Below are 57,671 nucleotides of genomic sequence, written 5' to 3'. Positions count from 1 at the left end.
CAGGTAGATTTAAACGGAATAGCACAGGGGTATTCCGTGGATGTTATTTCTCAATTCATGGATAGCAGGGGTATTAGGAGCTATTTGGTTGAGTTAGGTGGAGAAATAAAAGTAAAAGGATATAAGGACGTTAACGTTCCTTTTGAAATTGCCATCGAAAGTCCGCAGAATGGAAAGTATTCGAATGTTATACTGCAATTGACGGATAAGGGGGTCACTACATCTGGGAATTATAGACGAGCATTTGACCTGGAAGGGCGTCGTATCCACCATCATATCAATCCACATGACGGTTATCCCGTACAGAATAATGTCGCCAGTGTAACGGTTATAGCACCCACCGCGATGGATGCTGATGGTTATGACAACGTATTTATGGCGATGACGCCGGAAGAAGGTGTAAATTTAGCAAATAGACTAGACGATATCGAAGTCTATATTATTTATAAGGATAACGACCGGTTTAAAGAAGCTTTTTCAGCGGGTTTTTACCAGTATGTAAAAAATAATTAACCGATTAAATTTAATATAATGAAACGAGCAGATTTTATAAAAAGTGGTGCAGCGTTTATTGGTAGTACAGCTATTTTAGGTAATGAAATTATGGCAGCAACGAAACAGAATAAAGAAGGGGCGACCTTTCAACTAGATTATGCCCCACATCAAGGTATGTTTTCGGCTACAGCGGGTAAAAACTTTGTGGACGAAATCAAGTACATGCACGAATTGGGTTTCCGTAGTATCGAAGACAATGGTTTGCCAACCCGGCCGGTAGAAGAACAGGTTAAGGTGGGAGAGACCTTGGCAAAATTAGGTATGCGCATGGGCGTGTTTGTAGTACCAAAAGGTGGAAACGGAGCCAACACCTTGGCAGCGGGCAAACAGGAACATATTGATATTTTCTTGAACGGATGTAAGCAATCTGTGGAAGTCGCAAAACGTGTCAATGCCAAATGGGTAACAGTTGTTCCGGGAGATTATCAACGTAATTTACCTATAGGTGTGCAAACGGCTAACGTGATCGAGGGTTTAAAACGTGGTGCCGAAATTTTTGAACCACATGGTATTACGATGGTATTGGAACCATTGAGCGATACGCCAGACTTATTTCTTCGTTACACGGATCAAACATACGAGATCTGTAAGGCGGTAGGAAGTCCATCTTGTAAGATCTTATATGATGCATATCACCAACAAAAAAATGAAGGTAATCTCATCAACCTTATGAATATGTGTTGGAGTGAAATTGCTTATATCCAAGTAGGAGATAACCCCGGAAGAAAAGAACCCACGACAGGAGAGATAAATTATAAAAATGTATTTAAGTGGCTGAAAGAAAAGGGGTATACAGGTATTGTAGGGATGGAGCATGGCATGTCAAAATCTGGTGTAGAGGGTGAAAAAGCATTGGTCAACGCTTATCGAGAAGTCGACAATTTTTAAGCGTATTATATAATATAAAGGAGAAGTAATATATTTATACAAAATAAACCTATTATCAGATGTCAACATCCATAAGATTTAAACTATCTTTTATGATGTTCCTCGAATTTTTTATTTGGGGAGCATGGTTCGTAACATTGGGAACGTTCTTGATCCAAAACTTACAAGCCGAACCATTTCAGATTTCCAATGTATTTTCAACGCAGTCCCTGGGTGCCATTATTGCACCTTTCATTATTGGTATGATTGCGGATCGGTATTTTAATGCGGAAAGAATTCTGGCTATATTACATTTAATTGGTGCATTGTTGATGTTCCAAATGTATAAGGCGACCGATATTGCTACGTTTTATCCGTACGTTTTGGCATATATGATCCTTTATATGCCTACTTTGGCATTGGTAAACTCGGTTTCTTTCCGGCAACTAACAAATCCAGAAACTCAATTTTCAAGCATTCGGGTTTGGGGTACAATCGGGTGGATTATAGCTGGTTTGGCTATTAGTTTCCTTTTTCGATGGGATTCACCCGAAGGTGCGCAAGAAGGTGCCTTGCGGAATACGTTTTTAATGGCAGGTATCGCTTCTGCGGTTTTGGGCTTATTCTCGTTCACTTTACCTAAAACACCTCCGATAAAAGTAGATTCGGCAGATAAACCGTCATTCGCCTCTATTATTGGGTTAGATGCTATAAAACTATTGAAAGATAGAAACTTTTTAATTTTCTTTATTTCTTCTATCTTGATATGTATACCCTTAGCTTTTTATTATTCCAACGCCAACCCGTTTTTAGTTGAAATCGGTTTATCAAACGCGACAGGAAAAATGGCTATCGGACAAGTTTCAGAAGCAGTATTCCTATTGTTGCTTCCCGTGTTATTTGTCCGTTTCGGTTTTAAGAAGACGATCCTCATCGGTATGTTGGCTTGGGTCGTACGCTATCTCTTATTTGCATATGGAAATGCCGGTGATTTGTCATTCATGTTAATTATCGGTATAGCTTTACATGGAATATGTTACGATTTCTTCTTTGTTTCAGGACAAATTTATACAGATAGTAAAGCGGGAGTAAAATATAAAAGTGCTGCCCAAGGATTAATTACATTGGCAACTTATGGTGTGGGGCAGCTAATAGGTTTTTGGGTTGCCGGCTTTATCGGAGACAAATACCAGAGCATAAAGGAAACCGATGTAGCGGCCTTCTGGCAACAGACATGGATTGTGCCAGCTGGTATCGCGTTTGTTGTCATGATTTTATTCATGATTTTATTTAAAAATGAAAAGATAGAGAGTAAAACAGTATAAAAACAAACAAATTAAAAAAATAGAAAAGGTATGGCAGATAATGTTTATGATGCAATTGTCATCGGATCAGGCATCAGTGGTGGTTGGGCTGCGAAAGAACTTACGGAGAAAGGGCTGAAAACCATTATGCTGGAACGCGGAAGAAACGTTGAGCATATAAAAGACTACCACGCAAATAAGAATACTTGGGAATATCCGCATAGAGGAGGGCGTACCAAGCAAATGGAAGAAGATTATCCTGTATTGAAACGAGATTACCCATTGAATGAAAGAAATCTTGACTTTTGGGTAAATGAAAAAGAGAGTCCCTATACGGAAGTTAAGCGGTTTGATTGGTATCGCGGCTATCATGTAGGAGGACGTTCCCTTATGTGGGGGCGCCAGAGTTATCGTTTTTCTGATTTAGATTTTGAAGCAAACGTAAAAGATGGGCATGGTACAGATTGGCCCATTCGGTATGCTGATATCGCCCCATGGTATAGCTATGCGGAGAAATGGGCAGGTATTTCCGGTAACCGGGATGGTTTAGATGTATTGCCAGATGGTGATTTCCTGCCTCCCATGGATTTTAATATCGTAGAGAAAGATCTAGCTGCTCGTCTGCAGAAAGAATATGGTGGTAAACGCCATTTTATTATGGGACGTACGGCTAATATAACCCAACCTCATACCGGCCGTGTTAACTGTCAATATCAAAACCAGTGTTGGTTGGGATGTAACTTCGGTGCTTATTTCAGCACGCAGTCTTCGACATTGCCGCCGGCGATGGCAACGGGTAACTTAACACTCCGTCCGTTCTCTATCGTAACACGTATCCTATATGATAAGGATACTCAAAAAGCGACAGGAGTAGAAATTGTTGATGCGGAGACAAACAAAACGTATGAGTTCCATGCAAAAGTTATCTTCGTATGTGCCTCGGCATTTAATTCGACGTGGGTATTGATGAATTCAGCTACCGATGTTTGGGAAGGTGGTCTAGGAAGTAGCTCCGGCGAGCTTGGTCATAATGCAATGGATCACCATTTCCGTTGCGGAGCAAGTGGTACGGTAGAAGGATACGACGACAAATATATTTTTGGACGTCGTCCTACAGGATTGTACGTACCTCGTTTTGTGAACGTACCGGGTGATGATAAGAAACGCGATTACGTTCGCGGATTTGGCTATCAAGGAGCTGCTAGCCGAGGAAGATGGTCCGGTGAGATTGCCGAAATGAGTGTTGGTGGCGATTGGAAAGATGCGATGCTGGAACCAGGTAACTGGAGTATTGGCTTCGGTGCGTTTGGAGAGATATTGCCGTATCACGAGAACAGAATCTTCCTAGATAAGGATAAGAAAGATAAGTGGGGGTTACCGGTATTGGCAATGGATATGGAGATCAAGGACAACGAGTTAAAAATGCGTCCGGATATGATGGAGGAGATGAAAGAAATGTTGGAGAAAGTCGGTGTTAAAAATGTTAGGACTTATGATAACACCTATGGCTTTGGTCAAGGAATTCACGAAATGGGAACGGCCCGTATGGGAACGGATCCTAAAAATTCTGTGTTAAACAAGCACAATCAGGTTTGGGATGCGAAGAACGTCTTCGTAACGGACGGTGCGGCAATGACATCAGGTGCTTGTGTGAACCCATCATTGACCTATATGGCTTTAACGGCGCGTGCTGTGGATTTTGCTGTTAACGAGCTTAAAAAAGGGAATCTATAACAGGCTTAAAGTAATAAATCATGAAAGAAACAAATAGTTCAAGGAGGAATTTCATAAAAAATGCTGCTTTGGCAGCAGCGGGCTTTATGATCGTTCCTCGTCATGTACTTGGCGGAAAAGGATTTGTAGCGCCAAGCGATAAATTATCTATCGCTGGAATAGGTGTCGGAGGCAAAGGTTACGGTGACATTATGTCTTTTCACAAAAGTGGGAAAGCAGAGATCGCTTTTTTATGTGATGTAGACGACCGTCGTGCGGCCGGAGCGGTGAAAAACTTTCCGAAAGCAAAATATTATAGAGATTATCGGGAGATGTTGGACAAGGAGCACAAGCATATAGACGCTGTTTCTATTTCTTCTCCAGACCATAATCATGCTATCCAAACCTTAGCTGCGATGGAATTGGGTAAGCATGTCTACGTACAAAAACCGTTGACACATGATGTTTGGGAAGCGCGCGTGCTAACAGATGCTGCAAAAAAATATAAGGTCGTGACACAAATGGGAAACCAAGGAGCATCTAACGATGGCCCTCGGGAAATCAGGGAATGGTATGAGGCCGGCCTGATAGGCGATGTGCATACCATTTACTGCTGGACTGACAGACCGGTATGGCCTTCAGGGATTCCATGGCCAACCCAAACCGCTCCTGTGCCAAATGAGCTGGATTGGGATCTTTGGTTAGGAACAGCTCCGTATAAAGATTATATCGAAAAACTGGTGCCATTCAACTGGCGTGGCTGGTGGGATTACGGAACGGGAGCATTAGGTGATATGGGATGTCATCTTTTGGAAGTACCTTTTAGTACGTTAAATCTTCAATATGTACAGGACGTACAGGCTACTGTAGGTACAATATATGTTGACGAATTTAAACGGGGTTATTTCCCTGAAAGCTGCCCGCCGTCGAGCCACGTTACAATGACTTTCCCCAAAACCGAAAAAACAAATGGACCAGTTACCTTGCATTGGATGGATGGCGGTATACAACCCGCTCGTCCAGACGAATTGGAACCTAATGAAGTTTTCGGTGATGGCGGTAATGGTATTTTATTTGTCGGAACAAAAGGAAAGTTATTGGCTGATACCTATGGCGATAACGCTCGATTGCTTCCTACTACCCGCAAAGAAAGTGTAGAACAGAAATACGCACGTGTTCCGGGTAAAGCAAGTGGCCACTATGCACAGTGGGTAGAAGCTTGTATCGCTGGATATGGAAATATGGAAGTCAGTGCACCGTTTGAAATTTCAGGTCCGCTTACGGAGGCTATTCTAATGGCGAACTTGGCGATCCGCGGTGCGGATCTCCAGGTAGATAAGAAGTTCCCGGGCAGAAACCTCAAGTTATTATGGGACAAGGACGAAATGAAGGTAACCAACTTTGACATCGTAAATCAGTTTGTGAAACGGGAATATCGTCAAGGATGGGAGATAAATTATAGTATTTAATCTTAAAGAAAATGAATAGAAGAGAAGCAATTCAACGTGTGGCGATGCTTATCGGTGGCTCTGTTATAGGAGCTAACTTATTCTTAGAAGGATGTACAAGACCTGCTTCTAAGGATGTCGCGGTATTGTTCGAAGAAGATAAGATGAATTTTTTAGGTGATCTTGCTGAAGCAATTTTGCCTAAAACGTCAACACCCGGTGCCAAGGAAGCTGGCGTGGGCGAATTTATTCCGGTAATGATCCGTGACTGCTACGATCCGCAAGACCAGAAAGCGTTCCTAGAAGGTTTAGATGGCGTAGACGATAGAGCGAAAAAGGAATTTGGTAAAAAATTCCAAGAACTATCAAAAGAGGAACAATTGCAGTATGTCAATATGTTGGATAAAGAAGCCAAAGAATTTCAAAAAGAAAGAGGCGAGAAGCAAAGGAAATTGAACGAAGACGCTGAGAAAAGTGGAAAGAATGCAAGCGAAGTTGAACAGCTTCCAAACCATTTCTTCCACATGTTAAAACAATTAACATTGACGGGATTCTTTACTTCAGAAGTCGGCATGACGAAGGCATTACGTTATGTTAAGATTCCAGGAAAATACGATGGCAACTATCCTTATAAAAAAGGAGACAGAGCATTTGCATCTTAAAAAAGCGTATTTCTATACAACTGTGAATTTGCAAAAGCATCCAAACAGGATTAACCTTGTTTGGATGCTTTTTTATAAATAGATTTTATAAATAGATAACAGTTGCAAATAAATGTTAAAAACCAAGCAATAATGTAAAGAATTTGTTGTTATGTATAAAACGTCAAAGTCAAATATTTATATTTAATAGTGCGTAAGAGAATTCTTGACTGATTACATAAAAACAAAATAATAGCATATGAGTATACAAATTATAGAAAAGGAACGTATTGGTGAATATAAGATTGTGCCTGCAGAGGTGGACAATACAGCTGCATTGTATGGCAAATTACGCTCCGCACAGCGTTTAGGAAATGAGTTTAAATCTAAAACGACCATTGTGTTCCAAACGGAGGACGGCCCAAAGCGTATCGAAACAACAGTTTGGTCGTTGACCGAACGATATATCCAAATAAAAAATGGGATCCTTATCCCCTTAAAATCAATTATCAAGGTTGACTTTTAGAAAATAAACGGTCGGCAAGAAACCCACAATCTACCGACCGATATTTTTTATTTTTGTTCCGTTTCTCTCTAATACAATCTTTCATCTCCACTTTTGTGCCAAATATTATTTTGTCATACAAATTAATTCATTGAAAATCATTATATTGTATGTTTTATATAAACTTACTGTTTGTAGGATGGCAAGAAATATTTGAAAGGAGGCGCATCTGATGCCAAATTTTATTTTGTTTTAGATTTTTTAAAAACGTATCGTTTTGTTTATCAGTGGTATACATTATTTATTGGAATAAATTATTCATATCTTTCATAGGCATCAAAAAAGGTTTTACGCATGTGTTTAAATTGCATGATTACTTGATTGATAAATTCCTCATCTAAAAGTTCAAATACACCGTTAACACCGCCGATAATATCCGTTTCCGCTAATTTATAAGATTGCTCAAGAACACCCTGTTCGAACTTGATGATGAACTTCTGGTTCATTGAAAAAATCGTTATTTTGCAATCAGGATGGGGGAGTTCTGCAACTGTTCTCATATAATAAAATTAGATAAAAATAAAGCTCCACAATATTATAGATTGTGGAGCTTTCGAATTTACGTGAAATTGAGGATTAAACCAACCCCTGTGCTTTCATGGCAACGCCTACTTTAATAAAGCCACCAATATTTGCACCTTTTAAGTAGTTGATATATCCATCTTCTTCTTTTCCATATTTAAGACAAGTCTTATGGATATTATTCATAATGCCCTTCAATCGGGTATCTACTTTTTCAGCATTCCATTGTTGCCCGATCCAATTTTGCGACATTTCGAGACCAGAAACTGCTACGCCACCTGCATTCGCGGCCTTACCAGGGGCAAAATGGATTTTTGCTTTATGGAATATTTTAATCGCTTCTGCCGTAGAGGGCATGTTAGCGCCCTCCGCGACACATACACAACCCTGTTTAACAAGCATCTTGGCATCTTCATTATCCAGCTCATTTTGCGTGGCGCATGGCAGGGCAATATCGCATTTAAGATGCCAAGGCTTTTTATTTGCATGAAAAGTTGCAGCCTTAAATTTTTGCGGATATTTTGATAATTCACGCCCTAATGTTCCAACATACGATAATTTCTCGAGAGTTAATCCCTCGGGGTCATGTAGTGTTCCAGTACTATTTGACAAAGAAATCACTTTTGCACCTAGATGTATCGCTTTTTCAGCCGCATAATACGCGACATTTCCTGCTCCGGATATGGCGATAGTCTTTCCTGCTATTTCTTCGTCAATATTTTCAAAGATACATTCTACAAAATAAAGCAGGCCGTACCCTGTTGCTTCCGGACGAATATAAGAGCCGCCCCAATGCTTTCCTTTTCCGGTCAATACACCCGTGAAATCGTTCTGGATGCGCTTATATTGACCAAACATGTAACCTACCTCACGTTCTCCTACGCCAATATCTCCTGCAGGAACATCTGTTTCTGCTCCAATATGGCGATATAACTCTGTCATGAAGCTTTGACAAAATCGCATAATCTCCATATTTGACTTGCCTTTTGGATCAAAGTCTGAACCACCTTTTCCACCGCCAAGTGGTATTCCTGTTAAGCTATTTTTGAATACTTGTTCAAAAGCTAAGAATTTAAGAATACTTAAGTTTACAGTGGGAGAGAAGCGAAGCCCTCCTTTATATGGCCCGATAGCACTGTTCATTTGCACGCGGTAACCCCGGTTCACCTGAACTTCATTTTTATCATTTAACCATGTTACACGAAAAGAAACAACGCGCTCTGGTTCGACGATACGCTCTAATATTTTTAAATCAATCCAAGTTGGATGTCGTTCATTGATGTACGGTATTAAATCTTCAGTAACTTCCGCGACAGCTTGTAAAAATTCTGGTTCGTTTGGATTTCTATCCTCAACGTATTTGATAAACTTTTTAAAGTTAAGTGACATTTGTTAGCAATTATGTTTTTTATATTCCCTCAGGTTGCTAATTTATTAAAATAATTGACAAATAGCGAATATTCTTTTAAAAAAGCTACTCATAACTATAAATATATATTACAAAGCTTTGGTTACTACTTAGATATTGATGAACTATATAATCAACAGTCTGTCTTATTGTCAATATTATATAAGAATCATAATTCATATTATGTTAAATAGAAAATTATGAAATCCACTCCCTATCATATACGACAAATAAAAAACGGCTTTTGAGATCATCAAAAGCCGTTTGTTTAAAATAGCGTTTATTTTAGATTATGCCACATTTTCAATCATAACAGCACCTACTGTCAAATTCGTTCTGGGATCAATTAATATGGCTTGCGAATTTTCCGGGAAATCCTGATGCAGATCAAATACAACTTCGTCAGCGGCTTTGATTCCAACTTTACCAATGTCATTTAATCTGATGTCTTCGTCATATTGTTTTGCCTGCGTATTTACATCAAATTTATACAAGATCTCCGTAATCTTAACCTTCGTAAGTGTACTGTGATTTTGTAATAAATAAACCTGATTGGTATCCAACGATTTATTATCAAACCAACAAATATTAGCTTCAAAGTTTCTTTCAGATAAAGCTGGCTGGTTGGCTGATACGAGAATATCTCCTCTTGAAATATCGATATCATCCGTTAAATGAACAATAATAGATTGTCCGTTTGGTGCATGATCTAACTGCTGTTCTGCCAATTCAATACTTTCTATTTTACTTCTCACACCGCTCGGCAACACAACTACTTCTTCTCCGGTCTTTAGACCATCACCTAAAACACGTCCGGCGTACCCTCTATAATCATGTAGATCTTCTGTCTGTGGACGGACTACCCACTGTACCGGAAGACGCCACGGTTGCAGCTTGTTGTTCTCTATGTTGACTGTTTCCAGATAATCTAATAATGAAGATCCGGTATACCAAGGCGTTCTTTCTGAGTGATGTACAATATTATCCCCCTTTAAAGCAGAAACAGGAATGAAATCAATATTTTTAAGTCCCAATCGTTCCGCCAAAGCTAAATAATCAGCTTTTATTTTTTCATAAACAAATGGATCAAATCCAACCATATCCATTTTATTAACACAAACCAGCACTTTTTTTAATGATAATAATTTGGCTAAAAACGAATGACGTTTCGTTTGTTCAATAACCCCTTTGCGTGCATCAATTAAGATAATAATCAGCTCCGAATTTGAAGCACCCGTCACCATATTACGTGTATACTGTATGTGTCCGGGGGCATCGGCGATAATAAATTTCCTCTTTTCTGTTTGAAAGTATTTATATGCGACATCAATGGTGATACCCTGTTCCCGTTCGGCTTTTAGACCATCGGTCAATATAGCTAAGTCAACAGTCCCGTCGTTATTTTTTCGGTTAGCCTTTGTTATTGCTTCTAATTGATCGTCTAAAATTGAATTTGTATCATATAGTAAGCGTCCGATCAAGGTGCTTTTACCGTCATCTACAGAGCCTGCTGTTATAAATTTCAGTATGTTCATTTTAGTATTTCTTTATTCCTTACTTCCTTATCGGTTAAAAATATCCCTGTTTTTTACGCTCTTCCATCGCTGCTTCCGAGACTTTGTCGTCCATCCTCGCTCCTCTTTCGCTGACAGTCGAAGCTTTAATTTCTGCGATGATGTCATCTAGTTCAGTTGCAACAGAATCTACCGCAGCCGTACAGGTCATGTCGCCTACTGTCCTGAAACGCACGGACTTATGTTCTACAATATCTTCTCCATCGATATGTAAAAACGGTGCAGTAGCCATCCACTGCCCATTACGTAGTACGACATCACGTTCGTGGCTGAAGTATATAGAAGGCAGTGCTATATTCTCCCGCTTGATATAGTTCCAGACATCCAGTTCTGTCCAATTTGAAATAGGAAATACCCGTACATTTTCACCCTTGTGAATTTTCCCATTTAAGATGTTCCAAAGCTCCGGACGTTGACGTTTTGGATCCCATTGTCCAAACTCATCACGCACAGAAAAAATACGTTCTTTTGCCCTAGCTTTTTCCTCGTCTCTCCGAGCCCCTCCTATACAAGCATCAAAACCATACTTTTCGATGGTATCCAACAGTGTTACGGTTTGCAATGCATTACGGCTAGCACTCTTACCTTTCTGTTCAACAGCTTTCCCTTGATCGATACTTTCCTGTACTAATCCAACAATGAGCTTCTCTCCTAGCTGTTCGACCAACCAGTCTCTAAACTCAATCGTTTCCGGAAAATTGTGTCCGGTATCTATATGCACTAATGGAAAAGGAAATTTGCCCGGACGAAATGCTTTTTTCGCCAAATGCACCAATGTTATCGAATCTTTGCCTCCGGAAAACAAAAGCGCAGGATTCTCAAATTGGCCCGCTACCTCACGCAGGATATATATCGCCTCCGCTTCTAAATGATCTAAATAATCCATCTTCTGTTTATAATCTATTATCTCTTCTTTATTGTGTAACATGTAGACCACATTCTTTTTTACTTTTATCTTCCCACCACCATCTGCCGGCGCGGAAGTCTTCTCCCTCACGTATTGCCCGCGTACAAGGCTGACAGCCTATACTCGGAAAACCTTTGTCATGTAATGGATTATAAGGTATGCCATTTTTTTTCAAAAAAAGTTCTACTTCTTCTAATGTCCAATGAAACAAAGGGTGTATTTTAATAATATTGTTTACGGCATCCCATTCCACATTTTCCATATCCTCCCGATTAACAGACTGTTCAGCCCGTATACCTGTAATCCATATCTCAAAACCTTGTATAGCACGACCTAAGGGTTCTATTTTACGGATATGGCAACATTCCTTCCTATTTTCCACCGATTCATAGAAGCTTGATGGTCCTTTTTTGGTCACCATTTGTTCTACCGCTTCCGTATTTGGATAGTAAGCTTTGATAGGAAGTTTGTATTTTTCCAATGTCCTGTTCCATACATAGTATGTTTCCGGAAAAAGGCGTCCTGTTTCCAAAGTGAAAAGAGAAATTTCTTTTCCGGATTGCGCAATCAAATGTGTTATAACCTGATCTTCTATACCAAATGAAGTCGAAAAAACAGTTTTAGAACCGTATTTTCGCTGCACATGTTCAATAATTTCCGCAGCATTCAAGCCTTGTATTTCTTGCTTAATTTGTGCTATCATACGATTTTTTAACTAAAACATCTTTTGTATGTGCATTTAGAGCACGTACCTTTTCTTGAAAATCTCCTTTTAAATTATCTCTTAACTGACCCATTAATTCGAGTGTTTCGTCGATTTCCTCAGGAAGCAATTCGTTGAGAAACTCCTTAATCCGTTTTGCTATGGTAGGCGATTTTCCATTCGTTGATATCCCGATTTTAAGGTTGCCTTTACAAACGACCGAACCCAAATAAAAGTCACAAAGCGAAGGTTTGTCTGCTACATTCAATAAAATATGGTGTTTGCTAGCTAACTGACGAATATGGGCATTCAATGCCGTATTGTTTGTTGCAAGGATGATTAAATCCACATTTTCAATGTCGCTTTCGTCAAACGCCCGCTCTGAAATTTCTATATCATCGTTTCCTTGAGCCAATTCGTTAACTTCTGGGCTAACCTCTGCCGCCACAATATGTACTTTCGCTTGTGGCGAGTTTGATAAAATAGCCTGTAACTTTTCCAATCCCACGTTTCCAGCACCTACTAGTAACGTCTGAATTTGTTCAAGTTTCACATATATAGGAAACAGTTCGTTCATTTAAACCGTAAGTGACTGAAGTTCTTTCTTTATATTCTCAAACGCCTGGTGTTTGGCAACAACTTCGCCCAACACGATAATCGCGGGAACGCCCACAAGGTTTCGCTCCGCTTCCTCCAGGATATTATCTATCCGCCCCAACGCAATGCGTTCGTTCGGTAGCGAGCCATTTTGAATAAGGGCTATGGGTAATTGGCCTTTGCCATGCTGTTGGTAAAAATCTACGATTTGCGCCAATTTAGCATATCCCATGAGCACAATAACCGTTGCACTCGTATGCACGGCCGATTTCAGATCGTCTGAAAGACGGCCATCGGATGTAGAACCGGTAATAACCCAAAAACTCTCGCTTATTCCACGGTAAGTTAACGGAATTTGTTGCAATCCTGTCAAACCAACGGAAGAAGATATACCGGGTACAACAGCTGTTGGAATATTGAACTCCCTAGCATAATCTATCTCTTCTCCTCCCCGTCCGAAAACAAACGGATCTCCCCCTTTTAAACGTACGACATGACCATGGGTCAACGCGTAGTCAACAAGAAGTTTATTAATATAATCTTGTGAAGTCGATATACGCTCCGCCCGTTTTCCGACATAAATCATTGTGCAAGACGGCTTGGCATAAGATAATAGTTCTTCATTCACCAAAGCATCATAGAGAATAACATCCGCTTCACGAATAGCTTTTATACCTTTTAATGTAATCAGATCGGGGTCCCCCGGTCCGGCTCCTACTAACGTAATAAATGGTTTAACCTGCATTCCTTATTTTCCCTCCTAATATTAAACTAAACAGTTGTAGTTGCTGCCCGTAACTCCTCTCTCCGAGCTGCAGCGTCAACATAAAATGCCGTAGATTGTGTTAAATAGGCTTCTGCAAATTCTTGAGAAGGCTCGTATTTATTAATTTGTAATACGCGTTCTTTAAACGAAGTTGGAAAAGTAAATATTTCCGTTTGGACGTATTGTGTGTCAAATTCGTCTATAACTGCTATTTGTGTGCTGGCATTAATTCCTTTATCCAGAAGCAACGCTTTTGCTGTCCAAACAAAAGCACTATACGCGTGGTATATGCTATCGGCATATTGCCCTTTTTCTAACATTGATTTTGACAAATCTATTTTTTCCTCTGCTTCAAACAACAATGTAGCAACCAAGTCAATCACGACACCTGCACATTCCCCTACGCCGATGGCTGTGTTGTATACATCATCGCGTCCCCAGTCTACAAATTCGTCATTTGTAAGATTCGTTAAATCCGCAAGAGGTTTCAGCAGGCGATAGAAATAATCTTTTGTCTGTCTGTCATAGTAATCATGGAAACTCTCGTTTTCCAACTTATTTATCTTATAGTCATTTAACACGACGTCTACGACCTGCGTAACCCGTTTCGTTGGCACTTTTGTAATTCTATCGGACACACGGCCAATACCGTCGCCAACAGTTCCGCCACCCATCATGATTTGTGCTGCAGGCAATACTTTGCCGTTAGCTTTGAGCGACGCACCATGAAATCCTATATGTGCTAGACCATGCTGACCGCATGAGTTCATACAACCGGAAATTTTGATTTTCAGATTGGTTTCATAGACGAAGTCTGTATGAAATTCTTCTATATATTGCTCCAGCACGCGTGCCATTTCTGTTGAATTGGAAATCCCTAAATTACAGGTATCTGTTCCAGGACAGGTTGTTACATCCAATGTACTGTTGAATCCGAATCTTGCGTAACCCAATTGGTGCAATACATTATATATATGTGGAAGCGACTCTTTTCGAACATATTTTAACAATAAGTTTTGATCTTGAGTGATCCGCATATCATCAGCAACATGATCGCGGATTCCAGCTATCAGCAATCGAGCATTGGCCGTTGAAATATCTCCGGTAGGTACTTTAACATATACGCCGTAAAAGCCCTTTTGCTTCTGTTCAAAGACGTTCGTTTTCGACCATATTGCATAAGCGTTTGCATCGAGAGGTTCCACCGAGTCCGAAAACACAGCTGGAGGTTCCGGTTGTGTGATTTTATCTTTATCGAAGACAAACCGCTTACTTTTATTCGCTTTGCGCTCAATTTCAACTAGCCTTAATACTTCCTCTAATCCCAACTTTTGTACCACATATTTAAAGCGTGCCTTATTTCTATTGTTCCGCTCACCATGCCGATCAAACACACGTATAGTTGCCTCCATTAAGGGAATAATTTCATCTTCCGGCAAGAAATCATGTATTTTATGTGCTAAAATAGGTTGGGCGCCCAGGCCGCCTCCGAACATCACCGTGAAACCACGGACTTCCTGACCATCTACCGTTTTCACTTTAGGGATAAAGCCAAAATCGTGTATATAGGAAAAAGCTGTATCTTTTATGCTCGATGAAAATGCAATCTTAAACTTTCGTCCCATTTCAGCACAAATGGGGTTCCGAACAAAATATTCGAATGTTGTCTGCGCATAAGGAGAAACGTCAAACGGTTCGTCTGGATCTACTCCGGCTGTTGGTGAAGCGGTCACATTCCGGACTGTATTACCACAGGCCTCTCGAAGGGTCATGTCGTCCTCCGCTAATTTTGCCCATAACTCTGGAGTACGGTCAAGGCTGACAAAATGTATTTGGATATCCTGTCTTGTCGTAAAATGTATATTACTGCTAGCATATTCGTCCGAGATATCCGCAATTTTTAATAACTGTTTGAAGGTTATTTTCCCAAAAGGTAACTTTATACGTATCATCTGGACCCCCGGTTGACGTTGTCCGTAAATACCGCGAGCTAAACGTAAAGATTTAAATCTGTCCTCCACGATATTCCCCTCACGATAAGCTCTTATCTTTTTCTCTAGTTCAATTATCTCCTGCTCGACTATTGGATTCTCTAATTCTGTGCGAAAGCTTTGCATGATCTCTTCTCTCTATTTTTTTAATTTGCTAATTATCTCTGCCATTCAATGGCTTCTTTTCAACAACTTGAGGACAAAGTTATAAATTTTTTATATACTAAACATACAAAATCTACCAATTTAGTATATATTTGTAAACAATTTTTCGAAGCAATTCAAACAACAAAATTAGGTGAGAGAACATAATTATTTAATATACAGCTTTTTACTCTTATTTTTAGTGACTTCCTGCGCCCCGAAAGTTAAAGAAGGGTATGATGAAAAAAATGGTTATACCGGAAATATCTCTATTTCCGGTGCGTTTGCTTTATACCCTATTGTTGTATTATGGAGTGAAGATTTTAAAAAGGAACATCCCCATGTTCGCTTTAACATTTCAGCAGGGGGTGCGGGAAAGGGCATTTCCGATGTCTTGTCTAACATGGTAGATATCGGCTTGGTATCCCGTGACCTCCATAAACAAGAGCTCACCAAAGGTGCTTACCCCATACATGTCGCAAAAGATGCTGTGGTTGGATCTTTTAATAGCAATCACCCCAATTATACACTGATAAAGGAACGCGGTCTTACACAAGAAGAACTTGAAGGTATTTTTGTGCAAAAAAAATATAAACTTTGGAGCGACATCGATAAGCGTTTTGTAAACAAACCTATCGAAGTATATGTACGTTCAGATGCTGCGGGTGCGGCTGAAACATGGGCAAAGTTTTTAGGTGTACACCAAGAAGGATTAAAGGGGGTAGGCATATTCGGAGATCCTGGTTTGGTACAGGCTATTAAAGACAAGCCACTTTCTATTGGTTTCAGTAATATTAATTTTGTCTATGATCTGAAAACGAAACAAACGGTAGAAAATATCGGTATCCTTCCGTTGGATCTTAATGGCAATGGACATATCGAAGAAGAAGAAAATTTCTACGACCATATTGATTCATTAACAAATGCCGTTGCCACCAATCGCTACCCTTCTCCTCCCTCCCGTGACTTGACGTTTGTCATTCACTCCGACAAAAAAACAAAATTACTGACGGCCTTTATACAATTTGTTCTGGAAAAGGAACAGCAAGGTTATCTGCTTGAAAATGGATACGTTCCCTTGAACGATGAGATAAAGAACATTGAACTAAATAAATTAGCATTATAAAGTGAACTGGAGATTAATAAAAGACAAACTTATACAACGTAGTTTTGCCACGATGCTGGCACTATCCCTTGTGGTTATTATCCTTATACTCGCAGGGCTTAGTTTCAAATCTATTCCTTTGCTTCGCGCGGAGAGTTTGGGGGCTATCCTTACGGAAAGTGTATGGTCTCCCCTCAACGGAAGTTTTGGATTCCTTCCTTTCATCATGGGAACTATTTGGGTAACGTTTATATCCCTTATCATTGCCGCTCCACTTTGTATTTTGGCTTCAGCCTATTTAGTAGAATACGCCAGTGAAGCACTGCGTAGAATGGTTTTGCCCCTAGTGAATGTATTAGCCGCAATTCCTCCCGTACTTTACGGTGTTTGGGGAGTATTATTTGTCGTTCCTTTTTTGAGCCAATATGTTGCGCCCATCGTGGGAGCGGAAACCACCGGTTATACGGTATTTGCCGGAGGAATAGTGTTAGCAGTAATGATTTTTCCGATTATGATGAGCATCATGGTAGAAGTACTCCAAACTATCCCTTATGAATTGAAAGCCGCCTCACTTTCATTGGGCGCCACCAAATGGGAAACCATTGTCAAAGTTATATTAGTGAAAGCCAAGCCGGGATTGATAGCAGCTGTGGTTTTAGGTATTTCCCGTGCCTTTGGCGAGACAATAGCAGTACTCATGGTCTGCGGAAATATCCCACAGATTCCGAAGTCGTTTTTTGATGCAGGATACCCTCTACCGGCTTTGATTGCAAATAACTTTGGTGAGATGATGTCGATACCGTTGTATGATTCTGCTTTAATGTTTGCGGCTTTACTGTTATTTGTACTCATTTTTGGATTTAATTTGATATCGCGTTTGATACTCAACAGATTGGAGGGAAAATCATAATGAGTAATGTAAAGAAACGACTACTAAAAGAGAAAATTGCGAAGGTGGCTATGCAGCTTTCGGGAATAACGATCACGGGTTCCCTCTTCTTTATCATCGGCACCATTCTTTATAAGGGACTTCCGTATTTATCTTGGGAAATGATTAGCCAAGCTCCAAAAGGTGGTTTTTATATTGGAAAGGAAGGTGGTATCCTGAATGCTATTTTAGGTTCGCTGTATTTAGCAACTTTCTCTACTATGCTGGCCACGCTTATTGGAATTCCTATTTCCATCTTTCTCAACGTTTACGTAAAGAGCGGATCTTTTTTGGAACGTTCCTGTAAACTGTTGTTTGATGTCCTTTTTGGTATTCCTTCCATTGTATATGGTGCTATTGCATTTAGTATCATGGTTTGGATGGGTATTCGGGCATCATTATTGGGTGGTATCATTACTATTACCTTATTAACGATTCCTATCGTCGTGCGGACTATAGATGAACTATTAAAAACGATTCCTATCGATTTGAAGCATGTTACCTTTTCACTGGGAGCAACAAGATGGGAATTGGCGAAAATTCTATTAAAATATATTAAACCGGGTATTTTTACCGCTATTCTATTGGCATTTGGTCGCGCAATTGGGGACGTAGCTGGCGTTTTGCTAACAACGGGTTTTAGCGATAATCTTCCAAAATATGTAGATGAACCTGCGGCCACATTGCCATTGGCTATTTTCTTTCAGCTGAGTAGCCCGATTCCGGAGGTACAGGGACGTGCCTATGCTTCCGCATTAGTTTTGACATTTATTATTTTAATAATCGTTATATGTACACATCTTCTAGCATCCAAACAGCAGAAACACAAGATTTAGTGAATACTTCTATACCACATATACAAATTAAAGATCTGAACGTTACCATTGAAGGTAAGCGTATTTTAAAGAATATTAATCTGTCAATTCCCAATAATTCCGTTACCTCGATTATCGGCCCATCGGGTTGCGGAAAAACAACATTGCTTAAAACCTTGAATCGCCTCGTGGACGATACAAAAGGTGTAGAGATTACAGGTTCGGTTTTAGTAAATGGAGAAGATCTCTATGCTAAAGATGCAGAGGTTACCCATATCCGTAAAAAGATGGGATTACTTTCGCAAAAACCTTTTCCCTTACCTATGTCTATTTTTGACAACGTAGCGTATGGACCACGTATACATGGCGAGAAAAATAAGAAAGTATTGACACAAATAGTGGAAACTCAGCTGCGGAATGTTGGATTATGGGAAGAGGTAAAAGACCGTTTGGAAGCATCTGCAACTAGACTCTCTATAGGACAACAACAACGTTTATGCTTAGCGCGTGGACTTGCCGTAAAACCAGAAATTATTTTGGGAGACGAATCTACTTCCGCACTAGATCCTGTGTCGACCCAAACAATAGAAAATCTCCTGATAGCGCTCAAACAAGATTACACAATAGTTCTCGTTACCCATATTCTTCGGCAAGCACGTCGTGTATCCGATTATATCATATTTGTATACAACGGGGAAATAATAGAATTTGGTAAGACAGATGATGTACTGTTGAATCCGCAAAACGAGATTACACAACAATACGTTAAAGGTTTTATCAGTTGATATAAAAAAGCTAAACCATCACAAGGATGGTTTAGCCAGAATTAGTATATAACAAACCTCGATTTATTTCTCGAAATATCGGCGTTCGATTAGCGTAAGATTTCGTTCCTCTTCTTCTGCATCCCCAATTGCTCCCACGATGGGGCATTTACCGGTTACACCTCTAGCAACCAATGCACCTCCCAACGTCAGGCCGGAAATAGCAGCAAGTGGTTTTTTCAATAATTTTTTGACGCTATGCCCCAAGATAAAGCCGCCCGCTATGACAGACAGCATACGTTCTGAACTTCCTATTGTGCCATGTTCGCAGGCATCGTCCAGTTTAGTTTTCATTTTGTCTACTGCTTGATCTATAATTCCCATAACCAATTTTTTAAATAGAACAATCTATTTATTCAAAATGTTTTGCTGTTTATATAAAAAAATGTACTTTTTAACACCCAAACAGATTAAGATGAAAATCCATGTAAAGAAACATTCCGGGGAGCTGGTTCCTTTCGAACCTAATAAATTAAAACACTCCCTGACTAAATCGGAAGCTTCGGAAGACGAAGTTGATACGGTTTTCCAACGCATACAACCCCGTCTCTACGATGGTATAACGACGCGCGAACTGTATGAACTTGCTTTCGATTTGCTAAAAAATCATCGCGATTCCTATGCAGCTAGGTATTCGTTGAAGAAGGCTCTTCGGGATCTAGGGCCAGAGGGCTTCTACTTTGAGAAATGGATAGGTAAATTATTTGCTAATGCCGGTTATAAAACTGTTACCGGAAAAACAGTACAAGGCCATGCGGTTACACATGAAATTGACGTCATAGCAACAAAAGGCGATTCTATGTTGGCTATAGAATGTAAATTCCGAAATGATGTGGATGCGAAAATTTCTGTAACTACCCCTATGTATTTTCTGTCAAGGGTAAAAGATATCAAAGGTATTTCCTTTTCCTTTTTTGAAACGCCCCGACAATTTACAGATGGTTGGTTGGTGACGAATGCCTACCTCACTTCTGACTCCATCAGTTTTGGAGAATATTATAAATTAAATATGTTAGCTTGGGACTATCCTGCTCACAACAATATTAAAAATCAAGTAGACAATCTAGATTTGTATCCAGTGACCTGTTTAACCAATTTAAATGGTATGGAGAAATCGTTGTTACTCAAAAATGGCTGTATACTCGTCCGTGATTTGGTGGAAAAACCAAATTATCTTGAATATCTACAAACTGCTAAACATCAAAAAAAACGTATCTTGATCGAAGCGCAAGAATTGATCCATAGTCCGGTTCCAGAAGAAATGTAGATTTTCTTTCTTGTTTATATACAAGAGATCAACTACCATTTGTAAGAAAAAAAATTAAAAGGACTTTAACACTTGTTTAACATATTTTAACAAAAAACACTGCATCTTTGTATTAAAAATGTTTGTTATTTAAAAGAGAAAACATTATATTATGTCAATTATGGTTTTTTAAATATTTAAGTTATGAGAAAGGTGGGGTTTATGATTTTATTTAGCTATTTCACGTTACTTGCAAGAGCAAGCCAACATATAAATACGGAGGGGGAAGAGACATCGCCTACAGCGGCGATTATTGTGGGAGCAATTATACTCTTACTTATTATTGTTGTGCTTTACAGAAGGCAAAAACGAAAATTCAATGAATAGCAAAAAGCGGTGGAAAATTTTCCACCGCTTTTTTGTTGTATACTATTCCGTACGTTTCAATCCAAATTTTTCGATCTTATGATATAAGTGACTGCGTTGTATTCCGATATCATCGGCGGTTTTTGAAACGTTCCAACCATTCTTATCCAATTTAAAATTGATAAATTCTTTTTCAGCGTAATCCTTATAGTCCTGAAAAGATTCAAATTTATCGAAATCGAGAGATTGTCCTCTTTTTGAAGTTTCGTTGTTTTCTGCAATTATATGATTATTCGACGGATTGGCATATAACGCTACTTCTTTTTCTGTGATTCTCTTATCACTAAGGATAATCAATCGTTCTATCATGTTCCGCAATTCACGAATATTTCCTGTCCAAGGTAACGCTTGTAACGCTTGCATAGCCCCTTCAGTAATCTCTTTCGTAGGTGTGTTGTACCCACCACATATTTCTTCACAGAAACTAGATGCAATAATGGGAATATCGGTAGCCCGTTCCTTAAGAGATGGTACGTGAATTAAGATAACGCTTAGACGGTGGTAAAGGTCCATACGGAAATTGCCATCCTCTATCTCTTTTAACAAGTCTTTATTTGTCGCGGCAATTACACGGACATTCACGTCTATTTCCTTTTCCCCACCTACCCGTGTTATTTTATTTTCTTGAAGTGCACGCAATACTTTGGCTTGCGCAGAAAGGCTCATATCACCAATCTCATCCAAAAATAATGTTCCACCGTTGGCTTGCTCAAACTTTCCGATACGCTGTTTTACAGCAGATGTAAAAGAACCTTTTTCATGTCCAAACAATTCTGATTCTATCAACTCTGACGGAATTGCGGCACAGTTGACCTCTACTAAAGGTGAACCCGCACGAGCAGATTTCTCATGAAGCCAATGCGCTACCAACTCTTTTCCTGAGCCGTTTTCTCCCGTTATCAAAACACGGGCTTCTGTAGGTGCCACACGATCTATCGTTTCTTTTATCAGGCTAATTGTTGGAGATTCGCCTAGTATTTCCTTAGTTTTAGAAACTTTTTTCTTTAGAACTTTAGTTTCCTTGACCAAAACCCCTTTTTCAAGGGCATTTCGCACGGTAATCAACAATCTATTGAGGTCGAGTGGCTTTTCCAAAAAGTCGAAAGCGCCTTTTCGAGCTGCTTCCACGGCTGTCTCGATAGTACCGTGACCGGAAATCATGATAAAAGGCGTATCGCAAATACTCTGTGCCTCCGTCAGGACTTCCATACCGTCCATTTTGTTCATTTTGATATCACATAGAACAAGGTCTATTTTTTCCTTTTTTAAGATATCCAAGCCATCAAATCCATTATCGACGTCCAGAACTTTGTAATCTTCATATTCCAAAATATCGCGGAGCGAGCTCCTTATGGGCCGTTCGTCGTCGATGATTAAGATTGTTGTCATATATATTTACCTTTGTTTGTTTGAAAAGTTAATAAAGTTACGAATATCAACTCTATTAACTTCTTAACCTTATTAACTTATTAACCCTTAAAAAGAAGCAAACTTTGTAAGCCGGGTTCTGTATCCTCAACGCCTAAACGAGTGGATTTCTATCATTTATCTAGGCTTGCATTCACACACAAGCTCGATCAACCTACCCATTACGAATCCCCACAAGTGGGGAGAAGACGAGCAGCCTCCGAATTTCGTAACCTATTTGGTCTTTCAACACACGAGGTTTACCGTAATACATGTCACCATGCAAGACTGTGAGCTCTTACCTCACATTTTCACCCTTGCTCCGACGAGTCGGAGCGGTATATTTTCTGTGGCACTTTCTGTCTCTTATTTCCATAAGAGCCTTCCCGTTAGGAAGCGTGTTACTCTATGTTGCCCGGACTTTCCTCTCTCCCATCCGAAGATGTGACAGCGATAGAACCAGTTTGCTTCGGTGCAAAGTTAAGAAAATACCAATAGCCCTACAAATCTTGCGCAATCAAATAGCCGGAGGCCCAAGCCCATTGAAAGTTATATCCTCCGAGCCAGCCTGTAATATCTACAGCTTCGCCACCAAAATAAAGTCCTGGCTGTTTCTTGGCTTCCAGCGTGCGAGGATTAAGCTCGTCGGTCGAGACACCGCCCCGCATCACCTCCGCTTTATCATAACCTTTGTCACCCGCAGGTTTCACTATAAACTTATGTATCGTATCGCACACACATTTGGCGTCGGTTTTACTGAGTGAAGCAATCTTAAGCTCGATCGGAAGATATTTCCCCAAAGCTTCCACCATTTTCTTTGTAAAATAATCATTCAGCATTTGTCCTACGGTACGCTTCCCACCTGCTGCTCGTTCACTCTTGATTAGTTCATCCAAACGGAATTTAGGCAGCAGATCTATCGTAAACGTCTCACCTGCACGCCAATAAGAAGAGATTTGTAAAATAGCCGGCCCACTCAATCCCCAATGAGTAAATAGAATATTTTCCTCGAAACTGATTCTGTCGTTGAAAACACGGGCAAAAACACTGTTTCCAGCTAACGAAGCATACCACGTTGCATCCTTTCCTGTAATAGTCAATGGAACGAGTGCCGGGGCAGTGTCTACTATAGACAGGCCAAATTGGCGAGCAGACCTTACTGTAAAATCCGAAGCACCCAGTTTAGCGACAGATAGACCTCCAGAAGCAAAAACTACTTTCTTACAAAAAAGCTGTTGCTCGTTTCCCTCTCGTACAAAGGACACTACATACCCTTCTTCTTGTTTCTTGACAGATTTCACTTCGGTTTGCAACCAAATATCCTGTCCGGTATCATACATCAGTTTCGTAAATACAGCGACGACATCTTTTGCTTTATTCGATTTTGGAAAAAGTTGACCGAGTGTTTTTTCCTGTCCTTGAATTTCACCGAAATTCTCAAAAAAAGAAATCGTATCTTCTACCGTCCATTGCGAAAAAGCCGTATGGAGAAAGTGTGGGTTTTTTGTTATAAAATTTTCAGGAGTAGTATATAAATTGGTGAAATTACAGCGTCCGCCACCTGAGATCAATATTTTAGCGCCAGGCTTATCGTTTCTTTCTAAAACTAGTGTGCGTTTACCTAACAATCCTGCTTGCACAGCACACATCAGTCCACATGCTCCCCCGCCGATTATAATTGCGTCATAATCCATTAATACGCTATCAATTGATCTTTGAGGGAGATAACACGTTGTTCCTTCCAGGATTGTTCTGCTGCTTCCAGGATACGGATAACATCGCGTGCTTGCTCCGGTGTCACAATTAACTCACTTTTATCATGCAATACGTTTACCAAATTTTGATAAAAATCCTGGCCTGTTCCTATTTCGCTGGGAACTGTTTCCCGGATATCCTGTCTGTTTTCTAGTATGTTCAATATACCATAGGTATACTCCGATTCTTTCCCCCAGTTCGGGTCTTCGTGCGGCAATGCACCGTTGCGTAATAACGTTTCCTGCGGATCTACGCCGGGTTTTACGAAAGAACCTTTCAGGCCATATATTGCAAATCGATGGGTTGGCTCTTTTGCTAGCATTTGCCCGAATAGGGAAACTTTACGTGTTGGGTAACTTAATATAAACTCAAAATCATCTACTGCTTTGGCGTGTTCCCGCTGTTTTCGCAAATCTGCAAACACGGCATCCGGTTTTCCGAAAAGTTGCAATGCCTGATCTATTAAATGCGCACCCAAATCATAATGGATACCAGAACCCGGCAAATCCTGTTCCCGCCAAGCTCCTTCTCGCAGAAAGTTTCTAAAACGGTCAAAACGTGCTTGATAATTGACAACCGACCCTAATCTTTTGCCCTCTATAATCTTTTTAACTGTCTTGAAATCAGAATGAAACCTAGCATTATGATGAACAGTTAATATCCGTCCTTTCTGTTTTGCTAATGCAATCAATTCGTCCGCTTCCGCGGTCGTATTGGTAAATGGCTTTTCTACCACAACATGCTTTCCGGCTTCCAATGCTCTTTTTGTCAATGCGTAATGTACATCGTTAGAGGTTGCTACCACAACAATATCTACTAGTGGATCATCGATGATTTCATCTATAGTCTGTACCGCGATCGCCAACGGGTATTTGTTCGCTAAAACCTGCTGCTGTTCGGGTTTTCTCGCCGTTACTTTATACAATTCCAACGAGGAATTTCCTACGATAAAAGGTGCGTGGAATACCTGCCCGCCTATTGAAAAGCCTATTAAACCTATTTTGTATTTTTTGCTCATGTTCACTTGTATTACCTCTTCTTCACATTACACAACAATTGTTTTATTTCATTGTTGTACTATACCCTAATTAACACTCAATGCCGCCTCGGAAACTTTGCATTTGTACAAACTTGCCTTTGCACCTCACCTTTATGCAAAGATTCCCAGCGGCGAGGTTTTTGCTTCTTTTTTACGGAAAAAAAGAAGAGGACACCCTACATTCTTTCTGGCACATGAATGCCCAAGAGACGCATACTTTCCGAAATAATCCGCGCCGCTATCGCCGATAAGTGCAGACGGAAATTCTTGACCGTTTCATCCTCGGCTTTTAGAATACTTTCTTCGTGATAAAACTTGTTATAGAGTTTCGCAAGTTCATAGGCATAGTTAGCCAACTGCGCGGGTGAAAACTCCTTCGCTGAAGCTTCTAACACTTCAGGATACCTGCTTAAAGCTTGTAATAAGTCTTGCTCATATACAGAGAGGTTTTCAGGATTCCCCAATGCAAGTGGTTTATCATAAGATGCTTTTCGCAAGACCGATTTGATACGCGCATGCGTATATTGGATAAACGGCCCGGTATGTCCTTGAAAATCGACAGACTCATTGGGGTCAAATAGCAAACGTTTCTTAGGGTCAACCTTCAATAAGAAGTATTTTAATGCTCCCATCCCTATGGTATTATATAACGATGCTTTTTCCTCTTCTTCCAATCCCTCTGTTTTACCCAGTTCCTCGGTACGTGTTTTAGCGGTTTCCAGCATTTCCTCCATTAAATCGTCAGCATCGACGACTGTTCCTTCTCTAGATTTCATTTTGCCCGATGGCAAATCGACCATTCCATACGATAAATGATATAATCCCTCCGCCCAAGGTTTTCCTAGTTTCTTTAAGATCAAGAATAATACCTTAAAGTGGTAATCCTGTTCGTTTCCGACGACGTAGATAGATTCATCCATCTTAAACTCATCGTATTTGAGCTGTGCTGTGCCCAAATCCTGCGTAATATACACCGATGTACCATCACCACGTAAGACCAGTTTCTGATCTAATCCTTCATCCGTTAAATCAATCCACACCGAGTTGTCCTCTTTCCTAAAGAAAACCCCCTTATCCAATCCTTCTTGGATAATATCTTTACCTAATAAATAGGTGTTCGATTCGTAGTAAAACTTATCAAAATCCACCCCGAGTTGTTTATACGTTTGCTCGAATCCGTCATATACCCAACCGTTCATAGTTTTCCACAAATCGATGACGTCTTTGTCGTTTGCCTCCCATCTTTGCAACATCGCCTGCGCCTCTTTGATTAACGGAGCGTTCCTTTTGGCTTCCTCTTCCGTTTGGCCTTGCTCTTTCAAGGCATCGATTTCCCTTTTGTATTCTTTATCGAAGATGACATAGTATTTCCCTACAAGGTGGTCACCTTTCAGTTCCGACGCCTCCGGCGTTTCACCATTTCCATATTTCTGCCAAGCGAGCATTGACTTACAAATATGGATACCGCGGTCATTGACGAGATTAGCTTTTATTACATCATAGCCGTAAGCTTTTAAGATTTCCGCAACTGAGTAACCTAATAAATTATTACGGATATGACCTAGGTGAAGAGGCTTGTTGGTATTGGGTGAACTGTATTCCACCATTAATTTCTTTCCATTAGCGGGGAATGTACCAAACGATGCGTCTATCAGCTCTGTATTCACCAATTCTATCCAGTATTGATCAGCAAGACTGATATTTAAGAAGCCTTTGATTACATTAAAAGCAGATATCATCGATACATTGCGCTGCAGAAACTCCCCTATTTCGTTTCCTGTTTGCTCCGGTGATTTTTTGGAGAAACGCGTTATAGGGAAAACCACGAGTGTGATATGCCCTTCAAATTCTTTCCTGGTTTCCTGTAAAGTTACTTGCGATTCGGGAATATCCGCGCTATAAAGTTCTCGCACTGCCTGAATTGTCTGCGCAATTAAAGTCTGTTGAATAGAATTAGCCATGTAATTATTTCGTAATTTTTATAACTTTCTGATAATGAACTGGAAAAATATAAACCTATATAGTAAGGTATTCATCATGAAAGTATATCTTTGCCAAAAATAATAAAAAATGCAAAGCTATCAGGAATTTCTTGACTTAAGTGTTGGTTTTCCACAAGACGGATTCGAAGTAATCGACGACGAATTGTATTTCCACGATCTGAATTTGATGGAGATGATAGAGACGTATGGCACGCCACTGCGTTTTACCTATTTACCTATCGTCAGCAAAAAAATTCAACAAGCAAAAATTTTGTTCCAAACGGCCATTTTAAAAAATGATTACAGAGGAACATATAAATACTGTTATTGTACAAAATCTTCACATTTCAAACATATCGTTGAAGAAGCTCTTAAAAATGACATCCATTTGGAGACGTCATCCGCTTTTGATATGCCTATGATTGATGCGTTAGAGCGGGCAGGGACGGTAACAAAGGATATTACAGTAATTTGTAATGGCTTCAAAACCTATCAATATAAGCAGTACATCATTGATATGATCCACGACGGGTTTAAAAATATTATTCCCGTACTGGATAATAAAGAAGAGTTTAATCTGTATGACGACGAGATCGAGCTGGACGAACCGTGTGCTTTAGGTATCCGTGTCGCTTCGGAGGAGCAACCGGATTCACAGTTCTATACGTCACGTTTAGGCATCCGCTCGGAAGACGTGATTGACTTTTACAATAATAAAATTGTAAACAATCCGAATTTCAAGGTCAAACTGTTACATTTCTTTATCAATTCAGGTATTTCCGATACACCGTACTATTGGAACGAACTGGAAAAATATGTTACCCTATATTGCAAATTCAAAAAAGTAAATCCAGCTCTTGATACATTAGATATCGGTGGCGGCATGCCGTTTAAAGATTCTCTTGTACACGATTTTGATTACGAATATATGGTAAACGAAATCATCAATCGTATCAAACAGATATGTGCACATCATGAGGTGATGGAACCGGATATTATTACTGAGTTTGGTAAATATACAGTAGCGGAAGCTTCCGGTATCCTATATAAGGTGCTAGGTCGTAAGCAGCAAAACGATCGGGAAAAATGGTTTATGATCGATGGTTCTTTTATCACGAATCTTCCCGATGTTTGGGCGTTGAACCAAAAATATATCCTCCTACCGATAAACAACTGGGATTCAGAATATGAACGTGTTACCTTAGGCGGCATTACCTGTGACGGACAGGATTATTACAATCAAGAAGCACACATGGACTCTATTTTTATGCCGAAAACCCGTAAGGTACAATATGTTGGATTCTTCCATACAGGCGCTTATCAAGATGTATTAAGTGGGTATGGTGGTATTCATCATTGTCTACTCCCGTCACCGAAGCATGTGTTGATTCGTAGAAATCGCGATGAGACTTTCAACTTTGAAGTATTTGGAGAAGAACAGAATTCCAAGCAAGTGATGAAATTGCTGGGGTATCAGTGATAATTCATGGAGAGTGATTCCATTCTATAAAAAAGCATCGGGACAACCGATGCTTTTCTTTTTTACTACTTTTTTATCGGACGATATGTTTAATTGGTGCGACTTATAAGCTATTTCGTCTGAGCAAATTGCGGCAAGGCGTTTGTTTATCATGATAAAACAGTATTGTCCAATGCTCGCTTTCTGCGTCTTGTTTCCATATCTGGCGTTTTTCCATTGCCTTCTTTCCTTTGTAATCACTTTTAAATGCTATGGGCAATTCCAGATAGGATTGTTGCGGGTAAGTTACCAATCAGCTAGGCAAGGAATTAATTGAGTTTTAATGCTACTGTAGTTTTCAACTTTTTAATACAGCAAGATGTTGTGTAATTGTAAAGTTTTTTATATATTAAGTGAATATATTTTATTAACATGAATAAAACAAACATATCCCTTGCCGCATATATTTCTTCAGATAAGCAAACAGCTTAAACATTATATACTGTCTTTACTACAGCCTTTGTGGTTATAGTGAGTGGAGAGCTTGCTCGATTATGAGATTGGCAAAAACGCCGCCGACCATTGTAACCGCATTGAAATTATTGAATAAATATTACAACTTCGTATGTTAAAAAAGTAATGATAAACCAAGACGTATTAAAAGATTACAGTAAAGAAGCACGCCTAATAAATCTATACAAAGCTAATGCTTTCTCTCTCCTTTTTTTTATTCCTGTTATTCTACTATATGGAGTTCCTTTTTACCTTATATGGGGAAAGCAAGACTATATTGAAATTATGAGAAGCTACGTTGACGGAAACTCTGTACATCTTGCTATTATGATCTTGCTCACTACCATTATAGGTATCATTCTACACGAACTCATCCATGGTATTACGTGGGCAATTTTTGCAAAAAGAGGCTTTAAATCTATTAAATTTGGGGTTATTCTGAAAATGTTAACCCCCTATTGCCACTGTAAAGAACTATTGACAACAAAACAATATATCATAGGCGCACTGGCACCATCTATTATCCTCGGTTTTCTTCCAGCTCTAATTTCCTTGGCAATAGGTAATTTTCCTTTACTGATATTTTCCATATTTTTCACAGTTGCCGCAGCTGGTGATTTTATGATTGTTAAGTTGATGTTGAGAGAAGATAAAGACAGCTTCGTCTTAGACCATCCCTCAGAAGCTGGGTATTATATCTTTGTTAAAACAATATGAAAATCAAAACTATCTTAATATCAATCTGTTTGCTGACATCCATATTGAGCAAAGCCCAGATACGCTTTGTCGATAGTCTAAGCCAGTTACCTGTTCCCGCATTAAACATTTATCATGAAACAGGTGCGTTGATCGGATTTACAGACAAAAACGGTAATCTGCAATTCCTTGAAGGAGTCGATAAAAATAGCATATCGTTTGTGAAAATTACTGCGCAGCATATCTCCTATAGAACAAGAGATATCACCTTGTCAACGTTGGATAAACAGCAGGTGTACAAAATGACACCGAGAACGAATCTCATCGAAGACGTCGTTGTAAGTGTCAAATCTAAAGAAGTTATCGTTTTAAAAGGATATTACCGATCATTGGAGACATTCAACCTTCAACATAAATACTTCTCCGACGGCATTGTAGAATTCTATATTCCATTGATCAAGAGCAAACCTAAATATGATCTCATTGATTATCGTATTTTTATTGATTCAGCTGTCGCAGCAGATTATCATACTAAAATGGGACCCTTCTTTCAGATAGCTAGGGTTACGAAAATAAACAAGGAAAAACTTGCAAATAGGCTGGCTGAACTAGAACAGAAAAAGGTCGATACAAATCGTACCCATTTAATAAAAAAAGGAGAAGATGTAGGCTATCTTACAATATCTGCCGATGGAGATAACCTACAATTCTATATAGACAAAGTGCTGCCCGATAGTGTTGTGAAAGAGAAGTTCTTCAGAATAGAAGCACGTATACGGCAGGGCGTACATATAGAAAATTATGCATCGACAGCATTGGATCATATAACACCATTTGATTTAACATCCCTTTATCAAAACGTAGTCGGAAGCATTAAGCGAAAGAGTGAATATGGTCATATACCTTACGAAGGTCTTAATGAATTTTATGTATTAGAACGTCGATATATAAGTTCGAAAGAGTACAAATCCATTGAAAAGAAACTGACAAAAAGTATTTATGAAACGCCGGACAAAAGTAATTACTCAACACGATTTTGGGAAGAATTGGATGTACATAAGATACCGCCTATCCCATCGGGTTTAAAGATTAGGCTAGGCAGTTCCTTAAGGTTGGTAGAGTGATGGTTTAATTTAAATTTACTGAAAACTATAAGATAGCGTTACACCTAAAGACTTATTCCGCACAGTGCTTTCTGGCTGATAATCTCCCCATCTTGGCTGCAGATCCGCTATTCCTCGCTGAACATTAAAAGAAAGCGAATACTGACCGAAAAGTGCATAACCTATTCTGAAATGCACTCCGTAATCCCAGGGTCTGGCATAAGTGTAACTATTCATCCCTTTCCCGCTGATCAGCGCATCATTTTGGAATGCAATATCCCCTTTGCCGTCAATCATAATATCGCCAATTAATACCGTGCCATTAGTTGTCCATTTACCTCCCGTTCCATATCCAATATATGTGCCAGCAGCTATCAAAAGATTACCTGGACCAATTTTAGGCTTATATAGGAAATCAACCGGTAATTCTATATAGGAAGTTTGAGCTTCAAAGTCTCTCCCCCAGCCGACATGAGACTCCCCTGTCTGTTGAAATCCTCTTTTTACATACACAAGAGTTGGCTGAACAGAGACCAATTGCGAAAGAGGGATTCCCACACCAAGGCCGAGATATATCCCTGGTACTGAAGACGTATTTGACTTGTTCCCATCTTGATCTTTAGCAATAATATTGGAATAATTTAATCCAGTATTTATATCCCATTTCACTTGGGAGGAGCCACTACTTAATATTGTTAGAAAAGCACAAAGAGATAATAATTTTTTAAAATTCATATCGATGATTATTAAAGGTCTATTTATAATACGAGTTGAATTAAATAAATGCGACAAGCCGATTTTTCATACATTTGAGAGTTGATCTTTTTAAAAAATCTATTCAACTCACACAACGGCGAAAGAAGTGACGACACATTAGAAATTTAAGATTTATATAACCAATGTTAAATGAAATCATTATTATTGAAATATAGGCAGAATTGTATGAACACAACAATAAATAACAAGACGAACCTACAACGATGAAAGTTTTCAAACACAGATTACGATTGAAATAAGAACAATGAAATACTACTTTCAATTACAATATCGAATTTTCCGACGCCAAATGGAAGATATTGGGCTTCCTTTCCTAGCTGGTTTATTGCTGATAGCATCATTATATATTGCGTTTTGTGCTATTACCATAAAGTACCCAACTTATGCTCCCTGGACACTTGGATACATATCAGTCTCCCTAATGTACAAATTCGCCAATCCGGACAGGATAGATTTTCTCAAAAATATATTGACGAGGAAACGATTCTCAGCAATAAGGTTAGCCGAAAATATAGGCTGTATCCTACCCTTTATTCCCATCGCTATTTATGAAAGAGCGTGGTTGCTAGTGGCACTCTTGGTTGTTTTAAGTATAGTAGCGACTGTTATTTCTGTCAGAAGAGTAGAAATTCGGAATATACCAACTCCTTTTCGTAATTCAGCATTTGAATTTATTATTTTCTTTCGTCGCCTTTGGTGGTTATTGATTATTTGCTATACCATTGCTTGTATAAGCATATATTATGATAATATTAATCTTCCAATCGTGTTATTGGGGATTGTTATTTTAATGGGATTGGGCGCTTATGATATTATCGAAGATGAATATATTGTCTGGAATAACGCACGGTCAGCATCTGGCTTCATAAAAAATAAAATCTGCATGGGAAGCGTTCAATTAAGTCTCTTAATAGCACCGTTCTTATTACTTTTGCTGCTATTTGGTACATCTATGTTCTTATGGGCAATTCTCTGTTGGATCAGCGGGGTATTACTACTCATATTGGTTATCTTGATGAAATATGCTGCATATCCGCGTGGTGTTGGAATAACAGAAACTATTGGGTGTATGGTAATCGTCATGATGCCCTTACTTTTAGTAGCCGCCTATCCTTATTATTATAAAAAAGCCGTTCAAAATCTAGAAAAATATTTATGATTACTATTCGTAGCCTACATAAATCTTATGGCAAACATCAGATTTTAAAAGATCTGCACATCGATTTTCTATCTGGCAAAGTTTACGGAATTGTAGGTGCAAACGGTGCAGGTAAAACTACTTTTTTTCGCTGTCTGGCAGGCCTCGAGAAATATGAAGGGCATATCTCAGCGGATCTGTATCCGCTCAAAGAACATATTGGCTATCTTCCTTCCGAAATCTATTTTCTTCCTAAAATTACGGGAAAGGAATATCTCACATTGCTAATAGAGGCCCGCCATAAAAAAGTGCAGAACCTCAAAGAGCAGAATATTTTTGATCTTCCGTTAGATCAATATGTGAGCAGTTATTCTACCGGTATGAAAAAGAAGCTGGGTATTTTGGGCGTACTGTTGCAAAATAACAGCATATACATTCTCGACGAACCATATAATGGTCTGGATTTCCAGAGCAGCCTAGTTCTTACGGATATTATTCAAAGATTACGATCCAAAGGTAAGACGATAATCTTATCTTCCCATATTTTCGGTTCGTTAGAAGAAACTTGTGATTCGATTACATTATTACAAAATGGTCAATTTAATGTTTCCGCCACCAGGGAGAACTTCTCCGAATTGAAGCGCCAAATTACCGAAGAGTTATTGTATAAAAACTTAGATGATATATTTCCTCTATAAATACTAAAAAAACACCCGATTCATTCAGAACCGGGCGGTATAAAATTCACGTTTCGTATTAATGCAATGCATTGATCAAATTCACTAAATTGTTTTTAGTAGTGGTATTCAGTTCGCTTTCGCTAATGGCAACAGTTAAACCGTTCACAACGGTCACTTGCTTGATAGCGTAAACAATCTCTCCGTTGCTTTCTGAGGTAAAGATTAATTTAACCGTCTGGCGATAAAAACCTTTCAGGCATAAATATTGTTCAAATATCAAAAAACAAAGCTATGAACGTAAAACGGATATTTGGAACGATATTAACTATTTTAGGTATTATTGGTTTAATCTACACAGGTTATGAACTAATTAATAAAAATACCGATTATATATCACTGATCGTTATCGGTGTTATAGCATTGATCTTTTTCTTCGCGGGAATCGGTCTTGTGAAAAATACGAAGGACGCGGCGTAAAATCGGCTTTGAAATATAATAGGGTTAAGAGATTAAAAAAGTGCGCTTGAAGGGAGTCGAACCCCTAACCTCCTGATCCGTAGTCAGGTGCTCTATCCAGTTAAGCTACAAGCGCAAACTTTTTATGTCGATAACAACATTTGATTGTTGCTTTTGGTGATGCAAATATCGCCACTTTTTCCTGTTTTCCAAATTATTTTCAAAAAAAAGACCGTTAAAATACCGATATGGTATATATATTGCTGATTAAAAAATAATTACATTGCATAAAAATTCAACAACATGACCGAACGCTTAGTAAAAAGCAACAAAATACGAATTGGCGACATCAGTATCTCCTATTACATTAAAAAATCAAGAACAACCACATCTAAAACCATTATTTTCTTACATGGCTTTCCTTTTAACAAAAACATGTGGCGTGATCAACTGGAGGCGTTACCAGAAGATGTCACCGCAATTGCATTAGACATTCGGGGGCATGGTTTGACTACTAGTGGACATGGTTTTTTTTCCATCGATGTTTTTGCGAAAGATATCGGCGTCTTTATGGAAAAGTTGGATATCGAGCAGGCAGTGCTCTGCGGGATCTCTATGGGAGGATATATAGTCCTTCGCGCCTATCAGTTATTTCCAGAGAAAATTTCCGGTCTTATTTTGGTAGATACACATAGTAAGGCTGATACTAATGTCGGAAAACAAAAGCGATTTGCCAGTATACAGACCATTCTGAATCATGGACGCAGACCATTCTCTATCGGTTTTGTAGAAAACGTGTTTTCGTCTTATAGTATACAAGAGAAACCAGAAGCGGTCGAGTATATCAAAAGCGCCATTCGCAGAAATAGTGTACGAAGCATCTGCTCGACATTATTGGCACTAGCAGCTAGAACAGATACGAGTGACACACTAAAAGATATCAGCGTTCCTACACTCTTGATTCGCGGTAGCGATGACCGGATTACTTCCTTACAAGACATGAAGGATTTAGAAGAGGCTATTCCAAATGCACGGTTTATAGAAATAACGGGGTGCGGACATTTACCAAATCTAGAAGCACCTGAAGAATTTAATCATGCGATAAAGGAATTTATGAGTGGGATTTAATTACCGTACGTGCCAATTCGTAACCTACGTCGATCAATTCTGCTGAACGGTGAAATTCCCATATCTCAGCAGCATTGTGCGGCACGCATATCGTATAATCAGGTTCATGGAGCTCCAACATCAATGCGCTTAATCTACGCCGCATCGCATAATATGATTCCATCAACAATGTCCTTGCCGTAAAATGTGGTGGTGTCGTTGACTTATCTTTAATCGGCATGCCATCCAAATTAACAGCGACGACCAAGTTTCTTTTTCTCGATACATGATTAAGAGGCAATGGATTTAAAACCCCACCGTCCACTAGAAAACGATTTTCTACAGATACGCCTGTAAAAACACCCGGAATAGCGATAGAAGCACGAATAGCTGCGTAAATACTCCCTTCTCGGAACACGACCTCCTGTTCATTTTCCAAATCGGTGGCAACGGCGGTATAGGTAAGCGCCAAATCCTCAATGTTCACGTCATCGAATACTTCATGCAACGTGTTCAAAACACGTTCGCCTTTCAATAAACCATAGCGTGGGTTGGAGAAATCCATTAATTTAAAGACCTGTGCACGGGTTAGGGTTTTCATCCAATCCGCTAACTCCTGTAAACGGTTGGTAGCATAAGCACCACCTACAAGCGCTCCTATGGAGCATCCGACAATTTCGTCAATTTCGTAGCCTTGCTCCTCCAACCATTGGATAACGCCAATATGCGTAATTCCCCTAGCGCCACCACCACCAAGTACCAGTGATACTTTTTTTCGTCTTTTTAAAATCATTTTACCGGAATCTGTTTCAAGATTTCTAATAAGAATATCCAGAATTTCTGTACGGATGATATCGAAACACGTTCCTGTGGAGAATGCGCACCTAAAATAGTTGGGCCAAACGAGATCATATCCATTTCGGGGTAGTGGCTGCCCAATATACCACATTCTAGTCCTGCATGGCACGCTACAACATGGGGTTCTTCCTCAAACAAGTCGGTATAGGTTGATTTGAGCACGTCAAGAATTTCAGAATTTGGATTAGGCGTCCAACCTGGGTAATCCCCCGAAAAGCTAACTTCTGCATCCATCAACTCAAAGCAGCACTTTAGTGCATTTGCCAAATCAACTTTGGATGATTCTACCGATGAACGCGTCAAACATTTAACCGTTATCTTCCCTCCTCCTACTTTCACACGTGCAATATTGTTCGATGTTTCAACCAAATTATCGAAAGCTGCACTCATGCGATAAACACCATTTGGTGCGGCATAAAGCGTTTGAATCAACTTGGTCTGTACGACTATCGGTAACACACCCGCAGATGGTTTTTCACGTCGCTCTAATATGATTTCAAGCGCTTCATCAACCGTTGCAAACTCCTGCTTTATAGCTGCGCTCTCTTGTTCCACTACAGATAATAGCAACTCCTCGGTGGTTGCATCAGCTGCAAAAACAGCAACACTTTCTCTCGGAATCGCATTCCGTAATCCGCCTCCGTCAATATTAGCCAACCGAATATCCAATGGCAATAAGGTATACAATAAACGATTGAGTATTTTGTTGGCGTTGCCTAAGCCTCTATGGATCTCCATCCCCGAATGCCCGCCGTGCAACCCTTTCACCGTTAATGTATAGTAGGTAGCGTCATTCGAAACGGATTCCGGTATATAAGTACGACGAGCCGTAACATCTACCCCACCGGCACAGCCGATGTCAATTTCCGTATCTTCTTCGGTATCGAGATTCAACAGAATCTCACCTTTCAGCAGATCGCTCTGTAAACCTTTTGCACCTGTCATCCCCGTTTCTTCGTCTATTGTAAATAGGGCTTCGATAGCAGGATGAGCAATGTCGTCCGATGCTAAAACTGCCATGATTGCCGCTACACCTATTCCATTATCTGCCCCGAGTGTGGTATCATGTGCCTTTACCCATCCATCCTCTATAAACATGGAGATTCCCTGCGTGTCAAAATCAAAATCCGTATTGTTGTTCTTCTGGTGAACCATGTCCAAATGGGATTGTAAAACAACTGTCTTGCGGTTTTCCATTCCCGCAGTAGCCGCTTTGCGGATGATAATATTACCCACTTTATCCTGTATCGTTTCCAATCCTAGGCGATCACCAAAATCCAACATAAACTGAATAACCTGCTCTTCGTTTTTTGATGCACGAGGAACTGCATTTAACGCCTCAAAATATTGCCATACCGATTTCGGTTCTATTTGCCCTAATACCATGTCTGTCGTTTTCTTGTTTCTTTCAAACCTAAATAAATTCATTTTTATATGCAATTTAATGGCGCATAATATAAAATGAATTTAATTTAGCTCTCCTCTACCATCTAGGACTATTTTATAGAGGAAAATTAACGATTTTTATGGAATCCCTCTCTTTCAAGCATCAATTCTTAAAAAGCAGAAAAAAATATGTAGATTTAGCACATAACTTACAATCATGAATAAATATATCTGGCTGCTAATCGGTCTATTCCCCCTATTAACTAAAGCTCAAGAACTTAAAAAAGATACTTCTAGCACAGATACTTGGAGAGAAGTACATCGACTGATGGAGATAAAAAATTATGCACAAACCCTTCCATTGTTGAATAAAATCAAAGCTTCCGCCCAAGCTAATAATAACAGTGGAGAATGGATTCGTGCGGTATTGGCTGAAAACTTGTCCTTGCGGATCAATAACACAGATGATAATACCTTCATATTGGTTAAAAATCACTTAGAAAAGCATATCAAACAAGCAAATAAAGTAGAACAAGCTATTTTACAAAATTTTTACGCCCAATACCTGCATAATAACAGGCATCGATATCTTTCCGATAGCAACGACCCATTTATCGCACAAAATACTACAGGTAAGAATAAAATAATCGACTCTCTTTTTAACTTATCGTTGTCCCAAAAAGAACTGCTCGTGCAGGAAAGTATCGAAGACTGGAAGGCAATGTTCGCCGAGCAAAAGAATTTAACGCTAACACCCACCCTATTTCATTTTCTTGCGCATTACTACCTCAATTTCCTGCACAATGTAAAAAATGACCAAGAGGGAAAAGCGGCATCGCTGACACGCGAGCTGGAACGATTGAACAAAGCGGGAAAATACAATGATGCTACGGCCTACCTCATGAGCTACAGGCTCTCCATCCAGCAATGGAATGTCAAGACAGAACTGCCGAAGTTTCTGGATATTATTGACAAGCAGGAAAGTAATTATAATGCCTATTTGCTGTATCAAATTGCTGCGGCTCAACAATCCCAAAATCCAAAAGAAGCCCTGAAATATATCAACCAAGCATTAGAAAACTATCCTCAATCGCCTTGGATCAACGAAGTTAAAAACTTATCGAATACAATAAAGAAAGCTGATATCACGCTGAACCACGACAAGTTTGCGCCAGCACAATTATACATACCGGTAAAGATAAGCACCCGCAACGCCGATACGCTTTATATTCGTGTATACAACACGACCAATCGACCCGAGAACTACAAAAACTATGAGGTAAAATACGATTCGCTAACGTTTGACGTAAACCTCGATGCCACATTGGTTTATGAGGATAGCGTTACTCTCAAAACTTTTGACGATTATAAAGAACACAAAACAATCTATAAGCTCAACCCGCTACCTTATGGAAATTACACCATTTTATTAGCCAACAACCCGGCATTTCAAGATGACGGTCTCAATCTCGATGTCGTAGAAAGCACGATTGGCATTACCGACCTGTTTGTGTCAACAACGATAGATGAAGAAGATGACAAACAGGAACTATACAATACATTATTAATTAACAGAAAAACGGGTGCTCCTTATCGCCGGAAAAAGGTACAGCTGTATGAAACGAACAACCATACGGATCCAAAATTAATTCAAACGTTCACAACAAACGATAGAGGAGAATTTTCCTATAAAACCAACTACGCGGAAGACCGTATTGGCTTAGAAGATTATGTATTGTTCGTACCTGATGAAAAACAATTTATAGATCTGGGCGAACTAAATAACATCCAGTCACACGTATATCGGGAGAATCGTTATGCCCGGAAAGACAATATTCTTATCCAGACGATGACGGATCGTGCCATCTATCGTCCGGGGCAGACGGTTTATTTTAAAAGTATACTCTACAATAGCCACAGCTTATTGGGAAGCACGATAGAAAAGCAACAAGTTCAACTATTCCTGCACGATGCTAATAACCAAAAGATTGATTCGCTTACACTAGTCACCAATGGTTTCGGCTCTGTCAACGGCTTATTCCAATTGCCCAATAAAACATTACCAGGTTCTTTTCGAATCGTCGCTTTCCACGACAACCAACAAGTAAATACGCAACGTATACGTGTAGAAGAATATAAAAGACCAACGTTCAAAACCAGTTTTGAGACCAACAAAGAAACGTATACCCTACGGGATACCGCTGTCTTTACCGGCCTTGCTGAAACATTATCCGGTGTACCTCTGGTAGATGCCACCGTACATTATAAAGTCAATTTCTATCATACGAAACAACAAAAAACTGTCACCTTCGCCGACACCACGACAACCTTGGACGACAAAGGAAAGTTTCGCATCGCTGTTCCGCTGATGGATACTATTTTTACAGGGTTAACCGATTTTACCTTGCAATATTCGGCAGAGGTAGTTAACCAAACCGGGGAAATGCAAGCCGCCTCAGATCGTTACCGTTTCTCTACCAAGCCTTGGAATATCAGTATTCAAACAGAAAATAAGATTGAAGAAAAAAAGTGGAAGGAGATACATATTCATACGATTAATCAAAACGGACAACCGTTGAAATTCAGTGGCAAGGTCGATATCTATAAATACGACAAGGAACCCCAAATTGCTCTGACAGATGAAAATGTCATATTTTTCAATGACACAGAATATCACATCCTCTCGCAAGCAGAATACCAAAGATATTTTCCGAATTATTTCGATCCCATTCTACTAGCTAAGGATGCCCCCAAAACATTAGTCGCCAGTTACGATTTCGACACGAGGGATACGAGTCTGGTCAAGCTCGACTCGAATCTTTTTGCAAGCGGACGTTACTTCATAGAAGCCTATACCGTTCAGGAAGGTAACAACATTCGCTCTTCAACCGATGTGAGCTTATACAAAACGAATACAACAAAAGTTACCCCAACCGAGTTCTTGGTGTACAAGCTGGACAAAGCGCAATACAATATAGGCGATAAAGTAACCCTGACTTTTGAAACCGATGTGCCGCAGGCCGAAAAACTATTTTTATTCGAAGCCCACGGTGCTAAAAAGGCAGAAACAAGGCTATTGGATTGGAAGAAAGGAAAAGCACAGCACAGCTTTATATTGCAAAAGGAACATGTTTCGCCCAACTTGTTTTTCAATGCTTTACTTGTCGTCGACAACAAAGCGGCAATCGCTTCGGTATCCATCCCTATTCAACGTGGTGACAAGGCGTTAACGATCAAAACTTCGACATTTCGGGATAAAATTACACCGGGGCAATCAGAAAAATGGCGTTTTACGGTCACACAAAATGACGAAGCTGCCCAAGCGGAGGTACTCGCTACGATGTATGATGCTGCATTGGACATGTTTGCAAGCAATATGTTCCCTGGTTCGTTACAGCTGAATTATCCTTATTACGGTCAGCCGAACTTCTATTATCTGTTACGGGAATTCCAACGTAAAGAGGAGTCTGTTGATATGTTCCACAAACAGCAATGGTACAAAACACAGGGAAACGACATCTCTGTCGTGTATTCTTACGGAGTGTTGCCTGGAGGTTCTTATTTTTTGAGTACAGAAAGTGTTTTGGAAGAGGTTGTTGTAGCCGGCTATGGACAGCCGGAAAGGGTAGTTTTAAATGGAGCCGTCGCCGGATTACAGTCAGAAAGTCTTGTCGCAAAATCGAGCAGTGTCATGATTCGTGGTACGGCTATGGATAATTGGCAGGGATCTCCGCTCTATGTGGTTGATGGCGAAATTATGGAAGGGTTTGATCCAAACACGCTCGATCAAAACCAGATTGCCAGTTTCGAAGTGCTAAAAGATGCTTCTGCAACAGCTGTATACGGTTCCCGGGGAGCTAATGGCGTGATTCTCATTACCACGAAGGAAGGACAACAAAAACAAACCCAGCTGGATGCAGTACAAGCCCGCTCCAATCTGGACGAAACTGCCTTTTTCTATCCGGAACTATATACAGATGCAGAAGGTAATATTTCGTTCGAGTTTACCAGTCCCGAAGCGTTGAGCCGATGGAAACTGTTACTCTTCGCTCACGGAAAGAATTTAGAAGCAGGATCGGCTGCTTTCTTCACCCAAACCCAAAAACAGCTGATGGTGCGCCCGAACCTTCCCCGTTATTTCCGGGAAGGCGACCAGATTACGCTAAAAGCACAAATCCAAAACATCAGCAAAGGCAAACTTTCCGGAAATGCGCGAATAGAGATTATCAACCCCGGAAATAACCAGAATATAACAAGTACCTTTCTCCAGGAGAACGGTACGAAAGCTTTCGCTGTAGAAGCCGAAAACAACAGTATTGTGGAGTGGCAATTACAAGTGCCGGCGGGTTATCCCACAGTACAGATTAAGATCATAGCAGCTACAGATGAGTTTTCGGATGGCGAACAACATGAACTGCCTATCCTGCCAAACAGGATACTAATTTCGGATACCGAAAAAATCATCTTGAAGCCGGAAGAGCAACGAGAATATCAAATTCACGGTGCCGGAAAGGAAAATCTGCACGCGCGGGTACAGGTACAGACCAATCCGATTTTAGAAATATTATCCGCTTTGGATTATTTAAAAAATTACCCTTACGAATGCACAGAGCAAACAACCAGTAAATGGTTCGCTCTTCAGATGGTGCGTTATATCCAAAAACATTACCCCGCCCTATCGGATTATTTCGCTAAACTGAACCAAGAAAACGTAAAAGGGAGGTTGGAAGAAAATAGTACTTTAAATGAATTGACCATAGAAGAAATGCCTTGGCTTCGGGATATCCAAGGGGAAGAAACTAAGCGAAAAGCTATTGCGCAACTTTTTGGTAGTAATCTCCAGGCAGATATCAATGACTTGGAGAAGAAAATCAGTAAAAGCCAGCTCAATGGCGGTGCGTTTCCTTGGTTTGAAGGAGGTAAATCCAATACCGCTATCTCTATCCGTATCCTCGAAATAACGGGTAAAGTACTCCAGCTCGATCATACGCTTGTGAGCAATACCGTGCGTCAAAGTATGCAAAAATTGATCACATCGTTGGATAAGGACAGCACGTTGTTCGACAGCAAGCGTCATACCTTGCAGGTGCTGGATTATCTATACGCAAGACATTATTGGAACGGTCTATATAAATTGGATGAGTCTACCTTGAAAAAACTGAGCAACGAATTATTAAAATCACCGGAAGTAACTGCTCAAAACGCTGCCGGAATAGCGGCAAAAGCATGGGTGGTCAATCAGCTATCGGGCGACGCAAAGCAGTCAAACGAAATCAAAAACCGCATTACACAGGAAGTAATCCACGACCAAGAGAAAGGTATGTATTGGGAAAGCAATCAAAAACGCTTTAATACTATCAGCCTACACAGTTATATGGTCGAAGCGTACAAACTACATGATCCAAGCAAACTTTACGAAATTACCCAGTGGATTTATTATAACAAACAAGCCCACCACTGGCGTAGCACATGGGCAACTGTGGACGCTATATACGCCTTGCTACTGGCTAATGATCCTGGGGATTTCAGTTTAGACAACAGCATCGAGATCTGGGTAGACCAAGATGAGATACAGACACAAAATGTAGTTTTAGGACAATCTACCAAAGATTTTAACGTAGACGAATTGCAAGGCAATCGAGCAATTTCTATCCAGAACAATAACAACAGACGTGTATATGGATCCATTATACATCAATATTTTGTTCCAGCGGAAGAAGTCAGCAGTTCGACAAATACCATTTCCGTACAGAAGCAATACTATGTTGAACGTCAAGGCAAATGGATTGAAGCAAATACATTTAAACTGGGAGAGAAAATCAAGGTCAAAATCACGGTTATCAACGACAGTCCTTTGGAATATGTCCATCTTAAGGATGCCCGTCCATCCGCTGTAGAACCAGTCTACCGACCATCGGGATACCAATGGTGGCAGGGCTACTACTTTAGCCTAAGGGATGCTTCCACAAACTACTTTTTTGATTACTTGCCAAAGGGAAAAAGGGAATTCGAATATGAAATCAAAGCCAACAATGCCGGAATTTTCCAATCGGGGATTACAACAGTAGAATGTATGTATGATCCTGCTGTGAACGCGCGATCAAGTAGTATCGTCGTAACTGTATCGGAATAATGCGTGTTCCTTTTTTGGAAATAAAAAGGAAGATAAGTGCAATGAAAAACTTTCTATAGAAACAATAACAATATGGAAAAAACAGAAAAAGAAAAAATGATTGCGGGTGAGTTATACCAAGCAATGGGAAAAGAGCTGATGAGTGAGCGCCAACATGCAAAAGAACAACTCTTTCAATATAATAATCTAGAACCATCCAAGATAAAAGCACGCAATCAGATTCTAAAAAAACTGTTTGGCAAAAGTACCAGTCGTTTTTTTATCGAGCCTCCGTTCCGTTGCGATTATGGCTACAATATTTTTCTAGGCGACAATTTCTATGCGAATTACAATTTAATCATTTTAGATTGCGCCCCGGTTACAATAGGCGACAACGTCATGATAGGACCCAATGTGTCGCTTTTCACTGCCGCACATCCGGTACATCCCGAGCCTCGTGTAGCGGGTTGGGAATTTGCAAAACCTATCACCATCGGTGATAATGCTTGGATCGGTGGCCATACGGTGATAAACCCCGGTGTAACGATCGGGAAAAATACCGTGATTGGTTCAGGGTCGGTTGTTACCAAAGATATTCCCGAAAATGTTGTTGCCGCTGGCAATCCGTGTCGGGTACTTCGTGAAATTACGAATGAAGATAAAAAGTAGGGCGTATCATACGCCCTCTATTCCTTTTCTTTTACCAGACGGTTGATTTCTTTCACCAAAATCGGTAATCCGGGATATACCATGCCGTGATCATAGCCTTGAAATTCTACAAGTTTATGTTTTTCATGTCCGACGATGGATAGCATACGTTTAAGATAGGCATTCTCTTCATAACGTCCCAGCAGCTCCAATTCACGATCACCTGTGAACAATATTATTGGCGGGGCGTCTTTTCTTACCCAAAATAACGGAGCTAATTCGTCGATTGTCGGTTGTTTTTCATCAATTCCCTGTTCCTTACGCGCTGTAAAGTGTGTGATAGTCTGCGCACTGAAAGGAATGATGCCGGCTAATTCATCTGCATCCAATCCCTCTGCTTCTAAATAAGTTTTATTTAAAGTGATCATCAGTGCCAAATACCCCCCTGCCGAATGTCCGGAAATGAAAATATTGTCTACGTCACCCCTATATTTACGTGCGTTTTTCATCACAAAAGATGTTGCTTTTGCCGCATCATGTATAATATCTTCTACTTTCACGTTTGGGGAAAACCGGTACCCAACACCGACGACCACGAGTCCCTTTTCTTTTAAAAAATCGGGGATTTCTTTTTTTCCTCCCGTTAAACCTCCACCATGAAACCAGATGACAACGGGGTTATTTTCGCCCGAAGTGGGATAATGTATATCGAGTTTGCATTGCTCCTTCGCATAAGCTGACGCCGTTTCATCAACGTAGCTAATATTTTCAACCGTTTCATAACGAACCTCCTGCGCATAACTAATTTGGCCGATCCCTAACCATATAAAAAATAAAATGATATGTCTCATAGTATATGTATTAAATGATGAAGTTAAGAAAACTTGGGTAAATGAACCAAAAAATAAGGCTATTTACTCCGTAATAGGTACATGATTAATATCGTAGATAATACAAAGCTGACGATGAAACCAAGCCATGAAAGAATAGGCATTCCCCATAGTAGATACCCTACTCGACCATGCGCTAATATACTAGCTCCTATGCCGAATGTCATAGCTAATATGGAAAGCAAGAACTTATTTCCGATGCGATGGAGGATCAATTGCATGCGGTCAAAATCTTGAACCTTATGGTTTAATGTTAGCTTATCCGACTTGGTTTTCTCTAATAAGGTAATCAAGTCTTGTGGTACCTCGGTTAAGACCTCCTTCACAAATTTGCTTTTTTCCAAAAGCTGTTTCTTCAAATAATCGGCCGAGGTCTTCTCTTTTGCTATTTTCGTTGCAAAAGGTTTGATACTTTCGGGAATATTCAATTGCGCATCAAGTTCCCTTCCGGTGCCTTCCAGTAAGGAAACACCACGCAATAATATATAAACAAAATCCGGAAGTAAAATGCTGTTATATTGGAGTATCTTATTTAACTTTCTAAACATAACAGAGATATCAATATCGTCCAATGCATTTTCTTCGATCATCTGAAAGATTTCGTAGGCATCCCGTTCGAGCTGTCTTTCATCTTCTATATGGTGTACCACCGCCAACTTTTTAACATTGCGAATAAGATCCTTCGCATCGTTCATTAAAAAGTTAATAACCATCGCCTCGATTATATCCCGATCACGTGGTATCATGAATCCCATCGATCCAAAATCTATAAATACCACCTGTCCTCGTTTATTGACAAATACATTGCCGGGGTGCGGATCAGCGTGAAAAAAACCATGCTGAAGGACTTGTTCTAAATATAGATCCAGACAGTTCTGGACAATCGTCCTTGTCGGAATGCCGAAAGAATGAAGCCCATTTATATCATTTATTTTAATTCCTTCTACGTATTCCATACATAATATTTGATCGTTTGAATACGCTCGGTATGTTTTCGGGACGTAGATATTGCCATTTCTTTTAAAATTACGGCGAAAGCGCTCGATATTATTCAGTTCATTTGTAAAGGACAATTCGTTGAGCAGGGAGTTGGCAAATGATTGGACGACGTCATAAAGATTGATTCTCTGGATAACTTCGTATTTGTCGCGTAGAAGCTTTACCAAGTCCCGAATGAAATCTAGATCAGCATGAACGATGTCGCTTATTCCTTCCCTTCTTACTTTTAAAACGACTATCGTTCCATCTTTTAACACCGCACGATACACTTGTGCAATAGACGCAGCAGCTATGGGCGTTTCATCGATACGGTCAAAATGTTCGTCAATCCTTATATCAAAGGCCTCTTGAAGTTTTGATTTTATATCAATCGCATCTGTAGGTACTTCATCCTGTAACTTTATCAGCTCCTGTCTTAAATCGCGGGGGACGATATCTGCCCTATTGCTGAGAAGTTGTCCTAGTTTGATAAATGTAGGACCTAGTTCTTCCATCGCAGCGCGCACACGGACATTAAAATCATCTTCAAAAATCCGGCGGGTATGTGTATTCCATAGCAAGAAGCTGTCCGGGATAATCCGGTCGATGTTAGAACGTGATACCACCTCTTCCAAACCGTGTTTAGACAGCACCCGAAGAATATGCCCTAACCGCTTAAACTTATAAATGCCATACATATCGCTAATCTTTATACGTTTCTATACCAATTACGCTCGTCACCTTTTCACTTAAACTCGTGATATCAGATTTTAATCCGACCATAACCGTTACGAACTGCATAGAAATTCCTTCTATTTTTTTAACATGGCGCATATAACCTATTTCGGCTCCAATAAAAAAGCCAGGAAATTTATAATCTGCCCCCATCCCTACCTTTCCGGCAGCTGTCAACGACACCTTATTAGACATTTTGATTAGATTGTTTTCTAAATTTCCTCTTGGCTCAAACGTGAGCCCCAGCACGGGACCGATGTAAGCAAAGGTATTTAAGCGTTTAAATTGCCGTCTCTTTCCGCCTGTTAAGCTCAACATATAGAAGCTAGCTCTGCCATTTTCAACCATGTAATTGTATTTGGGGTCATCAATCTGCTGATCGTATTTGAAGGTTAGCATATAAAGGGTGGGACTCAGAAAATATTGACGGTCTTTGAGCGCGATATCTAAACCAGCGCTACCGGAAAAAAATTTCGTCCCCAGTACCTCTTTTGCTTTGCCTACGGGAAAAGATAAACCTGTCCCTCCCATATAATATATTTTACGATAGTGAAGACTATCTACCTGTGTTTGCGCAGCCACCATCAAACTGCTTACACATAGCAAAAGAAAAACAAAAAAAAATCTCATGAACCGGATATATTTGACTTTAAAACAATCAACGACTCCGAAATGTTTTTGCAACGAGGTTATAAGTAGCTTTTACTTTGGGGTCCTTGATTAAACAAAAGATCTACTACGCTGAGATCGGGCAAAAAACCGTGCTTCTCTTCAAACACTTGATAATAAGGTTTTGGGTGTTCCAAGAGACTGGGTTTCTTAGGATGGATAACCTCTCGATAATCCAACGGTTCTACCGGGGAAATATAAGTTTCTGTGAAAGCAACAGATCGGTTTATTTTCATGCACTTCAATAGCAATTGTAACTGTTCGATATTGAAATCAAAGAGAAAATCATGCCGTTGCTCATAAAACCGAGCAAAATCATCTTCATAATACTCAAAATAGGGCGAACTCCGATATGCTGTCTGTATGCTAAGCCAATGCAAACGCTGCCAGTTAAAATCGTAATTAATGCGAATATCTTTCATCGGAATGTGCTCCTTTACTCCATGTAAAATAGGAACAATCAAGTCTAAAATGCCATTTGCCGTAGCTATTTTTGTCCGCGTCCTATATGTCTGTTTTACATAGTGTTCAAATCGTTCAACTAATAGTGGTTGCTCACTTTGCTGAATGATATGAAAATAGCTGATAGGTGGTAAATAAAAAGCAGGTAAAAGTAACGATGATTCCATGTATTTTAACTAATTTAGACAAATTTAAACTTATTTAAGGATATATTTGCACCTTATCCTGGAGAATTGACCGTATTCATGAGAAAGAAAAGTATAGATGTACTCCTATATATGCTCTCGTTATTGCCCTTTTGGGTATTGTATGGCATATCCAATGTTTTGTACTATCTTCTTTTCTATATTATTCAATATCGCAAACGCGTCGTATTTGATAATCTGCAAAACTCATTTCCCGAAAAATCGGACCAAGAGCGATATCAATTAGCGAAGAAATTCTATCGTTTTTTTCCAGATTTAGTTGTCGAAGCGATTAAGATGCGAACCATGTCGGCGGAACAGGTGCTAGAACGTATAGAGCTCCTCAACCCGGAAGAAGTATATCGACATTTTGAGCAAAATAAGGGTGTAATCGGCGTAACGGCACATTACGGGAACTGGGAGTTGGGTATTTATAGCCTTTCTCTTATGACTGATAACCCACGGCTTGTGATTTATAAACCTCTTAATGATAAAGCTTTCAATGAGGTTTACAATGGGCTGCGTCGTCGCTTTGGTGCTACAATGGTTCCAATGAAACAAATCTTACGTCATGTCGTGCGGTTAAAAGATATGCCTTATATCAGTATGTTCGTGGCGGATCAGACCCCAACTTATCAAGATTCCGATTATTTTATGGAGTTCTTGAATCAAGAAACATTGGTTTACACAGGTACCGAACGTATTGCTCGATTAACTAAGAACCCGGTTGTTTATTGCCATATCGGGCGAAAGAAAACACGAGGGCATTACTTTTGTAAATTTACAACCTTGGTTGAAAATCCTGGCGATTATCAAGAACATGAAATTACGCAGATCCATAATCGTTTTACGGAACAAATGATTAGAGAACAGCCGGAATATTGGCTATGGACACATAGACGTTGGAAACGAAAACGCAGAATATGACACATTATCCCAAAGTCGCCGTTGTTATCTTAAACTGGAACGGGAAGTTTTTCCTAGAGAAATTTCTTCCTTATATATATAATAGTACTTATCCCAATATAGAATTTGTCGTTGGCGACAACGGCTCTACAGATGATTCTGTGTCTTTTGTACAGGATACTTATCCCTCTATCAAAATTATCAAAAACGATAGAAATTACGGTTTCGCAGGTGGATATAATGAGATATTAAAGCATGTAGAAGCCGATTATTATGTGCTTTTAAATTCCGATGTAGAGGTCACTCCTAATTGGATAGAACCTGTTATTCAGTATTTGGAAACAGAACCCAATATGGTAGCTGCGCAACCCAAGATTCTGGCTTATCATGATAAGGGAATATTTGAGCATGCCGGAGGAGCAGGCGGACTTATCGATAGGTTGGGGTATCCGTTCTGCCGAGGTAGGATATTCCATCAGGTAGAGCCGGATCAACACCAATACAATGATAATCGGGAAATCTTTTGGGCAACAGGTGCGGCGTTATTCATCCGCGCTGACGTATGGAAGGAATCCGGTGGGTTTGACGACGATTTCTTTGCACACATGGAAGAGATCGACTTGTGCTGGCGACTTAAGCGGATGGGCTACCGTATCGGTTATGTTGCCAATTCCACGGTATATCACGTAGGGGGTGGAACGTTGAACACCAGCAATCCTAAAAAGACCTATCTCAACTTTCGCAATAATCTGTTGATGATACAGAAAAATGCCGGTTTTTTTGCTTGTTGGTGGATCATATTTGTACGTCTGTGGCTGGACTTGTTAGCATTGATCAAGTTTCTGGTCGACGGCAAACCACGTGACGCCTGGGCTATTAGTAGAGCGCATCAGTACGTTTTTCTTAATATCTTCAAGAATGCAAAAAAAAGGAAACGTTACCCTGTAAAAGAAAACCGAACGGGGTTATATAAAAAGTCCATTATTTGGGATTTTTATGTAAACAAACTGCGGAAGTTTTCCCAATTGAAAAGCAGGAATTTTTATTAGTGTTTAATTTTGCGCATACACCTAAATTTATCTAGTTTTGTCCACTATGCTTGCAGACATTCAGGAAAAAATAGCGCGGCTGACACAAGAGCTGAAGGAATATAATTATCAATATTACGTGCTTGCCAATTCCGTTATATCAGATTATGAATTTGATATAAAATTAAAGGAGTTGGAAGCGCTGGAAGAACAATATCCCCAATTTAAAGATCCTCATTCTCCTACACAAAAAGTGGGTGGAGATATTACACATAAATTCAACACTATAAAACACCGTTGGCCGATGTTATCGTTAGGCAATACCTATAATGAGCAGGAGCTGCGTGATTTTGATGAACGTGTGCGCAAAGCTGTCGGCGATAATGTGCAATATGTTTGTGAATTAAAATTTGACGGACTTTCTATTTCCATTACTTATGAGCAAGGCAAGCTTGTGCGTGCTGTAACCCGTGGCGATGGTACGCAAGGAGATGAGGTTACCAATAACGTCAAAACAATTCGGAGTATACCTCATTCGTTGAAAAAGAGTGACTACCCTGATTTGTTTGAAATACGTGGTGAAATATTTATGCACCATGCTGCTTTTGAAAGGCTAAACAGGAAACGGGAAGAAAACGGTGAACAACCCTACGCCAATCCGCGCAATTTTGCTTCGGGCACCATCAAATTACAAGATCCCAAAGAGGTAGCTAAACGACCTCTGGACTGCTTTCTTTATTTTCTATATGCCGACAATCGAAACAGAATTTTCGATAGCCATTGGGATAGTATACAGGCGGTTAAAAGCTGGGGATTTCCAATATGCGAGCATACGAAATTGTGCAACAATATAGATGAAATATTGGCTTTCATTGACTTTTGGGATGAGATGCGTCACCAGCTGACCTATGATATTGACGGTATTGTCATCAAAGTGAATGATTATGCGCAACAGGAAGAGCTGGGTTTTACTGCGAAATCGCCTCGTTGGGCTATTTCCTATAAGTACAAGGCGGAACGTGTGGAAACCTTGTTAAGGAATATTACCTATCAAGTTGGCCGTACCGGTGCTGTTACGCCTGTAGCCAATCTTGAACCTGTACTACTAGCCGGAACGACAGTGAAGCGGGCATCTTTACATAATGCTAACGAAATAGCACGATTAGATTTGCATGAAGGTGATACGGTATATGTAGAAAAAGGGGGAGAAATTATTCCTAAAGTTATTGCCGTAAATAATGAAAAGCGCGCTGTGGGCACTTCTCCTATTGTTTATCCTACCGTGTGCCCCGAATGTGGGACACAGCTCGTTAGACAAGAAGGGGAAGCTGTGCATTATTGCCCTAATGAAATAGGATGTAGACCACAAATCGTTGGTAAGTTGCAACATTTTATCGGTCGTAAAATGATGGACATACAGGGTATGGGCAATGAAACAATAGAAACGTTTTATTCCCTCGGGCTTTTACACAATATTAGTGATATTTATTCGCTGAAAGAGCATCGGGAAGAATTGAAAACCCTCGAACGGTTTGGAGAAAAGTCTATCGAAAACATGTTGACGGGTATCGAAAATTCGAAAGACAAGCCTTTTGAAAAAGTTCTCTTTGCTTTAGGCATCCGCCACGTTGGTGAAACTATTGCAAAAAAGTTAGCTTTGCATTTCAAAAGTTTAGATAACTTAGCGCAAGCAAGTGTGGAGGAGATTGCTAACGTCCAAGACATCGGGATACGTATTGCGGAGAGTGTTTATCATTATCTGCACGATGCTAAGCACATTTTGGAAATTAACAAGTTAAAAGCGGCGGGACTACAATTTGAAATAGAAGAACATGAGGTGGTATTGGCTGGTAATAGTTTAGAAGGAAAGACATTTCTTATTTCTGGCGTTTTTGCTGATTTTTCGCGAGAAGAATTGGCACAGCTCATTGAGTCGCATGGTGGAAAAATGCTATCTTCTATCTCTGCTAAATTAAATTACTTAGTAGCAGGTGATAAAATGGGGCCATCAAAATTAGCGAAGGCAGAAAAATTGAAAATACCTATTATTTCCGATAAGGAAATATTGGGAATGATTGATCAGAACAAGTAAAAATATATCATAATATAATGAATGAGCTTCAGGGAGCGGGTGTCGCATTGGTGACACCTTTTAACACGGATGGAACAGTTGATTATGAATCGTTAGGCAACCTAATCGATTTTCAGATCAAGGAGGGTATGGATTATTTGGTCGTTTTAGGTACAACAGGAGAAACGGCCACATTAGATGCCGAGGAGCGAAAACAGGTGTGGGAGTTTGCTTCTACACACGTAGCAGGGCGATTGCCCCTTGTGGCAGGTATTGGTGGCAATAACACACAAGAAATTGTAAGACAAGTCGATCAGTTTTCTATAAGCGGTTATTGTGCTATTCTTTCTGTTTCGCCTTATTATAACAAGCCTACACAAGAAGGTATATATCAACATTATAAAGCTATTTCGGAAGTATCCAAACTTCCGATAATCTTATACAATGTACCGGGAAGAACGGGTAGCAATATCTTACCTGCCACAGCTATCCGTCTGGCGAAAGCATGTAGTAATATTGTCGCTATTAAAGAGGCCTCGGCTAGTTTTGCACAATTTGGTGAAATTATGCGAGACAAATCAGACAATTTTTTATTGATTTCCGGAGATGATCCTGCCACCTTACCCATGATGGCATTAGGAGCTGTAGGTGTTATTTCTGTTGTCGGAAATGCCTATCCTAAAAAAGTCGCTACATTGGTAAAAGAATGCGCGAACGGTAATTATGCCGAAGCGCGCAAATTGCATAGTGATTTATTGAAGATTACCGATTTATGCTTTATCGAAGGTAATCCCTGTGGCGTGAAGTATATTCTTAAAAAACAAGGAATTATTGCTACGGATGGGGTTCGCTTACCACTGGTTCCGGTTAGTACACAGACACAGGAAGCGATTGAAAAGGAAATGGAAAAAATATAGAGACGCGGGATGCGTCTCTATATTACGTAGCTTTATTTTATTGCTTCTTCTATCTCATCCAGCATCAATTTGATGGATTTCAATCCACCACCGGATAAATACCAGATTTCAGGATTTAAGAAAATAATTTTATCATTTTTATAAGCATTCGTTTGTTGTATCAATGGGTTAGCAAATTGTTCCAAACCAGCTGTCTCTCTTTTAATTGCCGCTCCCCTATCAATAACGAACAAAATATCGGGGTTCACCTCTTTTATAAATTCATTGGAAACGGATTGTCCATGAGTAGAAGCTTCGATATTACTGTCTGCAGGCTGTATGCCAAATACGTCATGTATAATGCCGAAACGAGACCCCTTACCATAAGCACTCATACGTCCTTCATTTGTGAGTACAATCAATGCTTTCTTATTTGAAGCATCCGCTTTCTCTTTTATTGCAGCGATACGCTTTTCAATATCTTCCAATTCCTTTTCTACTTGTTCCTCTTTATTATAAAGTTTGCCAATTATCTGTTGGTTACTTTTAAAGGATGTCCAGTAGTTACTCATATCAATATCCAAGTTAATAGTTGGAGCAACCTTGCTGAGCTCATCATAATTGGCGGCCATACGGCCACCGATAATAATCAAATCCGGTTCTACGGCATTCACCTTTTCAATATTGGCTTCTTTGATTGTACCAACGTCTACCAATCCATCTCCGCTTGCAAAAGAAGAAAGATATTTTGGGGTGTTGGAGAGTGCAATACCTTTTACGTAAGGCTGTAAATCTAATTCATCATAGGTATCTAATGCTCCAAAATGTAGAACAACAACATTCTCGGGGTTCATCTTGACCGGCGTTGAACCTGAAAGGTGTTCTACAGTTACGGTGTTCTCTTCGGATTGCTGATTTTTCTCTTGTGACCCGCTATTGCAGGACGCACATACTACAAGGGCTGCTACGGCACAATTTAAAAATAGTTTATTCATATCATCTATTATTTAAAGTATATACAATATTTACAATTATCATGGGAAATGATCCGCATTTCCAAGTCAAAAATCTCTTTCAGTCTATCCTCCTGAATAATTTCTGCTGTTGGTCCGTAATAGAGGATCTTCTGGTTCTTCAATGCCACGATATAGTCGGCATACGAAACAGCGAAATTAATATCATGTACCACCACGATAATGGTCTTTCCGAAATCATCGGCTAAGGCTCGGAGAGTTTTCATAATATCTACAGAATGACGTAAATCTAAGTTGTTCAACGGTTCATCCAGCAAAATATAGTCCGTATCCTGCACCAGAAGCATCGCCAAAAAAGCACGTTGACGCTGACCTCCGCTCAACTCGTCCAGATAGTTATGTTGTATATCAGTTAATCTCATGAAAGATATACCTTCATCAACCTTTTGCTCATCTGTTGCTGTGAGTCTTCCCTGCGAATGTGGAAAGCGCCCGAAAGCAACCAATTCACGAATTGTGAGGCGCACATTTGGATGGTTCGCCTGTTTAAGAATGGAGAGTTTCTTTGCAAATTCCCGGTGAGTCATCTCGAAGACATCTTGGTTAAGCAAATTAATCTCCCCTTCATCCTTCTTGACCAAGCGGCTGATAATAGAGAGAAGTGTACTTTTTCCGGTTCCATTACCTCCTATCAATGCTACAATTTTTCCCTCTGGAAAACTGACCGAAATATCATTTAATATGACTCTTTCACCATATGATTTGGACACATTTTTTACTTCTATCATGACTTTCTATTCGTTTTTAATAGTATATAAATAAAATATATCCCCCCAATAAAATTGATAATAATACTGATAGTTGTTGACATATTGAAAACATGTTCCACCAGATATTGCCCTCCAATTACGACTACGCAGGTAAGTAAACAACAGCCAAATATCATTTCGCGGTGTCTATTACTTTTAAAAAGCTCATAACTTAAATTCGCGACGAGTAGTCCTAAAAAGGTGATAGGCCCGACCAACGCCGTAGAGACGGCTACCATCACGGAGATAATCATCAAGTTATTGCGAACCAGTTTGTTATAATCTACTCCTAGGCTAATGGCATTTTCGCGTCCTAGGCTACTAACATCAAGTTGGCGAAAATAGCGTGTCCCCCAGCCCATAGCACCAACGAGAACAAGCGTAGAGATACCAAGTAGGTTAATCTGTATGTTTTCAAAACTGGCAAACATCGATGATTGGACATATAAAAACTCATTAGGATCTAATAGCATGGCAATAAAAGAAGAAATACTGCGGAAAAGTGTCCCGAGTAACAAACCAACCAATAACAAAATATAGATGCTCTTACTTTCTTTTTTGAAAACAAAGACATACATCAAGACGGCAAACAATAACATTAACGTAACCGAAAGCATAAAGTTGCTACTATTGGAAAGTGCCTGAAAGGTTTTATCACCATAAATAAACACCAATGTAGATTGTAGAAGTAGATAGAAACTATCAAATCCCATAATGGAAGGGGTTAATATTCTATTGGAAGAAATCGTTTGGAAAACAATAGACGAATAAGCAATTGCACAGGAAATTAAAACCATTGCCCATATTTTATATGCTCTTCGAGGCAATACGAAGTCCAGGTTTTTGCCGGTAAAAGTGAACATGTACACACCTATACTCAATACGAGTAAACCTATCATGATGAGGAACGTTTTATTCTTAAACATATCTTACTTTTTTAAGAACCAACCCCAAAAACACAACGCCACCTATAATACTGACAGTAAGCCCTATCGGAACTTCATAAGGAAAAGCGATTGTCCGGCTTATCATATCACAAACTAATAAGAAAATAGCCCCTATCAACCCCGTATAAGGCAACGTTTTCTTCAAGTTATCCCCAAAAAGAATGCTGACAATATTAGGTACGATAAGTCCTAGAAATGGAATAACACCTGCGGTTAATACGACCACGGTGGCCGTAATAGAAATAAGAAACAAACCCAAATAGACAATCTGTTTATGATTTAAGCCTAAGCTTTTTGCGGCATCTTCACCCAATCCCACAATGGTGAATTTATGTGCATACAGATAGCTGATAATGACAACGGGAATCGCGAGATATAGTATCTCGTAATTACCTTTTATGATATAAGAGAAATCACCGACCAGCCATCCTTCCATATTCTGCACGACATTGTATTTATAAGCGAAGAAGGTGGCAATAGCAGCGATAATATTACCAAAAACAATACCGACAAGTGGAACGAAAATGAGGCTTCGATATTTTATTTGGGCAGCTATTTTCAAAAAGATAATACTGGCGAGCAACGCGATGAAGAATGAGAACGTCATCTTTGTAAGCATGCCGCCTGCTGGAAACAAAATCATGCTAAGCAAAATACCCATTTTGGTAGCATCCAACGTACCCATCGTCGTGGGTGACACAAATTTATTCAGTGCAATCTGTTGGACAATAAGGCCGGAAACGCTCATACCTACGCCGGCGATCAAAATAGAAATTAAACGCGGGATACGACTTACTACAATAACCAACGTATCATCATCATCTAAATGATTTATATCACTAAATGATATATCGCGTACGCCAATAAAAATTGAAATAAACGCTAAAATGAATAAAGCAAGAATTAGAAAAATCCTTATGAGCAAGGAATTTTGGGGCATGTAAATCTCCTTATCTTGATGTAACCTTCTTTGAATTCAAGCAAACATACAAAATCCGTGCTGCTATTTAAAATTGTTCCAAATAAAAGAACTGTTACATTTATTGTCGATACCAATAGCCAAGAGGATTAACAATATAGAAGTTAAAATTTGTTAATTTCCAATTATAGTGTAATATACACACACTGTCTGCGTTATAATAGTACTTCATAATTTTAGGTTTATAATTGGTTAGTTAGTTAAAAATCCTGGAGTTCCCCGCTCCAGGATTTTTTTGTATCCTTGTACCGAAGTCCACTATAGTCTTCTAAACGAAGCGTATTCTTTTTTATCGAGAGTTCTGCTTTTCAAGAAAATAGAATAATGACTATTTATAGCAAACAATTTTATCAAATAATTATTAAACATATTATATAATAACAATATGCTTAAAAAAAATAAAACGACATTCCTTCCAGGGATCGTCATACCCAGTCTTATTTTTATTTTTGGTGTAACCATTTTATCGGTTTTTTTTCCAAACCGTACAGAATACTATTTATCTGTTGTTAAGAATATTTTGTTCGAGAATCTCAACTGGCTCTATGTGATGGTTGTGACCATATTTGTTTTTTTCCTACTTTTTTTGTTCGTCAGCAAATACGGAAATATTAAATTGGGCGCGAACGATTCCAAGCCGGAATTTTCTTTTTTTTCTTGGGTTTCGATGTTGTTTGCTGCAGGAATGGGGATCGGTTTGATGTATTTCGGTGTAGCCGAACCGCTATCACATTATGCAGATCCAGCATTTGGAGACAATTTCCCTATACAAAAGGCGAAAGATGCGCAGCTGTATACCTTTTTCCATTGGGGAATACATGCGTGGTCGATATATGGAATCGTCGGTTTGAGTTTAGCTTATTTTACGTATCGCTACCGTCTGCCCTTATCCCTTCGAAGCTGCTTCTATCCTATTTTAAAAGATAGAGTGAATGGTCGTGCTGGCGACTTGGTGGATATGTTTGCACTGTGCAGTA

The 57,671-nt window shown here is 39.6% G+C and carries 52 protein-coding genes, 1 tRNA gene and 1 other RNA gene (2 of these 54 cut by a window edge); 27 read left to right on the top strand and 27 right to left on the bottom strand.

Going from position 1 to position 57,671, the window contains the following annotated elements; all coding sequences use genetic code 11:
• The 7 genes from H8B21_RS07115 to H8B21_RS07085 all read left to right on the top strand — a co-directional run.
• Window positions 1-513, top strand: the 3' portion of a protein-coding gene (locus H8B21_RS07115) for an FAD:protein FMN transferase (RefSeq protein WP_190313117.1). 444 nt of this gene lie to the left of the window's left edge; only the last 513 of its 957 coding nucleotides appear in the window; the start codon falls outside the window, past its left edge; its stop codon occupies window positions 511-513.
• A gap of 18 nt (window positions 514-531) precedes the next feature.
• Entirely contained in the window at window positions 532-1,443 is a 912-nt protein-coding gene (locus H8B21_RS07110) for a hydroxypyruvate isomerase family protein (protein ID WP_190313116.1), read from the top strand.
• Between the two features lie 59 nt (window positions 1,444-1,502).
• Complete coding sequence (locus H8B21_RS07105; protein ID WP_190313115.1) at window positions 1,503-2,747, top strand: MFS transporter; 1,245 nt, start codon at window positions 1,503-1,505, stop codon at window positions 2,745-2,747.
• Window positions 2,748-2,777: 30 nt separating this feature from the next.
• Window positions 2,778-4,460: a GMC oxidoreductase gene (locus H8B21_RS07100; RefSeq protein WP_190313114.1), complete on the top strand. Its 1,683-nt coding sequence runs from the start codon at window positions 2,778-2,780 to the stop codon at window positions 4,458-4,460.
• Between the two features lie 20 nt (window positions 4,461-4,480).
• A complete protein-coding gene (locus H8B21_RS07095; protein ID WP_190313113.1) occupies window positions 4,481-5,908 on the top strand; it encodes a Gfo/Idh/MocA family protein in 1,428 nt (475 codons plus the stop codon).
• A gap of 11 nt (window positions 5,909-5,919) precedes the next feature.
• On the top strand, window positions 5,920-6,549 hold the full coding sequence (locus H8B21_RS07090) for a gluconate 2-dehydrogenase subunit 3 family protein (RefSeq protein ID WP_190313112.1): 630 nt from the start codon (window positions 5,920-5,922) through the stop codon (window positions 6,547-6,549).
• A 238-nt stretch (window positions 6,550-6,787) separates the two neighbouring features.
• On the top strand, window positions 6,788-7,054 hold the full coding sequence (locus H8B21_RS07085) for a hypothetical protein (protein ID WP_190313111.1): 267 nt from the start codon (window positions 6,788-6,790) through the stop codon (window positions 7,052-7,054).
• Window positions 7,055-7,347: 293 nt separating this feature from the next.
• On the opposite strand, the gene H8B21_RS07080 is transcribed toward H8B21_RS07085, so the two are convergent.
• The 8 genes from H8B21_RS07080 to H8B21_RS07045 all read right to left on the bottom strand — a co-directional run bounded on the left by H8B21_RS07080 (window position 7,348) and on the right by H8B21_RS07045 (window position 15,687).
• Window positions 7,348-7,539, bottom strand: a complete 192-nt coding sequence (locus H8B21_RS07080; RefSeq protein ID WP_380907006.1) for a hypothetical protein — start codon at window positions 7,537-7,539, stop codon at window positions 7,348-7,350.
• Between the two features lie 130 nt (window positions 7,540-7,669).
• Window positions 7,670-9,004 (bottom strand): NADP-specific glutamate dehydrogenase, encoded by a 1,335-nt coding sequence (gdhA, locus tag H8B21_RS07075; protein WP_190313109.1) that lies wholly within the window; start codon window positions 9,002-9,004, stop codon window positions 7,670-7,672.
• Between the two features lie 309 nt (window positions 9,005-9,313).
• Complete coding sequence (locus H8B21_RS07070; RefSeq protein WP_190313108.1) at window positions 9,314-10,558, bottom strand: sulfate adenylyltransferase subunit 1; 1,245 nt, start codon at window positions 10,556-10,558, stop codon at window positions 9,314-9,316.
• Between the two features lie 34 nt (window positions 10,559-10,592).
• Window positions 10,593-11,483, bottom strand: coding sequence for a sulfate adenylyltransferase subunit CysD (gene cysD / locus H8B21_RS07065; protein ID WP_262891555.1), 891 nt, complete (start codon window positions 11,481-11,483; stop codon window positions 10,593-10,595).
• Between the two features lie 28 nt (window positions 11,484-11,511).
• Window positions 11,512-12,207 (bottom strand): phosphoadenylyl-sulfate reductase, encoded by a 696-nt coding sequence (locus tag H8B21_RS07060; protein ID WP_190313106.1) that lies wholly within the window; start codon window positions 12,205-12,207, stop codon window positions 11,512-11,514.
• Window positions 12,191-12,784 (bottom strand): precorrin-2 dehydrogenase/sirohydrochlorin ferrochelatase family protein, encoded by a 594-nt coding sequence (locus H8B21_RS07055; protein WP_190313105.1) that lies wholly within the window; start codon window positions 12,782-12,784, stop codon window positions 12,191-12,193. Before H8B21_RS07055 ends, H8B21_RS07060 begins: the two co-directional genes overlap by 17 nt.
• Window positions 12,785-13,549 carry a uroporphyrinogen-III C-methyltransferase gene (cobA, locus tag H8B21_RS07050; RefSeq protein WP_190313104.1) on the bottom strand — a complete coding sequence of 255 codons (765 nt, stop codon included), beginning with the start codon at window positions 13,547-13,549 and terminating at the stop codon, window positions 12,785-12,787. It lies immediately after the preceding gene.
• Between the two features lie 26 nt (window positions 13,550-13,575).
• Window positions 13,576-15,687: a HEPN domain-containing protein gene (locus H8B21_RS07045; RefSeq protein WP_190313103.1), complete on the bottom strand. Its 2,112-nt coding sequence runs from the start codon at window positions 15,685-15,687 to the stop codon at window positions 13,576-13,578.
• Window positions 15,688-15,859: 172 nt separating this feature from the next.
• On the opposite strand from H8B21_RS07045, the gene H8B21_RS07040 reads away from it, so the two are divergent.
• From H8B21_RS07040 to H8B21_RS07025, 4 genes are read left to right on the top strand one after another with little or no spacing between them, the layout of a single operon-like run.
• Window positions 15,860-16,831, top strand: a complete 972-nt coding sequence (locus H8B21_RS07040) for a PstS family phosphate ABC transporter substrate-binding protein (protein WP_190313102.1) — start codon at window positions 15,860-15,862, stop codon at window positions 16,829-16,831.
• A gap of 1 nt (window position 16,832) precedes the next feature.
• Window positions 16,833-17,720 (top strand): phosphate ABC transporter permease subunit PstC, encoded by an 888-nt coding sequence (pstC, locus tag H8B21_RS07035; protein WP_317170377.1) that lies wholly within the window; start codon window positions 16,833-16,835, stop codon window positions 17,718-17,720.
• Complete coding sequence (locus tag H8B21_RS07030; protein WP_190313101.1) at window positions 17,720-18,574, top strand: PstA family ABC transporter permease; 855 nt, start codon at window positions 17,720-17,722, stop codon at window positions 18,572-18,574. Before pstC ends, H8B21_RS07030 begins: the two co-directional genes overlap by 1 nt.
• Window positions 18,529-19,338 carry a phosphate ABC transporter ATP-binding protein gene (locus H8B21_RS07025; protein ID WP_190313100.1) on the top strand — a complete coding sequence of 270 codons (810 nt, stop codon included), beginning with the start codon at window positions 18,529-18,531 and terminating at the stop codon, window positions 19,336-19,338. Before H8B21_RS07030 ends, H8B21_RS07025 begins: the two co-directional genes overlap by 46 nt.
• 63 nt (window positions 19,339-19,401) lie before the next feature.
• Here the strand turns inward: H8B21_RS07025 and H8B21_RS07020 are convergent, their stop codons facing one another.
• Entirely contained in the window at window positions 19,402-19,701 is a 300-nt protein-coding gene (locus tag H8B21_RS07020) for a YgaP family membrane protein (protein WP_190313099.1), read from the bottom strand.
• 61 nt (window positions 19,702-19,762) lie between these two features.
• Between H8B21_RS07020 and H8B21_RS07015 the strand changes: the two genes are divergently transcribed.
• Window positions 19,763-20,644, top strand: coding sequence for an ATP cone domain-containing protein (locus H8B21_RS07015; protein ID WP_223814900.1), 882 nt, complete (start codon window positions 19,763-19,765; stop codon window positions 20,642-20,644).
• A gap of 183 nt (window positions 20,645-20,827) precedes the next feature.
• Window positions 20,828-21,010 carry an LPXTG cell wall anchor domain-containing protein gene (locus H8B21_RS20880; protein WP_380907016.1) on the top strand — a complete coding sequence of 61 codons (183 nt, stop codon included), beginning with the start codon at window positions 20,828-20,830 and terminating at the stop codon, window positions 21,008-21,010.
• A 42-nt stretch (window positions 21,011-21,052) separates the two neighbouring features.
• On the opposite strand, the gene H8B21_RS07005 is transcribed toward H8B21_RS20880, so the two are convergent.
• The 5 genes from H8B21_RS07005 to argS form a co-directional block, all read right to left on the bottom strand.
• Complete coding sequence (locus tag H8B21_RS07005) at window positions 21,053-22,438, bottom strand: sigma-54-dependent transcriptional regulator (protein ID WP_190313097.1); 1,386 nt, start codon at window positions 22,436-22,438, stop codon at window positions 21,053-21,055.
• Between the two features lie 91 nt (window positions 22,439-22,529).
• Window positions 22,530-22,926, bottom strand: an RNA gene (rnpB, locus tag H8B21_RS07000) — RNase P RNA component class A.
• A gap of 30 nt (window positions 22,927-22,956) precedes the next feature.
• Window positions 22,957-24,150, bottom strand: a complete 1,194-nt coding sequence (locus H8B21_RS06995) for a BaiN/RdsA family NAD(P)/FAD-dependent oxidoreductase (RefSeq protein ID WP_190313096.1) — start codon at window positions 24,148-24,150, stop codon at window positions 22,957-22,959.
• Window positions 24,150-25,229, bottom strand: a complete 1,080-nt coding sequence (locus H8B21_RS06990; protein ID WP_190313095.1) for a Gfo/Idh/MocA family oxidoreductase — start codon at window positions 25,227-25,229, stop codon at window positions 24,150-24,152. Before H8B21_RS06990 ends, H8B21_RS06995 begins: the two co-directional genes overlap by 1 nt.
• A 197-nt stretch (window positions 25,230-25,426) precedes the next feature.
• A complete protein-coding gene (gene argS / locus H8B21_RS06985; protein WP_190313094.1) occupies window positions 25,427-27,211 on the bottom strand; it encodes an arginine--tRNA ligase in 1,785 nt (594 codons plus the stop codon).
• A gap of 109 nt (window positions 27,212-27,320) precedes the next feature.
• On the opposite strand from argS, the gene H8B21_RS06980 reads away from it, so the two are divergent.
• From H8B21_RS06980 to H8B21_RS06970, 3 genes are all read left to right on the top strand, one after another.
• A complete protein-coding gene (locus tag H8B21_RS06980) occupies window positions 27,321-28,712 on the top strand; it encodes an arginine decarboxylase (RefSeq protein WP_190313093.1) in 1,392 nt (463 codons plus the stop codon).
• A gap of 618 nt (window positions 28,713-29,330) precedes the next feature.
• Entirely contained in the window at window positions 29,331-29,921 is a 591-nt protein-coding gene (locus H8B21_RS06975; RefSeq protein WP_190313092.1) for a DUF3267 domain-containing protein, read from the top strand.
• Window positions 29,918-31,024: a hypothetical protein gene (locus H8B21_RS06970; protein ID WP_190313091.1), complete on the top strand. Its 1,107-nt coding sequence runs from the start codon at window positions 29,918-29,920 to the stop codon at window positions 31,022-31,024. Before H8B21_RS06975 ends, H8B21_RS06970 begins: the two co-directional genes overlap by 4 nt.
• 15 nt (window positions 31,025-31,039) lie before the next feature.
• On the opposite strand, the gene H8B21_RS06965 is transcribed toward H8B21_RS06970, so the two are convergent.
• The gene (locus H8B21_RS06965) at window positions 31,040-31,738 is read right to left on the bottom strand and encodes an outer membrane beta-barrel protein (protein ID WP_190313090.1); all 699 of its coding nucleotides are present in this window, start codon (window positions 31,736-31,738) and stop codon (window positions 31,040-31,042) included.
• A gap of 286 nt (window positions 31,739-32,024) precedes the next feature.
• Here H8B21_RS06965 and H8B21_RS06960 point away from each other — a divergent pair, with 286 nt between their 5' ends.
• Window positions 32,025-32,939, top strand: a complete 915-nt coding sequence (locus tag H8B21_RS06960; protein WP_190313089.1) for a hypothetical protein — start codon at window positions 32,025-32,027, stop codon at window positions 32,937-32,939.
• Window positions 32,936-33,616 carry an ABC transporter ATP-binding protein gene (locus tag H8B21_RS06955; RefSeq protein WP_190313088.1) on the top strand — a complete coding sequence of 227 codons (681 nt, stop codon included), beginning with the start codon at window positions 32,936-32,938 and terminating at the stop codon, window positions 33,614-33,616. Before H8B21_RS06960 ends, H8B21_RS06955 begins: the two co-directional genes overlap by 4 nt.
• A gap of 58 nt (window positions 33,617-33,674) precedes the next feature.
• Here the strand turns inward: H8B21_RS06955 and H8B21_RS06950 are convergent, their stop codons facing one another.
• Complete coding sequence (locus H8B21_RS06950; RefSeq protein WP_190313087.1) at window positions 33,675-33,878, bottom strand: hypothetical protein; 204 nt, start codon at window positions 33,876-33,878, stop codon at window positions 33,675-33,677.
• An 11-nt stretch (window positions 33,879-33,889) separates the two neighbouring features.
• On the opposite strand from H8B21_RS06950, the gene H8B21_RS06945 reads away from it, so the two are divergent.
• Window positions 33,890-34,075, top strand: coding sequence for a hypothetical protein (locus H8B21_RS06945; protein WP_190313086.1), 186 nt, complete (start codon window positions 33,890-33,892; stop codon window positions 34,073-34,075).
• A gap of 41 nt (window positions 34,076-34,116) precedes the next feature.
• Here H8B21_RS06945 and H8B21_RS06940 read toward each other — a convergent pair.
• Window positions 34,117-34,190, bottom strand: a tRNA-Arg gene (locus H8B21_RS06940).
• 167 nt (window positions 34,191-34,357) lie between these two features.
• On the opposite strand from H8B21_RS06940, the gene H8B21_RS06935 reads away from it, so the two are divergent.
• Entirely contained in the window at window positions 34,358-35,182 is an 825-nt protein-coding gene (locus H8B21_RS06935) for an alpha/beta fold hydrolase (protein ID WP_190313085.1), read from the top strand.
• On the opposite strand, the gene H8B21_RS06930 is transcribed toward H8B21_RS06935, so the two are convergent.
• Both H8B21_RS06930 and H8B21_RS06925 read right to left on the bottom strand, forming a co-directional pair.
• Entirely contained in the window at window positions 35,166-35,954 is a 789-nt protein-coding gene (locus H8B21_RS06930) for a patatin-like phospholipase family protein (RefSeq protein WP_190313084.1), read from the bottom strand. The genes H8B21_RS06935 and H8B21_RS06930 overlap by 17 nt on opposite strands.
• Window positions 35,951-37,447 carry an aminoacyl-histidine dipeptidase gene (locus H8B21_RS06925; RefSeq protein WP_223814899.1) on the bottom strand — a complete coding sequence of 499 codons (1,497 nt, stop codon included), beginning with the start codon at window positions 37,445-37,447 and terminating at the stop codon, window positions 35,951-35,953. The genes H8B21_RS06930 and H8B21_RS06925 overlap by 4 nt, the downstream gene beginning before the upstream one ends.
• A 175-nt stretch (window positions 37,448-37,622) precedes the next feature.
• Between H8B21_RS06925 and H8B21_RS06920 the strand changes: the two genes are divergently transcribed.
• Both H8B21_RS06920 and H8B21_RS06915 read left to right on the top strand, forming a co-directional pair.
• The gene (locus H8B21_RS06920) at window positions 37,623-43,538 is read left to right on the top strand and encodes an alpha-2-macroglobulin family protein (protein WP_190313083.1); all 5,916 of its coding nucleotides are present in this window, start codon (window positions 37,623-37,625) and stop codon (window positions 43,536-43,538) included.
• 72 nt (window positions 43,539-43,610) lie between these two features.
• Window positions 43,611-44,186, top strand: coding sequence for a sugar O-acetyltransferase (locus tag H8B21_RS06915; RefSeq protein ID WP_190313082.1), 576 nt, complete (start codon window positions 43,611-43,613; stop codon window positions 44,184-44,186).
• 17 nt (window positions 44,187-44,203) lie between these two features.
• On the opposite strand, the gene H8B21_RS06910 is transcribed toward H8B21_RS06915, so the two are convergent.
• The 4 genes from H8B21_RS06910 to H8B21_RS06895 are packed head-to-tail and all read right to left on the bottom strand — an operon-like array spanning window position 44,204 to window position 48,066.
• Window positions 44,204-45,016: an alpha/beta hydrolase gene (locus H8B21_RS06910; RefSeq protein ID WP_190313081.1), complete on the bottom strand. Its 813-nt coding sequence runs from the start codon at window positions 45,014-45,016 to the stop codon at window positions 44,204-44,206.
• Between the two features lie 59 nt (window positions 45,017-45,075).
• Entirely contained in the window at window positions 45,076-46,731 is a 1,656-nt protein-coding gene (locus tag H8B21_RS06905) for an ABC1 kinase family protein (RefSeq protein ID WP_190313080.1), read from the bottom strand.
• A gap of 4 nt (window positions 46,732-46,735) precedes the next feature.
• Window positions 46,736-47,398: a hypothetical protein gene (locus tag H8B21_RS06900; protein ID WP_190313079.1), complete on the bottom strand. Its 663-nt coding sequence runs from the start codon at window positions 47,396-47,398 to the stop codon at window positions 46,736-46,738.
• A gap of 59 nt (window positions 47,399-47,457) precedes the next feature.
• Window positions 47,458-48,066, bottom strand: a complete 609-nt coding sequence (locus tag H8B21_RS06895) for a WbqC family protein (protein ID WP_190313078.1) — start codon at window positions 48,064-48,066, stop codon at window positions 47,458-47,460.
• A 78-nt stretch (window positions 48,067-48,144) separates the two neighbouring features.
• Between H8B21_RS06895 and H8B21_RS06890 the strand changes: the two genes are divergently transcribed.
• From H8B21_RS06890 to dapA, 4 genes are read left to right on the top strand one after another with little or no spacing between them, the layout of a single operon-like run.
• Window positions 48,145-49,011, top strand: a complete 867-nt coding sequence (locus H8B21_RS06890; RefSeq protein ID WP_190313077.1) for a lysophospholipid acyltransferase family protein — start codon at window positions 48,145-48,147, stop codon at window positions 49,009-49,011.
• Window positions 48,987-50,039 (top strand): glycosyltransferase family 2 protein, encoded by a 1,053-nt coding sequence (locus H8B21_RS06885; RefSeq protein ID WP_394366356.1) that lies wholly within the window; start codon window positions 48,987-48,989, stop codon window positions 50,037-50,039. Before H8B21_RS06890 ends, H8B21_RS06885 begins: the two co-directional genes overlap by 25 nt.
• Before the next feature lie 46 nt (window positions 50,040-50,085).
• Complete coding sequence (gene ligA / locus H8B21_RS06880) at window positions 50,086-52,110, top strand: NAD-dependent DNA ligase LigA (protein ID WP_190313076.1); 2,025 nt, start codon at window positions 50,086-50,088, stop codon at window positions 52,108-52,110.
• 17 nt (window positions 52,111-52,127) lie between these two features.
• Window positions 52,128-53,006, top strand: coding sequence for a 4-hydroxy-tetrahydrodipicolinate synthase (gene dapA, locus H8B21_RS06875; protein WP_190313075.1), 879 nt, complete (start codon window positions 52,128-52,130; stop codon window positions 53,004-53,006).
• A gap of 32 nt (window positions 53,007-53,038) precedes the next feature.
• Here the strand turns inward: dapA and H8B21_RS06870 are convergent, their stop codons facing one another.
• Genes H8B21_RS06870 through H8B21_RS06855 form a run of 4 tightly spaced genes read right to left on the bottom strand, consistent with a single transcriptional unit; the run spans window position 53,039 to window position 56,655 of the window.
• Complete coding sequence (locus H8B21_RS06870; RefSeq protein ID WP_190313074.1) at window positions 53,039-53,980, bottom strand: siderophore ABC transporter substrate-binding protein; 942 nt, start codon at window positions 53,978-53,980, stop codon at window positions 53,039-53,041.
• Between the two features lie 8 nt (window positions 53,981-53,988).
• Window positions 53,989-54,747, bottom strand: coding sequence for an iron ABC transporter ATP-binding protein (locus H8B21_RS06865; RefSeq protein ID WP_190313073.1), 759 nt, complete (start codon window positions 54,745-54,747; stop codon window positions 53,989-53,991).
• Window positions 54,744-55,694, bottom strand: coding sequence for an iron chelate uptake ABC transporter family permease subunit (locus tag H8B21_RS06860; RefSeq protein WP_190313072.1), 951 nt, complete (start codon window positions 55,692-55,694; stop codon window positions 54,744-54,746). Before H8B21_RS06860 ends, H8B21_RS06865 begins: the two co-directional genes overlap by 4 nt.
• Entirely contained in the window at window positions 55,687-56,655 is a 969-nt protein-coding gene (locus H8B21_RS06855) for an ABC transporter permease (RefSeq protein ID WP_223814898.1), read from the bottom strand. Before H8B21_RS06855 ends, H8B21_RS06860 begins: the two co-directional genes overlap by 8 nt.
• 424 nt (window positions 56,656-57,079) lie before the next feature.
• On the opposite strand from H8B21_RS06855, the gene H8B21_RS06850 reads away from it, so the two are divergent.
• Window positions 57,080-57,671: the beginning of a BCCT family transporter gene (locus tag H8B21_RS06850; RefSeq protein WP_190313071.1), read on the top strand. It continues 1,421 nt past the right edge of the window; only the first 592 of its 2,013 coding nucleotides appear in the window; its start codon is at window positions 57,080-57,082; its stop codon lies off the right edge, out of view.

Origin of the sequence: Sphingobacterium chuzhouense, assembly GCF_014692525.1 — a bacterium.
Lineage (GTDB): Bacteria > Bacteroidota > Bacteroidia > Sphingobacteriales > Sphingobacteriaceae > Sphingobacterium > Sphingobacterium chuzhouense.
This window is presented reverse-complemented; position numbering and strand designations above follow the sequence as displayed.

Coding starts and splice junctions, on each gene's coding strand:
- H8B21_RS07110 (WP_190313116.1), top strand. CDS start 532: ATGAAACGAGCAGATTTTATAAAAAGTGGTGCAGCGTTTATTGGTAGT.
- H8B21_RS07105 (WP_190313115.1), top strand. CDS start 1,503: ATGTCAACATCCATAAGATTTAAACTATCTTTTATGATGTTCCTCGAA.
- H8B21_RS07100 (WP_190313114.1), top strand. CDS start 2,778: ATGGCAGATAATGTTTATGATGCAATTGTCATCGGATCAGGCATCAGT.
- H8B21_RS07095 (WP_190313113.1), top strand. CDS start 4,481: ATGAAAGAAACAAATAGTTCAAGGAGGAATTTCATAAAAAATGCTGCT.
- H8B21_RS07090 (WP_190313112.1), top strand. CDS start 5,920: ATGAATAGAAGAGAAGCAATTCAACGTGTGGCGATGCTTATCGGTGGC.
- H8B21_RS07085 (WP_190313111.1), top strand. CDS start 6,788: ATGAGTATACAAATTATAGAAAAGGAACGTATTGGTGAATATAAGATT.
- H8B21_RS07080 (WP_380907006.1), bottom strand. CDS start 7,539: ATGAACCAGAAGTTCATCATCAAGTTCGAACAGGGTGTTCTTGAGCAA.
- gdhA (WP_190313109.1), bottom strand. CDS start 9,004: ATGTCACTTAACTTTAAAAAGTTTATCAAATACGTTGAGGATAGAAAT.
- H8B21_RS07070 (WP_190313108.1), bottom strand. CDS start 10,558: ATGAACATACTGAAATTTATAACAGCAGGCTCTGTAGATGACGGTAAA.
- cysD (WP_262891555.1), bottom strand. CDS start 11,483: ATGGATTATTTAGATCATTTAGAAGCGGAGGCGATATATATCCTGCGT.
- H8B21_RS07060 (WP_190313106.1), bottom strand. CDS start 12,207: ATGATAGCACAAATTAAGCAAGAAATACAAGGCTTGAATGCTGCGGAA.
- H8B21_RS07055 (WP_190313105.1), bottom strand. CDS start 12,784: ATGAACGAACTGTTTCCTATATATGTGAAACTTGAACAAATTCAGACG.
- cobA (WP_190313104.1), bottom strand. CDS start 13,549: ATGCAGGTTAAACCATTTATTACGTTAGTAGGAGCCGGACCGGGGGAC.
- H8B21_RS07045 (WP_190313103.1), bottom strand. CDS start 15,687: ATGCAAAGCTTTCGCACAGAATTAGAGAATCCAATAGTCGAGCAGGAG.
- H8B21_RS07030 (WP_190313101.1), top strand. CDS start 17,720: ATGAGTAATGTAAAGAAACGACTACTAAAAGAGAAAATTGCGAAGGTG.
- H8B21_RS07025 (WP_190313100.1), top strand. CDS start 18,529: ATGTACACATCTTCTAGCATCCAAACAGCAGAAACACAAGATTTAGTG.
- H8B21_RS07020 (WP_190313099.1), bottom strand. CDS start 19,701: ATGGGAATTATAGATCAAGCAGTAGACAAAATGAAAACTAAACTGGAC.
- H8B21_RS07015 (WP_223814900.1), top strand. CDS start 19,763: ATGTACTTTTTAACACCCAAACAGATTAAGATGAAAATCCATGTAAAG.
- H8B21_RS20880 (WP_380907016.1), top strand. CDS start 20,828: ATGAGAAAGGTGGGGTTTATGATTTTATTTAGCTATTTCACGTTACTT.
- H8B21_RS07005 (WP_190313097.1), bottom strand. CDS start 22,438: ATGACAACAATCTTAATCATCGACGACGAACGGCCCATAAGGAGCTCG.
- H8B21_RS06995 (WP_190313096.1), bottom strand. CDS start 24,150: ATGGATTATGACGCAATTATAATCGGCGGGGGAGCATGTGGACTGATG.
- H8B21_RS06990 (WP_190313095.1), bottom strand. CDS start 25,229: ATGAGCAAAAAATACAAAATAGGTTTAATAGGCTTTTCAATAGGCGGG.
- argS (WP_190313094.1), bottom strand. CDS start 27,211: ATGGCTAATTCTATTCAACAGACTTTAATTGCGCAGACAATTCAGGCA.
- H8B21_RS06980 (WP_190313093.1), top strand. CDS start 27,321: ATGCAAAGCTATCAGGAATTTCTTGACTTAAGTGTTGGTTTTCCACAA.
- H8B21_RS06975 (WP_190313092.1), top strand. CDS start 29,331: ATGATAAACCAAGACGTATTAAAAGATTACAGTAAAGAAGCACGCCTA.
- H8B21_RS06970 (WP_190313091.1), top strand. CDS start 29,918: ATGAAAATCAAAACTATCTTAATATCAATCTGTTTGCTGACATCCATA.
- H8B21_RS06965 (WP_190313090.1), bottom strand. CDS start 31,738: ATGAATTTTAAAAAATTATTATCTCTTTGTGCTTTTCTAACAATATTA.
- H8B21_RS06960 (WP_190313089.1), top strand. CDS start 32,025: ATGAAATACTACTTTCAATTACAATATCGAATTTTCCGACGCCAAATG.
- H8B21_RS06955 (WP_190313088.1), top strand. CDS start 32,936: ATGATTACTATTCGTAGCCTACATAAATCTTATGGCAAACATCAGATT.
- H8B21_RS06945 (WP_190313086.1), top strand. CDS start 33,890: ATGAACGTAAAACGGATATTTGGAACGATATTAACTATTTTAGGTATT.
- H8B21_RS06935 (WP_190313085.1), top strand. CDS start 34,358: ATGACCGAACGCTTAGTAAAAAGCAACAAAATACGAATTGGCGACATC.
- H8B21_RS06930 (WP_190313084.1), bottom strand. CDS start 35,954: ATGATTTTAAAAAGACGAAAAAAAGTATCACTGGTACTTGGTGGTGGT.
- H8B21_RS06925 (WP_223814899.1), bottom strand. CDS start 37,447: ATGAATTTATTTAGGTTTGAAAGAAACAAGAAAACGACAGACATGGTA.
- H8B21_RS06920 (WP_190313083.1), top strand. CDS start 37,623: ATGAATAAATATATCTGGCTGCTAATCGGTCTATTCCCCCTATTAACT.
- H8B21_RS06915 (WP_190313082.1), top strand. CDS start 43,611: ATGGAAAAAACAGAAAAAGAAAAAATGATTGCGGGTGAGTTATACCAA.
- H8B21_RS06910 (WP_190313081.1), bottom strand. CDS start 45,016: ATGAGACATATCATTTTATTTTTTATATGGTTAGGGATCGGCCAAATT.
- H8B21_RS06905 (WP_190313080.1), bottom strand. CDS start 46,731: ATGTATGGCATTTATAAGTTTAAGCGGTTAGGGCATATTCTTCGGGTG.
- H8B21_RS06900 (WP_190313079.1), bottom strand. CDS start 47,398: ATGAGATTTTTTTTTGTTTTTCTTTTGCTATGTGTAAGCAGTTTGATG.
- H8B21_RS06895 (WP_190313078.1), bottom strand. CDS start 48,066: ATGGAATCATCGTTACTTTTACCTGCTTTTTATTTACCACCTATCAGC.
- H8B21_RS06890 (WP_190313077.1), top strand. CDS start 48,145: ATGAGAAAGAAAAGTATAGATGTACTCCTATATATGCTCTCGTTATTG.
- ligA (WP_190313076.1), top strand. CDS start 50,086: ATGCTTGCAGACATTCAGGAAAAAATAGCGCGGCTGACACAAGAGCTG.
- dapA (WP_190313075.1), top strand. CDS start 52,128: ATGAATGAGCTTCAGGGAGCGGGTGTCGCATTGGTGACACCTTTTAAC.
- H8B21_RS06870 (WP_190313074.1), bottom strand. CDS start 53,980: ATGAATAAACTATTTTTAAATTGTGCCGTAGCAGCCCTTGTAGTATGT.
- H8B21_RS06865 (WP_190313073.1), bottom strand. CDS start 54,747: ATGATAGAAGTAAAAAATGTGTCCAAATCATATGGTGAAAGAGTCATA.
- H8B21_RS06860 (WP_190313072.1), bottom strand. CDS start 55,694: ATGTTTAAGAATAAAACGTTCCTCATCATGATAGGTTTACTCGTATTG.
- H8B21_RS06855 (WP_223814898.1), bottom strand. CDS start 56,655: ATGCCCCAAAATTCCTTGCTCATAAGGATTTTTCTAATTCTTGCTTTA.